Source organism: Paenibacillus sp. J22R56, from assembly GCF_056269375.1.
Genome location: NZ_JBWDNV010000011.1, coordinates 230687 through 288357, shown reverse-complemented (window position 1 = coordinate 288357; position 57671 = coordinate 230687). Strand labels below are relative to the sequence as shown.

50 protein-coding genes and 2 riboswitches (2 of these 52 running past the window's edge) are annotated in these 57671 nt (G+C 47.4%); of the genes, 13 read left to right on the top strand and 37 right to left on the bottom strand.

Annotated elements, in window-relative coordinates:
* Positions 1 to 112 carry the beginning of an aminoglycoside adenylyltransferase domain-containing protein gene (locus tag AC0YNT_RS25830; protein WP_475807182.1) on the bottom strand. Its footprint begins 653 nt before the window's first position, so only the first 112 of its 765 coding nucleotides appear in the window; the start codon lies at positions 110 to 112; its stop codon lies beyond the left edge, outside the window.
* 346 nt (positions 113 to 458) lie between these two features.
* Here AC0YNT_RS25830 and AC0YNT_RS25825 point away from each other — a divergent pair, with 346 nt between their 5' ends.
* The 5 genes from AC0YNT_RS25825 (at position 459) to AC0YNT_RS25805 (ending at position 7741) form a co-directional block, all read left to right on the top strand.
* Complete coding sequence (locus AC0YNT_RS25825) at positions 459 to 2234, top strand: ABC transporter ATP-binding protein (RefSeq protein WP_475807181.1); 1776 nt, start codon at positions 459 to 461, stop codon at positions 2232 to 2234.
* Entirely contained in the window at positions 2221 to 3999 is a 1779-nt protein-coding gene (locus tag AC0YNT_RS25820) for an ABC transporter ATP-binding protein (protein WP_475807180.1), read from the top strand. The genes AC0YNT_RS25825 and AC0YNT_RS25820 overlap by 14 nt, the downstream gene beginning before the upstream one ends.
* Before the next feature lie 117 nt (positions 4000 to 4116).
* The gene (locus AC0YNT_RS25815; RefSeq protein WP_475807179.1) at positions 4117 to 5550 is read left to right on the top strand and encodes a spore germination protein; all 1434 of its coding nucleotides are present in this window, start codon (positions 4117 to 4119) and stop codon (positions 5548 to 5550) included.
* A complete protein-coding gene (locus AC0YNT_RS25810; RefSeq protein ID WP_475807178.1) occupies positions 5547 to 6647 on the top strand; it encodes a GerAB/ArcD/ProY family transporter in 1101 nt (366 codons plus the stop codon). Before AC0YNT_RS25815 ends, AC0YNT_RS25810 begins: the two co-directional genes overlap by 4 nt.
* Complete coding sequence (locus AC0YNT_RS25805) at positions 6644 to 7741, top strand: Ger(x)C family spore germination protein (protein ID WP_475807177.1); 1098 nt, start codon at positions 6644 to 6646, stop codon at positions 7739 to 7741. The genes AC0YNT_RS25810 and AC0YNT_RS25805 overlap by 4 nt, the downstream gene beginning before the upstream one ends.
* A gap of 55 nt (positions 7742 to 7796) precedes the next feature.
* Here the strand turns inward: AC0YNT_RS25805 and AC0YNT_RS25800 are convergent, their stop codons facing one another.
* From AC0YNT_RS25800 to AC0YNT_RS25785, 4 genes are all read right to left on the bottom strand, one after another.
* Positions 7797 to 8669: an aminoglycoside phosphotransferase family protein gene (locus AC0YNT_RS25800; protein ID WP_475807176.1), complete on the bottom strand. Its 873-nt coding sequence runs from the start codon at positions 8667 to 8669 to the stop codon at positions 7797 to 7799.
* Between the two features lie 96 nt (positions 8670 to 8765).
* Complete coding sequence (locus AC0YNT_RS25795; protein ID WP_475807175.1) at positions 8766 to 9821, bottom strand: CapA family protein; 1056 nt, start codon at positions 9819 to 9821, stop codon at positions 8766 to 8768.
* A 162-nt stretch (positions 9822 to 9983) separates the two neighbouring features.
* Positions 9984 to 11009, bottom strand: a complete 1026-nt coding sequence (locus tag AC0YNT_RS25790) for an alpha/beta hydrolase family protein (RefSeq protein ID WP_475807174.1) — start codon at positions 11007 to 11009, stop codon at positions 9984 to 9986.
* A gap of 16 nt (positions 11010 to 11025) precedes the next feature.
* On the bottom strand, positions 11026 to 11568 hold the full coding sequence (locus tag AC0YNT_RS25785; protein WP_475807173.1) for a histidine phosphatase family protein: 543 nt from the start codon (positions 11566 to 11568) through the stop codon (positions 11026 to 11028).
* Between AC0YNT_RS25785 and AC0YNT_RS25780 the strand changes: the two genes are divergently transcribed.
* Positions 11537 to 11992 carry an S-layer homology domain-containing protein gene (locus tag AC0YNT_RS25780; protein ID WP_475807172.1) on the top strand — a complete coding sequence of 152 codons (456 nt, stop codon included), beginning with the start codon at positions 11537 to 11539 and terminating at the stop codon, positions 11990 to 11992. The genes AC0YNT_RS25785 and AC0YNT_RS25780 overlap by 32 nt on opposite strands.
* A 108-nt stretch (positions 11993 to 12100) precedes the next feature.
* Here the strand turns inward: AC0YNT_RS25780 and AC0YNT_RS25775 are convergent, their stop codons facing one another.
* The 6 genes from AC0YNT_RS25775 to AC0YNT_RS25750 form a co-directional block, all read right to left on the bottom strand.
* Positions 12101 to 13027 carry a formylglycine-generating enzyme family protein gene (locus AC0YNT_RS25775; RefSeq protein ID WP_475807171.1) on the bottom strand — a complete coding sequence of 309 codons (927 nt, stop codon included), beginning with the start codon at positions 13025 to 13027 and terminating at the stop codon, positions 12101 to 12103.
* A gap of 77 nt (positions 13028 to 13104) precedes the next feature.
* A complete protein-coding gene (locus AC0YNT_RS25770; RefSeq protein WP_475807170.1) occupies positions 13105 to 13740 on the bottom strand; it encodes a glycoside hydrolase family 11 protein in 636 nt (211 codons plus the stop codon).
* Between the two features lie 641 nt (positions 13741 to 14381).
* The gene (rlmD, locus tag AC0YNT_RS25765) at positions 14382 to 15905 is read right to left on the bottom strand and encodes a 23S rRNA (uracil(1939)-C(5))-methyltransferase RlmD (RefSeq protein WP_475807169.1); all 1524 of its coding nucleotides are present in this window, start codon (positions 15903 to 15905) and stop codon (positions 14382 to 14384) included.
* 112 nt (positions 15906 to 16017) lie between these two features.
* A complete protein-coding gene (locus AC0YNT_RS25760; RefSeq protein ID WP_475807168.1) occupies positions 16018 to 16932 on the bottom strand; it encodes a diacylglycerol kinase in 915 nt (304 codons plus the stop codon).
* A gap of 20 nt (positions 16933 to 16952) precedes the next feature.
* A complete protein-coding gene (locus AC0YNT_RS25755; protein WP_475807167.1) occupies positions 16953 to 17741 on the bottom strand; it encodes a sirohydrochlorin chelatase in 789 nt (262 codons plus the stop codon).
* 4 nt (positions 17742 to 17745) lie between these two features.
* Positions 17746 to 18036 (bottom strand): YerC/YecD family TrpR-related protein, encoded by a 291-nt coding sequence (locus AC0YNT_RS25750; protein WP_028612369.1) that lies wholly within the window; start codon positions 18034 to 18036, stop codon positions 17746 to 17748.
* A gap of 337 nt (positions 18037 to 18373) precedes the next feature.
* Here AC0YNT_RS25750 and AC0YNT_RS25745 point away from each other — a divergent pair, with 337 nt between their 5' ends.
* The 3 genes from AC0YNT_RS25745 to AC0YNT_RS25735 all read left to right on the top strand — a co-directional run bounded on the left by AC0YNT_RS25745 (position 18374) and on the right by AC0YNT_RS25735 (position 21960).
* Complete coding sequence (locus AC0YNT_RS25745) at positions 18374 to 18946, top strand: hypothetical protein (protein WP_475807166.1); 573 nt, start codon at positions 18374 to 18376, stop codon at positions 18944 to 18946.
* A 236-nt stretch (positions 18947 to 19182) separates the two neighbouring features.
* Positions 19183 to 19857: a hypothetical protein gene (locus AC0YNT_RS25740; RefSeq protein WP_475807165.1), complete on the top strand. Its 675-nt coding sequence runs from the start codon at positions 19183 to 19185 to the stop codon at positions 19855 to 19857.
* Between the two features lie 753 nt (positions 19858 to 20610).
* A complete protein-coding gene (locus tag AC0YNT_RS25735) occupies positions 20611 to 21960 on the top strand; it encodes a lytic polysaccharide monooxygenase (RefSeq protein WP_475807164.1) in 1350 nt (449 codons plus the stop codon).
* A gap of 76 nt (positions 21961 to 22036) precedes the next feature.
* Here AC0YNT_RS25735 and AC0YNT_RS25730 read toward each other — a convergent pair whose 3' ends face one another.
* From AC0YNT_RS25730 to purE, 16 genes are all read right to left on the bottom strand, one after another.
* On the bottom strand, positions 22037 to 23032 hold the full coding sequence (locus AC0YNT_RS25730; protein WP_475807163.1) for an inorganic phosphate transporter: 996 nt from the start codon (positions 23030 to 23032) through the stop codon (positions 22037 to 22039).
* 29 nt (positions 23033 to 23061) lie between these two features.
* A complete protein-coding gene (locus tag AC0YNT_RS25725; RefSeq protein ID WP_167278819.1) occupies positions 23062 to 23673 on the bottom strand; it encodes a DUF47 domain-containing protein in 612 nt (203 codons plus the stop codon).
* A gap of 241 nt (positions 23674 to 23914) precedes the next feature.
* Complete coding sequence (locus AC0YNT_RS25720) at positions 23915 to 24979, bottom strand: DUF3048 domain-containing protein (protein WP_475807162.1); 1065 nt, start codon at positions 24977 to 24979, stop codon at positions 23915 to 23917.
* 84 nt (positions 24980 to 25063) lie between these two features.
* The gene (locus AC0YNT_RS25715) at positions 25064 to 25885 is read right to left on the bottom strand and encodes an alpha/beta hydrolase (RefSeq protein WP_475807161.1); all 822 of its coding nucleotides are present in this window, start codon (positions 25883 to 25885) and stop codon (positions 25064 to 25066) included.
* A gap of 636 nt (positions 25886 to 26521) precedes the next feature.
* Positions 26522 to 27790: a phosphoribosylamine--glycine ligase gene (gene purD, locus AC0YNT_RS25710; RefSeq protein WP_475807160.1), complete on the bottom strand. Its 1269-nt coding sequence runs from the start codon at positions 27788 to 27790 to the stop codon at positions 26522 to 26524.
* Between the two features lie 114 nt (positions 27791 to 27904).
* Positions 27905 to 29455 (bottom strand): bifunctional phosphoribosylaminoimidazolecarboxamide formyltransferase/IMP cyclohydrolase, encoded by a 1551-nt coding sequence (purH, locus tag AC0YNT_RS25705; RefSeq protein ID WP_475807159.1) that lies wholly within the window; start codon positions 29453 to 29455, stop codon positions 27905 to 27907.
* 48 nt (positions 29456 to 29503) lie between these two features.
* On the bottom strand, positions 29504 to 30115 hold the full coding sequence (gene purN / locus AC0YNT_RS25700) for a phosphoribosylglycinamide formyltransferase (protein ID WP_475807158.1): 612 nt from the start codon (positions 30113 to 30115) through the stop codon (positions 29504 to 29506).
* The gene (gene purM, locus AC0YNT_RS25695; protein ID WP_475807157.1) at positions 30115 to 31158 is read right to left on the bottom strand and encodes a phosphoribosylformylglycinamidine cyclo-ligase; all 1044 of its coding nucleotides are present in this window, start codon (positions 31156 to 31158) and stop codon (positions 30115 to 30117) included. The genes purN and purM overlap by 1 nt, the downstream gene beginning before the upstream one ends.
* A 30-nt stretch (positions 31159 to 31188) precedes the next feature.
* Positions 31189 to 32667, bottom strand: coding sequence for an amidophosphoribosyltransferase (gene purF / locus AC0YNT_RS25690; RefSeq protein ID WP_167278812.1), 1479 nt, complete (start codon positions 32665 to 32667; stop codon positions 31189 to 31191).
* Positions 32652 to 34895 (bottom strand): phosphoribosylformylglycinamidine synthase subunit PurL, encoded by a 2244-nt coding sequence (gene purL / locus AC0YNT_RS25685; protein WP_475807156.1) that lies wholly within the window; start codon positions 34893 to 34895, stop codon positions 32652 to 32654. Before purL ends, purF begins: the two co-directional genes overlap by 16 nt.
* On the bottom strand, positions 34873 to 35568 hold the full coding sequence (gene purQ, locus AC0YNT_RS25680; RefSeq protein WP_475807155.1) for a phosphoribosylformylglycinamidine synthase subunit PurQ: 696 nt from the start codon (positions 35566 to 35568) through the stop codon (positions 34873 to 34875). The genes purL and purQ overlap by 23 nt, the downstream gene beginning before the upstream one ends.
* Positions 35569 to 35571: 3 nt before the next feature.
* Positions 35572 to 35814 (bottom strand): phosphoribosylformylglycinamidine synthase subunit PurS, encoded by a 243-nt coding sequence (purS, locus tag AC0YNT_RS25675; protein ID WP_167278809.1) that lies wholly within the window; start codon positions 35812 to 35814, stop codon positions 35572 to 35574.
* Positions 35815 to 36147: 333 nt separating this feature from the next.
* Positions 36148 to 37047, bottom strand: coding sequence for a phosphoribosylaminoimidazolesuccinocarboxamide synthase (locus AC0YNT_RS25670; RefSeq protein ID WP_475807154.1), 900 nt, complete (start codon positions 37045 to 37047; stop codon positions 36148 to 36150).
* 21 nt (positions 37048 to 37068) lie between these two features.
* Positions 37069 to 38364, bottom strand: coding sequence for an adenylosuccinate lyase (purB, locus tag AC0YNT_RS25665; RefSeq protein WP_475807153.1), 1296 nt, complete (start codon positions 38362 to 38364; stop codon positions 37069 to 37071).
* A gap of 7 nt (positions 38365 to 38371) precedes the next feature.
* Positions 38372 to 39538 (bottom strand): 5-(carboxyamino)imidazole ribonucleotide synthase, encoded by a 1167-nt coding sequence (gene purK, locus AC0YNT_RS25660; protein ID WP_475807152.1) that lies wholly within the window; start codon positions 39536 to 39538, stop codon positions 38372 to 38374.
* The gene (gene purE, locus AC0YNT_RS25655; RefSeq protein ID WP_167278805.1) at positions 39535 to 40020 is read right to left on the bottom strand and encodes a 5-(carboxyamino)imidazole ribonucleotide mutase; all 486 of its coding nucleotides are present in this window, start codon (positions 40018 to 40020) and stop codon (positions 39535 to 39537) included. Before purE ends, purK begins: the two co-directional genes overlap by 4 nt.
* Before the next feature lie 288 nt (positions 40021 to 40308).
* Positions 40309 to 40409: riboswitch (purine riboswitch) on the bottom strand.
* Positions 40410 to 40679: 270 nt separating this feature from the next.
* On the opposite strand from purE, the gene AC0YNT_RS25650 reads away from it, so the two are divergent.
* The gene (locus tag AC0YNT_RS25650) at positions 40680 to 41969 is read left to right on the top strand and encodes a LysM peptidoglycan-binding domain-containing protein (protein ID WP_475807151.1); all 1290 of its coding nucleotides are present in this window, start codon (positions 40680 to 40682) and stop codon (positions 41967 to 41969) included.
* A gap of 244 nt (positions 41970 to 42213) precedes the next feature.
* Here AC0YNT_RS25650 and AC0YNT_RS25645 read toward each other — a convergent pair whose 3' ends face one another.
* The 6 genes from AC0YNT_RS25645 to msrB form a co-directional block, all read right to left on the bottom strand.
* Positions 42214 to 43734 (bottom strand): DHA2 family efflux MFS transporter permease subunit, encoded by a 1521-nt coding sequence (locus AC0YNT_RS25645; RefSeq protein WP_475807150.1) that lies wholly within the window; start codon positions 43732 to 43734, stop codon positions 42214 to 42216.
* A 41-nt stretch (positions 43735 to 43775) separates the two neighbouring features.
* On the bottom strand, positions 43776 to 44210 hold the full coding sequence (locus AC0YNT_RS25640; RefSeq protein ID WP_167278802.1) for a MarR family winged helix-turn-helix transcriptional regulator: 435 nt from the start codon (positions 44208 to 44210) through the stop codon (positions 43776 to 43778).
* Positions 44211 to 44398: 188 nt separating this feature from the next.
* On the bottom strand, positions 44399 to 46030 hold the full coding sequence (locus AC0YNT_RS25635) for an MDR family MFS transporter (protein WP_475807149.1): 1632 nt from the start codon (positions 46028 to 46030) through the stop codon (positions 44399 to 44401).
* 24 nt (positions 46031 to 46054) lie between these two features.
* The gene (locus AC0YNT_RS25630; RefSeq protein WP_475807148.1) at positions 46055 to 46489 is read right to left on the bottom strand and encodes a MarR family winged helix-turn-helix transcriptional regulator; all 435 of its coding nucleotides are present in this window, start codon (positions 46487 to 46489) and stop codon (positions 46055 to 46057) included.
* A 279-nt stretch (positions 46490 to 46768) separates the two neighbouring features.
* Positions 46769 to 47341: a nitroreductase family protein gene (locus AC0YNT_RS25625; RefSeq protein WP_475807147.1), complete on the bottom strand. Its 573-nt coding sequence runs from the start codon at positions 47339 to 47341 to the stop codon at positions 46769 to 46771.
* A gap of 41 nt (positions 47342 to 47382) precedes the next feature.
* Positions 47383 to 48342, bottom strand: coding sequence for a peptide-methionine (R)-S-oxide reductase MsrB (gene msrB / locus AC0YNT_RS25620; protein WP_475807146.1), 960 nt, complete (start codon positions 48340 to 48342; stop codon positions 47383 to 47385).
* A 220-nt stretch (positions 48343 to 48562) separates the two neighbouring features.
* Between msrB and AC0YNT_RS25615 the strand changes: the two genes are divergently transcribed.
* Together AC0YNT_RS25615 and AC0YNT_RS25610 are read left to right on the top strand one after the other, a co-directional pair.
* Complete coding sequence (locus tag AC0YNT_RS25615; RefSeq protein ID WP_475807145.1) at positions 48563 to 48991, top strand: hypothetical protein; 429 nt, start codon at positions 48563 to 48565, stop codon at positions 48989 to 48991.
* Entirely contained in the window at positions 48988 to 50067 is a 1080-nt protein-coding gene (locus AC0YNT_RS25610) for a phosphodiester glycosidase family protein (RefSeq protein ID WP_475807144.1), read from the top strand. Before AC0YNT_RS25615 ends, AC0YNT_RS25610 begins: the two co-directional genes overlap by 4 nt.
* A 677-nt stretch (positions 50068 to 50744) precedes the next feature.
* On the opposite strand, the gene AC0YNT_RS25605 is transcribed toward AC0YNT_RS25610, so the two are convergent.
* The 4 genes from AC0YNT_RS25605 to AC0YNT_RS25590 form a co-directional block, all read right to left on the bottom strand.
* Entirely contained in the window at positions 50745 to 52130 is a 1386-nt protein-coding gene (locus tag AC0YNT_RS25605) for an NCS2 family permease (RefSeq protein ID WP_167278795.1), read from the bottom strand.
* Between the two features lie 242 nt (positions 52131 to 52372).
* Positions 52373 to 52473, bottom strand: a riboswitch (purine riboswitch).
* A gap of 259 nt (positions 52474 to 52732) precedes the next feature.
* Positions 52733 to 54049: a 6-phospho-beta-glucosidase gene (locus AC0YNT_RS25600; protein WP_475807143.1), complete on the bottom strand. Its 1317-nt coding sequence runs from the start codon at positions 54047 to 54049 to the stop codon at positions 52733 to 52735.
* A gap of 162 nt (positions 54050 to 54211) precedes the next feature.
* Positions 54212 to 55177, bottom strand: a complete 966-nt coding sequence (locus AC0YNT_RS25595) for an N-acetylglucosamine kinase (protein WP_475807241.1) — start codon at positions 55175 to 55177, stop codon at positions 54212 to 54214.
* Between the two features lie 112 nt (positions 55178 to 55289).
* The gene (locus tag AC0YNT_RS25590; RefSeq protein ID WP_475807142.1) at positions 55290 to 56147 is read right to left on the bottom strand and encodes an AraC family transcriptional regulator; all 858 of its coding nucleotides are present in this window, start codon (positions 56145 to 56147) and stop codon (positions 55290 to 55292) included.
* A gap of 218 nt (positions 56148 to 56365) precedes the next feature.
* Between AC0YNT_RS25590 and AC0YNT_RS25585 the strand changes: the two genes are divergently transcribed.
* Positions 56366 to 57671, top strand: partial view of an S-layer homology domain-containing protein gene (locus AC0YNT_RS25585; protein ID WP_475807141.1) — the 5' end (the start) only. It continues 1613 nt past the right edge of the window; the window shows 1306 of its 2919 coding nt (coding positions 1–1306); its start codon is at positions 56366 to 56368; the stop codon falls past the right edge of the window.

The window sequence follows — 57671 nt, the reverse complement described above, 5'->3', positions numbered from 1 at the left end:
GATTAAAACATCCCATGGCAAGCGATCCGTGCAAGTAGATGCCAGACAGGTTATCCAGTAAAACCTTCTGAAAGGTGGTCACCATTTTAGCTAAGTAAGTGTCTATATTCATATAATACCCGCCTTCAATATATAGTCCATGATGTTCTCCCATCGTAAAATGGTAAAAACAACTACTTACAAAGTATACCATGTAAATAAATTGAATAAGTTGTCAGTTATTTTCGTAGTTTCAACTTGCTATTTGCACACAAACAACCCATAAATATCGTCAATAGAAATTCCTCATGTAAACATAAAAAATCCCACTTACTTTCCATGCAAACGTGATATAATCTCCATAGTTTTCAATTCAAGGAAGAGCCGTCTCTATTCCATTGGATGTTCCTATCCAAGGAGGAGGGAGGGCTGTTCTCTCTGAAATTCGGAAATCCACACACTAAAAAGTTGGTGATCAGATGTTTCAACTCAATTGGTTATGGCAGAACTTGAAAGGCGACCGTGTACGGTATATTCTCGCGTTGTGCCTATCGGTCGTAGGCTCCTCGCTTACGATTATTAACCCGTACATTGGTCAGCGCATTGTCGATACCTTTATCGCAGGCGATAATGCCGTTCAAAATCTGACGGATAAACGGGCGCTGCTGATCGGCCTTTGTATTGGCATGATCGGCTTTTCCCTGCTGCGTACAGGTCTGGCCTATTTTACAACCTTGCTGTACGAACGCGCATCACAGAACATGCTGTACCGTGTCCGGATTTATCTGTACAACAAAATCCAAGGACAAGACATGAATTATTACGACCGCAACCGTACCGGGGATCTGATGACCAAGATGACAGGTGACCTTGATATGGTGCGTCACTCCATGGCTTGGATCATTAAGACGATTATCGAGTCGCTGACGGTATTCCTAGCAGCGGTCGCCTACTTCTTCTTCATCGACGTTGGACTCACCTTATGGCTGCTTCTTCTGTCGCCGCCAATTTTTATCGTAGCGTTTATTTTCGCCAGACGCGTACGCCCGATGTATATCGACCTTCGGGAGCGGCTGTCACAGCTGAATACAACGACTCAGGAAAATATCGCAGGCAACCGTGTCGTCAAAGCATTTGCCCGGGAAGAATTCGAGATTCAGAAATTCTCCGAGAAGAATATTAATTATTCCACGGCGAACAAGAAAGCCGCTTTGGTATGGCTTGATTACTTCCCGTATCTGGAGACTCTCTCACAAGCCTTTAACGTCATCCTTATGCTCGCCGGCGGCCTGCTAGTTATGGACGGACGTATTACCTTTGGTGAATTCTCGGCCTTTTCCGCGTTGATCTGGGGTCTGTCCAACCCGATGCGGAATATCGGTATTATCATTAATGATATTCAGCGGTTCTTTGCCAGCCTTAGCAAAATCGTCGATGTCTACTATGCCCAGCCTCAAATTGTTAACGAGCATAAAGGTTCCTCAACAGTTCGCTTTAAGGGCCGCATCCAGTTCGACAACGTAAGCTTCAAATACGACAGCGCAACTGTTCTGGAAAATATCAGCTTTACCGTTGAGCCGGGTGAGACGATCGCCATCATGGGAGCAACAGGCTCAGGCAAGACGACGCTGATTAATCTTATTCCACGCTTCTATGACGTGAGCAAGGGCCGCGTCTTAGTGGACGGTACCGACGTTCGCAAGCTGAAGCTTGATGAACTCCGCAGCAATATAGGGGTAGCTACACAGGATGTCCTGCTGTTCTCCGATACCATTGATGGCAACATTGCTTATGGCGATCCGGATATGCCGGAAGAGGAAGTGACGAAGTTCGCTAAGCTCGCCGCCGCAGATGATTTTATCCGCAAGATGCCAGAAGGTTATGATACTGTCGTTGGCGAACGTGGCGTAGGCCTCTCCGGTGGACAAAAGCAGCGTATAGCTTTGGCCCGTGCTATGGCCGTACAGCCTCCTATTCTGATTCTCGACGATACAACTTCGGCTGTAGATAACGAGACAGAAGAGCATATTCAGCGAAGCCTTAATGAACTGGAATTCTCCTGTACGAAAATTATCATTGCTCAGCGTGTGTCCACGACTGCTCATGCTGATCGTATTCTAATTCTAGACAATGGCCGTGTCATTGAAGAAGGCACTCATGCCGAATTATTGGCGAACCGCGGCTACTATTACGGCGTATTCAAGCTGCAGAACGAAGGCATCGAAAGAGAGGTGACCGCTCATGGCAAGAAATAAATTCGACATCGACGAGAATTTGGAGTCACCCTTTAATATACGGCACTTCAAACGTGCACTCATCTACATCAAACGTCAGAAAAAGCCGATGATCATCGCTTTCGTGCTAAGTGCATTGTCAGCGGGTATCGCACTCTCTGCACCGCTTATCATGCAGCATGTTGTCGACTACACCATTCCTGCGAAGGACAAATCAGGGCTGGTCCTATGGTCAGTGGTTATGCTTGCGACCATCGTTGTCAGCGTTATTCTGGCTACCATCCGCTCACGGATGATGACCCGTGTCGGGCAGGATATCATCTTTGATATCCGTACGGATCTGTTCAAGCATTTGCAAGAGCTGCCGTTCCAATATTATGATGATCGTCCGCAAGGTAAGATTCTGATTCGGGTCGTCAACTACGTCAACTCTGTATCAGATGTACTTTCCAACGGTATCATCAACCTTATCCTTGAAATATTGAACCTGCTCTTCATTGGTATCTTTATGTTCGCCGTCGATGCCAGACTATCACTTATCATCCTTGGTGGTCTGCCTATCTTTATTGCCATTATGCTGCTCATCAAGACCAAGCAGCGCCGGGCATGGCAGGCCGTATCCAACAAGAGCTCCAACTTGAATGCATACATGCAGGAAAGTATCAGCGGCATTCGCGTTACTCAGATCTTCAATCGGGAACAACGTAATGAAGGAATCTTTACCCGCCTGTCCGTCAACTATCGCCAAGCTTGGATGAGAACAATGTATTTCAACTTCCTAGTACCGTTCTCAGTTGATAACCTGACAACGCTAGTAACGACCTCCATCTATTTCGTAGGCTTGCTGGCACTGAGTCCTCAAGAGGTCACCTTCGGCGTCATTCTTGCTATGAGCAGCTACGCGGCACGCTTCTGGCAGCCGATTCTTAACATTTCTAACTTATATAACAGCTTTATCAATGCCGTATCTTATCTGGAACGGATCTTCGAGACGCTGGATGAGCCGGTGACCGTAAGTGATGTGCCTAAGGCCAAAGAACTTCCTCCGATCAAAGGACGGGTAACGTTCGAGGATATGACCTTCGCCTACGATCCAGGCCACAACATACTGGAGAACTTAAGCTTCGATATTAAGGCTGGTGAGAGTATCGCACTTGTTGGTCCAACCGGCGCGGGGAAAACAACGGTCGTCAATCTGATCTCACGTTTTTATAACGTATCAAGTGGTAAGATTCTTATCGACGGCTATGATATTGCGGAGATGAAGCTCAAATCGCTGCGAAGCCAAATGGGTATCATGCTGCAGGACAGCTTCATCTTCTCTGGTACAATCATGGACAATATTCGTTACGGCAAGCTCGATGCTACAGAAGAAGAAATTATCGCTGCAGCTAAAACGGTTTGTGCCGATGATTTCATCCGTGAGTTCGAGAATGGCTATATGACAGAGGTTAATGAACGCGGCTCGAAGCTGTCCCAAGGACAACGTCAGCTGATCTCTTTCGCCCGTACACTGCTCGCCAATCCGCGTATCCTCATTCTAGATGAAGCTACTTCATCCATTGATGCGCAGACTGAGCGCTTGCTGCAGAAAGGTTTGAACGAGTTGCTCAAAGGGCGGACTTCGTTCATCATCGCGCATCGCCTCTCCACCGTTAAGAACTGCGACCGTATCATGTATGTAGCTGATAAAGGCATTGCCGAATCAGGCTCGCATGACGAACTGATGGCGCAGCGCGGCAGATACTACAAGCTGTATTCCGCTCAAAAAATGGAAGCTATTTAACAATAAGCAGGGCCCCTGATCTTATCTAAGCTCAGGGGCCCTTTTGTATGCCAAATCACATAATTTGGCACCTCGCTGGTTACAGTAAGGAAATCAATGGTGAAGGAGGAAAACCGTGTGGATCCATCTGTTGCAGTGACAGAACATTATTTCAAGCAGCTGTTCTCCGATCAAAGTGATTTCCAATCAAAGCAGCTATTCATCGGCGGGATTGAATATAGACTGTTTTATTTTGACACGTTGATTGACTCCTCCCTTATTCAAGAGTTTATATTGAGGCCATTACTGTCCCGTCCCCAAGAAGCCGTTCGCGATGTTGTGTCGATTCTCGACTTTGCCGAAACCGAGCTATTTGAGGAGGCGATTCAAGCGGTCATTAGTGGAAAAACCGTCCTGCATCGCAATGGGGAAAATCATCTTTATCTGCTTGGCGCGGATTTAAAGAAGGAGCGCTCCATTAATATCCCGACGAATGAACGGATACTTCGGGGAGCAAACGAAGCCTTTATTGAGAACTTAGATACCAATCTTAACTTGATGCGCAAGCTCATTGCATCTAAGGAGCTTATCGTCAAAACCTATACCTTAGGTCGGCTTTCGCAGACAAAAGTAGCCGTTATGTATATCAAGTCAATCGCCGATTCGTCCATCATAGATAAATTGGATCAAAGACTCAAAAACATCGACATCGACTATGTTGAAGCGCCTGGTTTTATCGATGAACTGATTCGTGAAAAGAAATTCAGCTTATTTCCTCAGCTGCTTATCACGGAACGGCCTGATCGTGCACGTGCTTATTTAATGGAGGGGAAGGTTGTTGTATCCACTGCTGGTTCCCCTGATACGATTATTTTGCCCGTTACGTTCTGGTCGTTTTTTCAAAGTCCGGATGATTACCATAGCAGCTGGCTGGTAGGTTCGACTTTCCGCCTTCTGCGCATTTGCTGTTTTCTGCTTACAATTGGCTTGCCTGCCTTTTATGTATCGGTCAGCTCCTATAATCCTCAATTATTGCCGATCAATTTCGTTAACACGTTGCAGAGCTCGCTCAAATATGTCACCTTCCCGCCTTTTGTTGAGACATTGTCGATGATGCTTCTACTTGAGATATTAAGAGAAGCCACGATCCGGCTAGCAAGTCCCGTTGGTCAGACGATTGGCGTTGTTGGCGGTATTGTCATCGGGACGGTTGTTGTGCAGTCTAATCTGGTGTCTAATACGATGGTGATCGTTGCTGCCTTAACAGGACTGGCTTCATTTGTCATTCCCTCCTATGAGATGAGCAGTGCAGTCCGCTTGCTCAGCTATCCCGCGATCCTTCTCTCCTCATTCTTTGGACTATTGGGTCTCGCGATTTTCTTCATGTTCATTTGTATTTTTCTATGCCAAATGAGTACGATGGGTGTTCCTTATTTTACACCGCCTTTTTCCCTTAAGGATACGAAGGATACACTCTTGCGTGCCCCAGTCTGGAGTATGCGCAATCGCCCAGTAGAAACGGCACCTCACAATCAAACTAGGCTACGGCGTCCGAGGAGTTGGAAAAGATGAGGAAGGAAGAGCATATCACCGGAAGGCAGCTTATTTCCCTTACGGTCATGGCGCAGCTGGGCACTGAAGTATTATCCCTGCCTCATGTTGGAGCAACAACAGCCGGACATGATACTTGGATAGCCGTTCTTCTAAGCGGGATGGCTGCGCAGCTTGGAATTATATTGATCTGGTGGCTGGGAAGCCTATACCCTAGGCGAAACTTCTATGCTTACACCAGCCAAATTGTTGGCAAGCCAATCGGAGTATTAATTAATTTGATTTATGGAACCTATTACGCCTTTTCCGGGCTCTTGATAACTGCTCTATATACCGACATTTTAAAAAGATGGATGTTTTCGCTCACACCGAGATGGCTTATCTTACTAATGCTTCTGATTATTTGTGGGTATGCCGCAACCTCAACGCTGAAGAAGCTAGCCTTTATATCGCAATCTTTTATGCTCTTTCCCGTCATCTGCTTTTTGCTTATCGCTTTTAGCGGAGTTTATGGATTTGACGCCAAGAATCTGTTCCCTATTGTATCCGATGGCTGGAGCCCGATTCTGAAAGGAATATATGCTGCATATAGCGCTTATATTGGCTATGACTTGCTGCTTTATGCCTACCCTTACGTGCAGACTCAAAGCAAGAAGAAACTACTATGGACCATGTCCATTGCCAACGCCTGTACAATTGTGTTCTATGTCGTCGTCTGTCTCGTTTGCTCTACGATGTTTAGCTTGAAGCAGCTGATCGTTATTCCAGAGCCGATTGTTTTTATATTAAAGAACTATAAGGTCCAAATTTTACAGAGTGTCGATATTTTGTTCCTCATTTTCTATGTAAGTGTCGTAGCAGCAACTGTTTATGTCTATTTCTTTATGGCAGCCAAAGCTTTCATGCATTTGCGTAGTGGAGGTATGGGTAAGCAGCATATTTGGGTTTGGGTTATCGTATGTATTTGTTTCATTGCGGGCTTCTTTATGACGAAGCGCAATGACCTGTTGCAAGTGGCAACGGTTCAAGATCAGCTGTCCATCTTCTTAGTTGTCGGATTACCAGTCATTCTGCTCATCATCTCCGGATTAAGAGGCGCTGGGAGGCGGGGAGTATGAAAAAAGGAATCGCAGCTCTCTTCCTCTGCTTGCTTCTCACGGGATGCCTTGATCAGCTGCAGTTAAAAAACCTGCTCTTTGTTGATGTGGTCGGAATTGATTACGTAGATGACAGCAAACAGCTTAAGGTTGACTTTGTCATTTCGTCGCTTCGGGAAGCTAACCTCGGAGGAGGCAGGCAGTCTGCCTTATTTATGGAGACAACAGGGGCTAACCTCTATGAGGCCGTGTCGAAAACAAACAAAGAAACACCCGGTATCCTCTCTGTTCTGGAGACCCGGCTGTATTTAATAAGTACTAAGTTCGCCAAAGAACAGCCACTGGACCACTTGAATATTGCTAGTCAATTTGCATCCAATCCGTTATATGCTTATCTGGCGATCTATGACGGCGATCTCTCGAAGCTGTTGGCCAAAAAAAGCATGAAGGATCAGACGGTAGCTAATTTTTTAATCGGCTTATTGGATGACGAGAAGACTAGAGGACGAATTCCTTCCAATAAACTGCTACACTATATTCTTGGGGGTACGCAGTTCATGAATGACTTCGCGCTAAATCGGTTCGAGCCCTACAAGGACAGTGCGCGGCTTGCAGGCACTTCATTATTTAGTGACGGGCGATATACCGGGATTAATTTGAGTAATGAAGACACTCAACTCGCAAACCTAATGGGAGGAGAAGCAGGTAAAAACCAGCTCATCATTGGTGAACAGAACGGCATACATTATTCCATTCTCGTTCAGAATGCTAAGCGTCACTTTAAGATTAATACGGATGCCGATAAGCTGCGCGATATAGCCGTCGACATACAGATGGATGTTAAATTAATCGAAGATGGCCCAGAATTAAAGAAGCACACCAATAAAGAACTCGCTAAGACGGAAAAAGCCATTGAAGCGGATCTAACTTCAAAAGCAGCTAAAGTGATTGCAACCCTTAAGCAGGCTAATTGCGATTACCTGCAGTTGGCACATGAAGTAGCAGCCTTTCATCCTAATGTATACTCAGGATTGAGCTGGCGGGAGCAATATCCACAGATGGGTATCAAACCACAAGTAAAGGTCAGGATCCTCAACAACGCTATCTTGGAATAAAACAAACAAGCGCCTACCGTTAGGTAGGCGCTTGTTTGTTACGTTCCTGAGCCTGCTATTCATCCAATAAAACATTAATAACCCGCTTCGCTTCTCTTGCCGATTCGGACTCCTTATCTTCTGCGGCGTAGGTGATTAATGCCTTCCATAACGCCCAGCCTCTTGCCCGATTTTCCGTATCGACGTCCAGGCCCACCGATTGAAGGAACACTCGTCTGCTTTCTTCGTCGAAAAAAGTCCATGCCATCGTTAGCTCAATAGCAGGATCACCAACACCCATAATGCCAAAATCAATCACGCTAGATAATTTACCGTTCTTTACAAGAAGATTTCCTGGTGCGATATCACCATGAATCCACACAGGCTCCTTTGTCCATTCAGATGCTGTCGCTCGATTCCATATTTCTAGACATTTCTCGGTATCGACTAAATCACCTAACGTTTCAAGAGCTTCTAAAGTCCCCTCATTGTAGACTATTGGAGGGTAGCCTCTGAAATAGTTATGCTCTCCGGCTGCTGGACCATCCGATGCGTCGATGGATTGAAGCTCCTTGATGAAGGAAGAAAGCTCCACAGCAAATTCATTTTGACTTGAGATATTGTCGTATCTTAACGTCTCTCCGTCAATCCACTTATTCACTGACCAGTAAAAAGGATATTCCTCGTCAGGCATTCCTTTTGCTAGTGGAGCTGGAATAGGCAAAGAAATATAGGGCTTCAGCTTTGGCAGCCAGTACGCTTCCTTCTCAGCTTGTGGTGCGTGTCCCTCGTCCCTTGGCAGCCTCACACTCATCTCATTACCTAGATGAAAGGTGAAGTTGTCGTATCCTCCTTTTTCAACTGGACGGATCGGCAGGTCTGCCCATTGCGGAAATTGCTTCTTAATTAATCGGCTGACTAGCTCGGTATTTATGGTGAACGTATTCATATCATCACTCCAGTACAAATTCCATTTGACGAAAGTATAGTTCCCGTTGTGCTTTGTTACAATGTTGAGTTTGGTTATATTCGAACTTTATCTATACTATTTTTCCGAGATTGTTCCGTCATCATTGACCTTTACATTAAAGGAAATCTTGTTGAGTTTAGCATAAGTCGTCTCGTTGTAGGCTGCTTCTCTAAGAGTTGGTCTCGTATTTACTAATTTGACCGGTGTAACTTTGCTGCTAACCTTATCTCCATTGAATGTCAAAGTAGCAATCATGGAATCGGTAGCTTTGTTCGAACGCTGCGTTGGTGTGAACACAAAGTTTCCGAGGGAGTAGAAGATTGGTTTCCCTTTATACGTCTCAATCCCTTGTAAACAATGGCTGTGGCTTCCCATCACCGCATCAACTCCAGCATCGATAAAAGCCTTCGCATACGTTCTCGCATAATCCTCCGGGTAATCTTGATACTCGTTATTCCAATGGATATAGATGATGGTGATATCGGAATATTTCACGGCATTTTTGACATAGCGCATCATCAGATCAAAGTTATAGCCGGAAGCGATACCAGCTTTCTTATCCCCAGCATACCAGGAGGGTCCCGACAGAACCCGACTAATGCCAACGATGGCTACTTTTTTACCGTTCACCTTTTTGGAATAAGCAGTAAAGGCTTCGTCTATGTTGTTCCCAGCACCAGTCCGGCCAATCTTATACTTGTCCAAATTCTGTACGGTATCTTTCAGGGCATCAACCCCATAATCGAGCATATGATTGTTGGCAATCGATACCCCGTCGATCCCGGAGTTCACGATGCTTTCGAGTGTTTTAGGAGCGGAGCGGAAGGTGTAGGTTTTGTTGGCCTGTTGCCCGCGTGTCGAGATCGGAGTCTCCAGGTTGGCGAAGCTGATGTCTGATCCGGATAAAATATCACGTACTTTCTCAAATGGATAATCAATACCGTACTTATCGATATTAGCGGCTACTTTCCCATCTAGCAAAATATCGCCGGCAAAGCTGATCTCAATCGGCTTGTCCTGTTCAACCTTCTTCGCAGAAGCAGCCTGAACAGCGTCACCGCTTACAGAAGCTGATTCCAGATTAAACCCTACAAAAATAAGAATAGCCGCAAGGTACTTTAGAATAACCATCCATATCCACCCTCCATGTCTTCTCCGAAATCTATTAATCCTCTGCGTGAAATCTACTAATATGTATGCTCGTAGAAGGAAATAGATTACTAGAAGACAAGGAATGGGCATGGAGATTTGCAAAAAAAAGAAGCCGTGACACACGGCTCCTGCTATTCTCTATTATTCTGTTAGTTTTTGATAGAGCCAGCTAACGGATACTCTACCGCTGATCTCATGTTTGCCTGGATGAATATCCGACTCGAGATGCTCCGGCACTCCCCATTCGGCATAGGTTTCCTGGAGAATAGTGATTGCCTTCCGCGTATCCTTCACCGGGAAGATCGGGTCATACTCTCCGGATTCTACGAACAATGCTCTAGGGGCAATCAGCCCCGTAAGCTCCGGCTGTTCTGCTTCAAGAACAATGCCCGGCAAATAATTATCTATACAATGAGACATAGCGAGCACGCTGCCTTGAAACGTATTGACCCAGCCGCATAATACCGTTGCTTTCACACGCTCGTCTAGTGCAGATGTATACGCCCCAATTAAGCCGCCTCCAGAAAACCCGAACACACCAATCTTCCCAGCATCTACATCTGGTCGGGATTCCAAATAATCGATCGCTCTAATCGCTTCATATACTCTCATCCCTGCTAATGTTCTTCCGTACATGAGCAGTTGAGCGGCCAAAGCTGCACAGGAGTTATTGCTGTTTGATCTCCCCTTCAGCTCGCTCCCCAGCCGACGATCACCAAAGCCCATGATTTCAGGAATGACAACAATCATCCCTTGTCGAACCAGTTGAACCGCAAAGCGGTTATAAATACCGGGATCCTCCAGTTCATGACCTTCTTCGTCAAAGCCCACCGCATCACTCATCCCGTTGCCATGCCCATGGCAGGCGAGCACGGCTGGTAATGGACCCTCTTTTCCTCTCGGAACAAGTACCCACACCGGCACATCAACCGACTCCATCGTTGAGTAAGTAACCATTTCCAATATAAAATCGCCGTAATCGATACGATCAATGACCTGAGCATGAAGCGGATATTTCCTATCGGGTAATGTTCCTAACGCCTGCTTTAGCTTCTTCATCATCCCAGCTCTCTTTTCCTCTGCCGAAGCTGTACGAATAGCCTGCCGTCTGTCTGCTGCCGTATGTTCATACAACTGTTTCAGCATTGCATCCATCGTCCAATTCATACTTTCACCCGCTCCTTTACTCCGCCCATATACGACGAATAACCGGAGTATCCTCTGAGAAAGTAAAATGAAATACATCCGGATTAGACAAAGCTTCCCATTCTTTAAACCCGATACGATCATCAAAGTACTTCAGCAGAAGAGAGATCAGATTGCCATGCGAAACGACTATAATGTTGTTTTTTTCAAGTTCGAGGGCTTCCAGAACTACACTAACAGCGCGGTTCATAGCCGTACTGCTGGATTCACCGCCTTCATAGCATAAATCCAGGTCATCATAGGTATGCCGAAGTCTGTCACGCCAATCAGGATGGTTCTCGCTGGATAAGACTCTCTCAGCCAATCTATGATCCAGCTCCACTTCTATACTAAGCCGATCAGCTAGAGGTTTTATGGTATGAACTGCTCTCTCATAAGGACTTGATAGAATACAATCAATCTCTTTCTCCATAAAAATAGCAGCAAGCTCTTCCGCTTGCCGAACACCTGACTCCGTCAGCCCAGCATTAGGCGCCTGCCCATCTGCTTTGCAATGTCTGACAACATATATATTTTTCATATCGCTTCTCTCCCTATGTACTAATTCGATACATACGCAAAAACAAATAGCAAATAGGCACACCTATAAAATTAATATATATATTAGACTCTTAACCACTTTCAAAAGTTTCCATTTTCAAAGCTATGTTTGTGAATATCTCCTTTTCCTTGCGTTCGGGTCAGAGGAGGTCGGGCTCGTCGGCTCCAACTATTACGTATCTCAGCTGTCTTCTGAGGAAATCGACAACGCCGTTGCCATGATCAACCTGGACAGCTTAGCGAAGGATGTCACGAGCATTGCGGGGTATGCACAAGATGCAGTGGCGCTCTTAACGGAGCTGCAAATCACGCAGGGCATGCCGGGTAGCACGTTCGCTCCCCAAAAAGCCGTAACCCGAGCGGAAGCTGCGGTCATGCTTAACAACCTTCTATACCCTCAATAAACGAAACAACCTTAGTCCGGTTAATTGCCGAGCTAAGGTTGTTTTTGTAAATAAACACAAAAGACACGGAACAATTCCGTGCCTCTAGTCACTATGCCAATTTCCCTTTTACCCATTTCGGGTCACACGAAAACCTTGATCGGGGCCAAAGCCATTCGCCTCAAACTTCCCTCGAAAAGCTGTCTCACTACTGCTAATGTCGCCGATCCAGCCGCCGCCTTTAACAACCCGTAAAGAGCCACTATCGCTATTCAAGTCTCCGTACCAGTTCCAGCACCATTCCCTTACGTTACCTGACATATCGTAGAGTCCAATCTCGTTTGGTGTCTTACCACCAACGGGTTTGGTCTGAACATGGTTGTTCTCAATTGCTGGCCAGTTCCAATCCCCAGACAACGGCTTTACCCCAGCATTTCTCCAATACCATTCTACTTCATCGGGATTATTACTTCCGCTGTACGTGTAGCTCTTGCTCATCTGACCGCCGCCTGCGGCATACTCCCATTCTGCTTCTGTTGGCAATCGGTAACCATTAGCTTCTGCGTTGACTGTAATTATCCATTTTATATCATCGTTTTCACTCTTATTATTCGGGTCTTTCGTATTCTTATCTATGTTATAAAACGGTTTATAACCCTCTTTAATACTCCTATTATTACAGTACTCAATGACGTCGTACCAGCTCACCATCTCTACCGGCAGATCATCGCCTTTGAACTGTGAGGGGTTAGTTCCCATGACCTCGGTCCACTCTTTTTGAGTCACTTCATATTTACCCATATAAAAATTAGATAGTGTTCCATTTAGTCCATAGTAGTTAGATTTTGTATTTTTAAAAATACCGCCTTTGACCAACACAAAGTTGGTCATCTTGTCTGTCTTTTCCGTCTTTTCTGTCTTGTCAGTCGTGCCAGTACTAGTCGCCACAGGACTTTCCTTACTTTCCGTCTGCCCCGTCTTGTCGGGCTTATCTTGCGAGCAAGCGCTGATCATAACCATTGCCATTATCAGAAGGAAGATGATTGGCTTTCTCATTATTTTGATCTCCTTTAAAATCCATAAGGCCGCCGGCAGTGAGACCGGCAGGCCTTATTTCTATCAATTTATTATTTTTACCAGACTGTTACGTTAGAGCTGCCGCTCGATTGGTAGCCTTCGGTCGCGAGTACTTGGTATGACCAGTTGCTTCCCAGGTTCATTCCTTTGCTCTTCCAAGCGTTAAAGTGGTTGCTGAATGTGATTGCAACGTTGCTGCCTGTCGCTCTCTTCGACTGACGAACACTCCAGAACTGAGTGAAGGTTGCCGTTCCATCAATGGAAGGTTGGTTAACCCGTTGAGTTGTATAGATATCATAAGTGCCGCCATCGCTGCTTACAGTGCCTTTGAATGTTCCAGTAGGTCTGTAAGTACCCCAGCTATCGACAACATAATATTCGATAAGGGAGTTTCTTGTCCATCCGTAAAGCGTTAAGTATCCGTTGCCGCTTGGCGCAAATACTCCTGCATTATAATTAATAACGCGGGAAGCTGATCCAGTACCCCAGCCTTTACCAACAACAAAATTCCCTGAATTTGACCATGAAACGCTGTAATTACCGCCAGATCCATTGGTAGCATTTACGGTACCGCCGCCATCCGTCCAATTTTGCCAATAGTCTGTTGCTGCATTTGCCGAAGCTGCAAACAAGCCAATGCTCATAGAAGCTGCAAGTAATGTTACCGCGATTTTCTTTTTAATTTTAAACATAATCTACCTCCTAGAATTTGGTTTGACTGGACTTACATACTACTTGAATCATTTATTTCCGTTTGATTCTAGCTGCAGTACTGTAATTATTCCTCATTGCCATCTACCAATTTCTTACTGTAACCTCCTCTCTGAAAAGAGTATAAAAGGAAAACGCTTTCATGGATACGGAACAGATTAAAGGTCTATCCCTAATTTCTTAAGTAATTTCACCTTTCGCAACATTTATGATGGGCTTCTACTGGCACCATTACGGAGCAGCCGGTTGCTTGAGGTGGAATGGACGCCAGATGGCCAAGCAATAGTTGCCGTGATTGAACAAGATGGTAAGCTATATATTGCTGTACGCAACATATAAGTAGGACGGCGCTTGGCATAAAAAACCTTCAATCCGCTGTTAAGCGAAGGTTTTTTGTGTCTATTAGCGCATGCCTTTACCGCCGCCTGCTCCCCCTCGGCCTCCACCACCGCGTGATTAGGTAATTTCAGTAATCTTTTCTCCATTGACCGTAACATCTCCGCCGTTTAATTGAGCTGTTCCATCCGAGTCAAAAGCGGAATAAACTTAAAAATACAAAAAGACACAGAAGGAGCAATTCCGTGTCTTTCAAAAAAATATTGAATTGTTAAATACATGAGGCTTAATTCAAAGACTCTCTTAATCTAAGCTGTACGACACTTTCTACATGCGAAGTCCAAGGGAACATATCGACCGGTGTCACTTCCACCGTCTTATATCCGCCTACTTCTAAGGTCTGAAGATCACGCGCCAGCGTCGAAGGATTGCAGCTTACATATACGACCCGCTCCGGCTGCATAGCCAGGATTGTGTCGAGAAGTGCTGGATCACAGCCCTTGCGAGGCGGGTCTACAACGATAACATCGGGGATAATCCCCTCTTCACGCCAGCGCGGGATTACCACTTCCGCAGGACCAGCCTCAAAAGAGGCATTCGTAATGCCGTTCAGCTTAGCATTACGTTTCGCATCCTCGATCGCTTCCGGCACGATCTCAACGCCATAAACACGTCCGGCTTTGCGCGCGAGGAACAACGAAATCGTCCCGATGCCGCAATAGGCATCAATCACTGATTCTGTACCAGTCAGCTGTGCATAGTCTACTGCTTTGCGGTATAGCTCCACTGTCTGAGCCGGATTGACCTGATAGAACGAACGTGCTGATATCGCGAAACGGATACCATCCAGCTCATCATAGATAACCTCACTGCCCCATAATACCTTGGTCTCATCACCAAAAATAACGTTTGTATCACGTGTGTTAACGTTCTGCACGATGCTCTTCACTTCAGGCAGCGCGGTGCGAATACGCTCTACCCATTGTTCAGCTTGTGGCAGCTTCCGGCCGTTTGTCACAAGCACGATCATAATCTCGCCGCTCACAAAACCAGTCCGCGTCATCACATGGCGAAGCAGTCCTTGGCCAGATTCTTCATCATAGGCTGACACACCAAGCTCACGTCCAATTGTCTTCACAATACGGACAACCTCGTCATTCCGGTCATGCTGGATATGGCATTCATCCGTATCAATGATGCGGTGACTGCCTTTCGCATAAAAACCTGCAATCAGCTCCTGGCTGCCGCTGGCGGATACTCCCGCTCCGATCGGCACCTGCGCCTTATTACGATAGCGCCAAGGCTCAGTCATCCCAACCGTCGGATGAACCACAACGCCTTCTTTATCATCGCCGGCAATCGTCAGCTTACCGATCCGCTCCAGCGCATCAATGACATGCTGGCGTTTCCAGCTCAGCTGCGCATCATAATTCATATGCTGAAGCTGGCAGCCACCGCATTTGTCATAAATACCGCATACCGGTACAACGCGGTCCGCGCTTGCATCCAGCAGCTCTTGAAGACGAGCGTAGCCGAAAGTTTTCTTCACCTTCATCACTTTCGCCCGTACTCGTTCGCCTGGGAGCGCCCCTTGAATAAACAGGGTGAAGCCATCTGCTCGGCCTACCCCTTCTCCGTCATGAGTTAAGCCGATAATATCAACGACAACCTCATCATTTTTTTGCACAGGAGCATCAACTACCACAGCCTGAGCACCACCTCTTGCTCGTCCATTATTCCCCTTGCCGGCCGAAGCCTGCGACTTGCCTTTTCTATTCGAACCCGCATTACGCGATTGATTTCTATTCATTATTGCTCTCCGCTTCCTCATGCTATTATCCCTATAGTGTAATGCATCTGCAAAAAGAAATAAACCTCCAAGGCATGCACAAAGCCTGCCAATAGAGGTTTACTCTTGTCTCTTAACGATGACGATAAGTTGCTTCGCCAAGCTCATCGGCAAAAATTCGCAGATGCGAAGGCAATACCGAGAACGTAAACGGCAGCGTACCGCCATATTCGCCGTCCAAGTTAATTTGGACGTAGCTTGGTGAGGTCACCTTAATCTTATTCGTCCGGAAATGAATGACATGGGAATCATTCAGATGCTCACCTCGAAGGGCAAGTGTAGCGATCCGGATAAACTCGGCGAGGTTACATTTCTTGAGCAGCACAACGTCAAACAATCCGTCATCCAGCTTGGATTCCGGCGCCAGCTTCTCGAATCCACCAACGGAGTTACTGTTACAGATCAGGAAGAGCATAAATTCCTCATGGAATTTGCCTACTCCTTCTGCTTCGATGACTAACTCTGTTGGGCTGAGTCGGGTCATTTTCTCTAACCCTTTCAAATAATACGCCAGCTGCCCAATCATCGTCTTCAGCTTGATCGGCACATCATAGGTCAGCTCGGTGAGTGAGCCTCCCCCTGCAATATTAATGAAGTAGCGCTCATTAGCCTGACCGACATCGATTGGCCGTGTGTAATTCTGAATAATGAGGTCACAAGCATACTCCCAATGCTTCGGGATACCCATCGCACGGGCGAAATCATTGGTTGTTCCAAGTGGTAAAATACCTAGAGGCGGCCTGTTCGGCTTATTCGCAAGTCCGTTAATAACTTCATAAATTGTACCATCACCGCCTGCCGCGATGATCAGATCGTAGTCACGATCGGCCGCATCTGCTGCTGCAAGCGTTGCATCACCCGCTCCGATCGTTGCATGACAGCTCGTTTCAATACCCGCTTGATCGAGCTTCTGCAGAATATCCGGGAGACGCCGTTTCATTTCTTCTCTTCCCGATGTCGGGTTGTAAATCAATCTTGCACGCTTCATAGACTAACCCACCATTTCTTTCAAAAAACGGTCATCTCATTCTCCTGAAGCCAAGCCGCCATCCGCCGCTCCAGCCAGCGTTCGATCGCTGGATGAGGCAGCATCGCCTGCCCGTTATACCGGTAATTAAGACCCTTTAATCTTGTAGGAATAACCGTTTTCGTAAAATATCCCTTGCTCAAAAACAAAGGAACAACAATAACCGCTTCATTCGGCCGCTCTTGCTGCAGAGCTCTTACCTGTTCTGCCGCTTGATCTGGGAGGAGCATGGCTGTCGCCGAATGGGCGAAGCCGCCTAGCTTCCTCAGACGTTCCGCGAGCAGATTCAGTCCTTGCTGCCAGCGTTCATGGAAGACCTTCTCCTTGCTGCCATGGGCAATGAGCATAACCGTCTCTGTTTCAGGATGGACAGATAATGACTTAATATTCGACAGCAGCAGCTCCGCAATATCTGAATCATCATCGATTGGCATACCGTAATTGACATTCGCCTGCACCCGGAAGGTTCCAAGATCCCCTTCCAGCTCCGCTGCGGGAGGAAGACCAAACGCTTGCCCAATCTCATCGACATGTGTGCTGCCTGACGAAATGAATAAGGGCAGAACGAATAAATCCGTAACGCCCTGCTCTTCTAACGCATTAATTCCATCCTGAATCAAACGGCCTTCCACGATTTCGAGAAAAGAAGAATAGACCGGCACGCCTCTTACGAGCGGGGAGGCTGCAGCAGCGGTAACCGCCTCATCGACCAGCCGAACCCATTCTGCTTCCCTCGAACCATGACTGATGACTAGAATCCCCGGCTTCATGGCACTATCTGCCTAAACGCTCTAAAGCCATTTTATACCCATCGTTACCATAATTCAAACAACGCTTAACCCGGGAAATGGTTGCCGTGCTCGCGCCTGTTTCCGCCTCAATTTGATTGTAAGTACTGCCCTTACCCAGCATACGTGCTACCTCAAGACGCTGCGATAATGACTGGATCTCATTAACCGTACACAAATCATCAAAAAAGACATAACATTCCTCAACCGACTTTAAAGTCAGGATCGCTTCGAACAATTGGTCAATCGCTTTATCATTCAGCTTTTTGAGCTGCATTATCATTCACTCCTCTGGCGTGATTACACGCGCATTTACAGCATTTCTATAACTGTTTATTACTCACATTGTATCGGTTTTAGGGGGGTTATTCAAGCATTACCGTATTCACGCTTTACAGGATGTAAGCGATCAGATTAGGTTATTATCCACATTATTTATATAAAATCGGGTCATTCGTCCAATCCGCATGTTTGCCTATGCCATAGACTAATATCAGGAATACTTCCCTATACGACATACGGGACCAGACCTCGCGTGCAGTCTAAGCAGTCCCGGATGGAAGCGGACGGAGCAGGGAAGCGTTATACACTTTGACAAAAAGGTTGTGATCCGCGTGAATTACCGGAGCTACCCTGGTGGCGGCAGCAATCCGAACCATCACCAGTATCCGCCGCACTCGCCGCATAGCGGCCATCACCGACGCGGCTATGCCAGAAATCAAGCAGGCAGCCAAGGCATGAACAGCTTCCAGAATCCTCTTGGCTTCGGCAATGGCAGCGCCCCAATTCCACCTGCGCCTCCTGTCTTCTCTGTAGAAGAGATTCCTATACAACAAGAGGAAAGCTTACCTGTCGTTGTACCGGCGACAGCTGCTGAAATGGTGGAAACGACAACTCCGGCTAAAGCTGGCGGCTTCACTATGCCAAACATGACGGAGATCAAGGGCTTTGTCGACCGCCTTGGTGGTCTGGATGGCATTCTGAGTACTGTCGGTAAAGTGCAGAAAGTGGTATCCAGTGTGTCTCAGATGGCCCCGCTGGTAAAGGTAATATTTGGTTCCTTCAAAAAGGACTCCAGCAGCGACACTTCAGACGATGATGTAGAAGTAGTACCTAAGAAACGCAAGCGCCGCAAAAAGCCAACCGGATCCGCTGGACGCCGCCGCAAGCGGAAACGTCAGCCTTGAGGTTAAACCAGGGGAGCTCATCCACTACTCCCCTTGGACATTGCACCTCCAACGCATACTGACAGAGTCTCTCCCTCCAGACCCCGTCCTCACTATTGCTTCAAATACTAGTTGCAGAGTATGATGAAGCTATACGTATCGTTCGGAGTGAAGCACACCCCGATTGCAGCCTTATTGGCTGCAGTCGGGGTGTTTTCTTTTTCCGATATACCATGATTGAAAGGAGTGAGTTTTACATGACAGCGGTTAGTTCCTCTTTGCAGCACTTTATTGATTCCTTCGAGCGGGAAGCTATTTTAAGTAGATCCTTCCGCAACAAACTGGAGCGGTCACAGATGTATTTTCTTGAGCGGGTATGGGGACCTGCTTTCGGAGATAACTTCGATGGACTTAAAGCTGAGCATCCTTTTGTTGATCATAAGGGAGGACGGCGATTCTGCGATTTCGTCTATGTGAAAAATGGCATGAAGCTCGTCATCGAAATTGACGATTTTACTACCCACGCAAGAGATATCTCGCCTGCCGAATTTCAGGATCATCTATCTCGGCAAAATGACCTCGTATTATCCGGCTGGCTCGTCCTCCGATCTACGGCCTGGCAGGTTGAGCCTCAGCCTCAGCCATGTATCGTAAAAGTAAAGCAAGCCATCGGTCATTGGTGGTCAATGACTTATCTGCGGGAAATGAAGCAAACGACGGACATGTGGGAATTGCGTAAACAGTGGATTATCCAAATGGCATTACAGCAACAAGGTAGACTTAGACCAAGCGACGTTGCACGCGAGTTCCAGATCAACAATCGCACCGCCGTAGACTGGATGCGTCGATTCGAAGAAGCTTCAATTATACGTAGGTTACCAGCTAAGCAACGTACGACAACCTACATACTGATGGATTATATCTCGGACTAAGCAACCACTTGTTCAGCGGAAAACCTCACTAATTGTGAGACTTTCCGCTATAATGGTCGCTATACTGGTATGCCTAAGCGGCGCTAGACGAAATAGTGAAGGTTTACGCCTTATTCACACGTTGACCCTCACTAACTATGAGCCTAGCCTCACTGTTGCTCCATTATGATCTCAATTAGCACACAATTGTCTCACTAATTAATGAGTTTCCCTCACTATCGCACCGGTACAATCTCATAGCTACTTTCACTCTCGCACCATGACGAGCTCAGCAACGAGCTACAGCTCAGAATCCCTCATTATGAAGTAGAAGTCGACACCGCTGTGTCTGATTTTGTCGAACACAGCGGAAGCTGTACAAGCCTCTCACGTTACTTTTGACCTAGACGCCGTGTCGAAATTTAGCCTTTGTGTTGCTTCTGCTAAGCCACTTGATTTAATTTTGCACATACGCATCTAGATTTTGATCAAAAATTTCATCATTATGGTAATTTACTCCAAAAGACTCATGAGTAATTCCTTCGTTTCACCTACAATGATTATAACATTATAATCTTTAATTCAATTTCTCCCAGCAAGCACTACTCCACTTGCTCTTCTTGCTCTTCTTGCTCTTCTTGCTCTTCTTGCTCTTCTTCCCTTAGTCTCCTCCGCATCCATTCCCTATCCACTGCAGCAGCTACCCTTCATTGTTTTGGCCGATATAAGCTCAACGAGTTTATATAAAACCAATTTCTTAGGAGGTATGATGTAATGTCCGTATTACGATTTTCGCGGCCAACCCCAGCAAAACTACTCATTATCTGCGCTCTCCTCGTACTCACAGTCGTAAGCATGTTGTTCAACACAACAAAAGCGTATTCACATGGCTATGTGGAAGGGCCGGCAAGCCGGGCGGCGCTATGCAGATCCGGTGCCAATACCGATTGTGGTTCCATCGTGTATGAGCCGCAAAGCTTGGAAGCACCTAAAGGCTTCCCTGCCGCAGGTCCTGCAGACGGTAAGATCGCAAGTGCAAACGGAGCATTTCCAAAGCTTGATGAGCAGTCCGCTACCCGTTGGTCGAAAGTGAACATATCCTCTGGCACCAATACTTTCACGTGGAAGCTGACAGCCAATCATTCCACTGCAAGCTGGAAATATTACATTACAAAGCCAACTTGGAACTCAAATGCCGCACTTACCCGTGATTCCTTTGACTTGACGCCTTTCTGCTCCGTTGCCTACAACGGTGCACAACCACCTTTCAGCTACTCCAATACATGTAATGTTCCAGCACGAAGCGGCTACCAAGTCATTCTTGCGGTATGGGAGGTTGCCGATACGGCAAATGCCTTCTATAACGTGATCGACGTTAATTTTATCGGAACGAATCCGGTAGATACGACAGCTCCTTCCGCTCCATCCTCCCTTGCTGCAACTACTACTGCATCCACCAGCGTGTCCTTGTCATGGAACGCCTCAACGGATAACGTTGGCGTGATTGGCTATAAAATCTACAATGGCAGTACCTTAGTGGCGAATACATCAAGTACGGGAACAAGCTATACCGTTACTGGTCTTACTGCAAGTACAGCCTATACGTTCACCGTCAAAGCCGTGGATGCAGCCGGAAATGAATCCAGTGCCAGCAACAGCCTAAGCGTCACAACAACAGCACCACCGGCCGTAGATACGACGGCACCATCCGCACCAGGCGGACTTCATATTATGGGTACGCCAACCTCATCCAGCTTGATGCTGATGTGGAGCTCTTCTACGGATAATGTAGCGGTGACCGGTTATAAAATCTACAACGGGTCGACTCTCGTAACAACGACCGCTGGCTCTGCCACGTCCTATACGGTTACGGGTCTGGCTGCAAGCACAACCTATAACTTCTCGGTTTACGCCATTGATGCTGCTGGCAACCAATCCGCAGCAAGCACCATCAGCGGTAATACGGCCGCTTCCACAGGCGCTCCTGCTTGGGCAGCCAATACCTCGTATGCGGTTGGAGCACTTGTCACCTACAACGGATCTACCTACAAATGCCTGCAAGCCCATACTTCTCTGACTGGCTGGGAACCTTCTAATGTACCTGCACTTTGGCAGCTGCAATAAATCAGAATCCAATAAAAAAGTGCCGGGTGAGTCTATGTAGACTACTCCGGCACTTTTACTTATAACTTGTCCAAACTTAAAAGAACACCTTATCAATAATCCAATAAATAGCTGCTGCTAAGAGCGCCGTAATTGGAATTGTAATTACCCAAGCAATAACAATCTTGCCAGCGAGCGACCAACGGACACTGGAGAAGCGCTTCGCACTGCCTACGCCGAGAATTGACGACGTAATAACATGCGTTGTGCTGACTGGCAGTTCCATCATCGTTGCAGTCAAGATAACACCAGCCGAGCCTACATCTGCAGCAAAGCCATTGATAGGCTCAATCTTGAAGATTTTTGTACCCATTGTCTTAATAATCTTCCATCCGCCAATGGATGTACCAAGTGCCATGGACAAAGCCGCCGACATCTTAACCCACAGCGGAACATCCAGATGGTCCTGAATGCCTCCAGCTACCAAAGCGAATGTAATAATACCCATCGCCTTCTGAGCATCATTTGTACCATGGGAGAACGATTGGAATGCGGCGGTCAAAATCTGACCGAACCGGAATCCTTTGTTCACCTGATGTGGACTGGACTTCGCAAATATTCGCTTCAGAATCCACATGATGATAAAACCAATCGTAAAAGCAATAAGCGGCGAGAAAATTAGCGCTTTAATGATATCGACAAAACCATGTGCGTTTATCGCATCAAATCCTGCGCCGGATGCTACAGCACCAGCAAGCGAGCCGATCAAGGCATGTGACGAGGAAGAAGGTATGCCGAACCACCAGGTTAGCAGGTTCCATATAATCGCCGAGATAAGTGCTGCTATAACGATCTCTACCCCGTTAGGCAAATCAGCCGGGTTAGCAACACCGCTGCCGATCTTCTTAGCAACCCCTGTGAAGGTAATGGCTCCAATGAAGTTCATACATGCCGCCATAATAATGGCTACCCTTGGTTTAAGCGCCCGCGTCGATACCGTCGTTGCGATAGCGTTCGCCGTATCGTGAAAACCATTTATAAAGTCAAAACCGAGCGCGAATATGACAACCATCCATATAGTGATTGAATCCATTTGAATTGATTCCTACTCTCCGTGTAAGCTTAGCTGTTGCGCATAATGATCGATTCCAGCGTATTCGCTACATCTTCGCAGTAGTCGGTCGTTTGCTCCAACATTTCGTAGATTTCTTTCCGTTTCATGAGCTCAATCGGATCCTTCACATTCGTGAACAGGCTCTTAATGCTTACACGAAGCAGATCATCGGCTTGGTTCTCCAGCTCGTTAAGCGCAATGTTAGGCTCACGAATGGCAAGCAGTTTTTTGTCTGTCAGCAAGTAGATTGCTTTCTTGATTTGGTTCGCCGAGCGAAGCAAAATATCGCCGAACAACGTTATGTACTCGTCTTTTTCTTGAATATTGTACATCTCAAAACGCGATGCGCAAGCTTCAATACCGTCAAGCACATCATCCAGAGACGAAGTTAATGCCATAATATCTTCTCGCTCAATTGGGGTAATGAACGTTTTGTTCAGTTCTTTCAGAATGGTGTGAACAAATTGGTCACACTTGCTTTCGTACTCTTTCATTGTTTTTGCAAACAAAGTAACATCCGACAGGTCCGAAACACCGTTTGAGAAGTATTCAATTGCATCAACCAGTGTATCTGCCATTTCTTCAAAAGTCTTAAAGAAAATATCCTTTTTCTTAAACATCTTAATCCCCTTTGCCCGACTGGATGGTTAGGCTTCATTCGAAATGAGCCCAGAATATCTTAACACAGTTTACTTTAGAATTGTTAAGGGAATGTAAAGGATTTATGAAAAGTTTGCGTTTTTGCAAAAAAAATATAAAAAGGCGCGCTCCGCATAGGAGCGCACCGCCATTATATCCTTTATGGCTGTTTACGCGGTCACCCTCTACACCTAATTAGAGTGTGTCCGACAAGTTTATTTTTTACCCATAAATCACATGCTCTGCAAAAGTTGGTGTATTCGGAACGACGTTAAAGAACGTTTTCCCTGGGATAAAAGTGAGCTCTGCTCCATCTTTCATCAATCGGACCATGTTGTCTTTGCTCCGAACCCATTCACACGCCACCGCTTTGCCTTTCTGGAACAAGATCGCTGACCCACCTGCATGGAGGTCAACAGATAGACGCCCATAATCATCCAGTGTTTTATGGTTCGCACCAAGCACAACCACATTGGCAGCAGTCAACTGCTCGCCGTTATTAAGATCAGTATGTGGTTCGTCGTTAATGGAACGTTTGTAAACACCTCTTGCCTCATCATAAGCATAAGAAACTTTATAATCCTTCAGCAAAAATTTGATCTCAATGGATGCAGCCGCTTCTCCCGAAGCTGTCGATCCCTCTTCTGCAAATGGGTAAGTAGGTACCGTTACATCACTCTTGTAGCCTTTCTTCTCCGCCCCAGCCCGCAGCTTCGCAAGCTCAGAATACAAATTATGCGGTGCCTTACGGTCCTTGCTGCGCCAGAAATAAGGGCCCGCATTCGAAATCTCATCGAGATAAGGCTTATTCTGATGCTGCAAAATATCATAGCCATCATTACTTGCCCCTGAGTGGGCCAGGATAGCGCCATAACTTTCGCCAATATCAATCAGGTAAGGACGAATACTTCGGATCGGGCCAATCGCATCGTTCACCGCATCTGTGCTTTGGAATATCGCAACAAGCCGGGTGATTCCGCCTTCGGCTAATACTTCCCATACAACATCGGCATTAGTGAGTCCAGATTGCGGACGCGCCGGCTTTAAATTATTAATCATAACCGCAACTGGACGTGCCGCTGCTTCCGTTTCACGTTTCAGTCCTGTCAGAGGAGCTGTAAAGCCAAGTTCCGGTGTTGGTTCTGGTGTTGGAGTAGCCTCCGGCTCGGTTGATGCTGTAGGTGTTGGTGTGGCTTCCTCCGTATTACTGCCCGCACCGCTGCTGCATGCCGATAAGACTAGGATTAGTAAACCAAAAATGAATATACTGCGTAATCGTCTGCCCATGAGTTCCCCGCCTTTTAGTAGAGAATGATAGAGTCGAAAAAGTCGAATACTACCATTTAATCATAAAAAGCAGGGATTGTCTTCCTAAATACTCCAGTTATGCCAATCCTGTTGCTGTTTATCGAGCCCCTCCAGCCATTCGGAAGTGACACGAATCGCTTCCTCCTGGTGATGCCTTGAAGAGTACGTATGGTTAGCCTGGAAAATAATCTCCTTATCGCATAGCCCGTCGCTGCGCGTCCAGAATACCTTCTGATATAGGAAGCTGTAATCCACTGGAATAAGATCGTCGCTTGTACCGTGGACAAGCAGTACCTCTCCGCCAAAGCGAGTTGCCGATTGGAACGGCTGATGCTGTAGCAGAGATTCGAAGAATACCGGCTGAAGAGTAAAGCCTGCATAATCGGTACTGCCCTTCTGCACGGCCTCGTCGTAGCCAGAACGCCCCACAATACGAACAATATCATTAAACGGATACGCTACTGGTGACCATAAGACAAGACGTTTTACGCGTTTGTCACGTACAGCTGTCATAATGGCTATCGCACCACCCAGGCTATGTCCCAGCAGAACAATCTTTCTTGGATCTACGCAGTCCATCTCCGCTACATAATCAATAACCGTACGAGTCTGGTCGATCATGCTATCAAAGCCCAGCGCACCATAGTCGCCATTGCTCTCTCCGCAGCCGCCATAATCGAACCGAAGCACGTAGGAACCCTGCGCTGCAAGCGCACGAGCAGTCTTAACGAATAACCGATCAACGCCTACCCGGCTTCCGATAAATCCATGGCATATAATAATGGCTTGCTTCTTTTTCGAACTGTCCTTCGCATGATCCGTTGGATAATGAAGCGTAGCTGTCAGCTCAAGCCCTTCATGACGCAGCAATAATTGTTTTTCCATAAAAGATGTCCTCCTGCGGTTACTTTCTCATTTATATATAATTCCTACCCGAATACTATGATTTAATTGAGTTCATATTATCACCTGTATAAGGATGGTGTCAATAGTCTTATTCTGTCCGCATAGCTGTCCATTAATTTTCCCATCAGACGAATAACACAGCCAATGATTGCTCAATCTACAATTAGCACACTACTGTCCAACCAAGGAGATGATTCCCTTGCCGATGTGGATCACTTGGCTCACTGATCATTGGCTTACGGTTCTATTGCTTGCCGGCATATTCGTTGCCGTGTTATATATCATCCTTGACCGCAGCCTGCTGTTCTATAAGGAGTAACCCGCAAGACTAAGGGGCAACACTACATTGGATTTTGTACAGTAAAAATAAGTCCTCAGATACCGCAGCTAAGGCTATACTGGATTTCATCCAGTATAATTTTATAAATTTAAGCTGGAATGGACCAATAGAGCAGATTTTACTGTATGGAATCCATTGTAGAATGAAGTACTACCTATTTACAGCATTCAGACTGTATATAATCCAGTGCAGCAATAGAAGAAAACAAAGAAAGCGGTCATGCAGGTAGATACCTGCTGACCGCTTTCTTTGTTTTACATGGCTACAAATGGGGCTTAACCCTTCAACGCTTTTGCTGCAATATCCGTACGGTTATGCATGCCGTCGAAATGAATGACGCTTACCGCTTCATAAGCGCGGGCACGTGCTTCCGCGATATCACGGCCACGGCCAACAACACCAAGAACACGGCCGCCGCTAGTCACGATTTTACCATCCTGCTCGGCAGTACCGGCATGGAAGACAAGCGCGCCTTGTGCTTCTGCTGCCTCAAGGCCTGTAATCTCACGGCCTTTCGGATACGATGCCGGGTAGCCTTCTGATGCAACGATGACACATACCGCTGCTTCTTCGCTCCACTCAAGCTCCAGTTGATCCAGACGTCCGTTCAAAGACGCTAGAACAACGTCAACCAGCTCGGTTTTGAGGCGTGGCAATACAACTTGTGTTTCAGGGTCGCCCATACGAGCGTTAAATTCAATTGTTTTAGGGCCATCTTTAGTAATCATCAGACCAGCAAACAATACGCCGCGGAATGGCCGTCCTTCGCTTACCATCGCTTTAGCCGTAGGAATAATAATATTCTGGATCGACTCATCGATAATCGATTGCTCGATATGCGGCAGCGGGGAGTATGTACCCATACCGCCTGTATTTGGGCCTTTGTCGTTATCGAATACCGGTTTGTGATCTTGCGCCGGTACCATCGCTTTAACTGTCTCACCATCAACAAAAGCGAGGATCGACATTTCTTGGCCCTCGAGGAATTCTTCGATGACAATTTGGTTGCCAGCATCGCCGAATACTTTATCAACCATGGCTTCTTTGAGTGCTTGCTCTGCTTCTTCCAGCGAGTAAGCAACCGTTACGCCTTTGCCTGCTGCAAGACCATCCGCTTTAATAACGATTGGCACGGATTGTTCACGCAAATAAGTAAGAGCTGCTTCATATTCCGTGAAAGTCTCGTATTTGGCAGTTGGGATATTGTATTTGCGAAGCAGGTCCTTCATGAAGATCTTGCTGCCTTCAATCTCCGCTGCCGCTTTGTTTGGGCCATAGACCGGAATGTTATGCGCTTCGAACGCATCTACGATACCTGCTGCAAGTGGATCGTCCGGACCGATGAAGACAAGATCAATAGACGCATCCTTTGCAAACTTCACAAGCTCATCAAATTGATGAACCGCGATTGGCACGCAATCTGCAATTTGCGCAATACCTGCATTACCGGGTGCACAAAATACTTCTTTAACCTTATCGCTTTTCTTCAGCGCCCAAACAACAGCATGCTCGCGGCCGCCGCCGCCGACAACTAGAATTCTCATCGCTCTTATTTACCCCCTGATGATAGATACTTATCTTAATTAATAGCTAATAGCGAAGCTGGTCTTGCCGCGCCATAATGACCCGGAAGAAGCTCCGCTATTCAACTTGCTCTCTTAGTGTTTGAAGTGACGAACGCCTGTCATCACCATTGCGATATTATGCTTATTTGCTGCATCGATCGACTCTGCGTCCTTGATCGAACCGCCTGTTTGGATAATAGCTGTAATACCCGCTTTTGCTGCAAGCTCAACGGTATCACCCATTGGGAAGAATGCATCGGAAGCAAGTACCGATCCAACCGCCTGCTCGCCTGCTTGCTCGATCGCGATACGAGCGGAACCAACGCGGTTCATTTGGCCAGCACCAACGCCGATCGTCATGTTGTTTTTCGCCAGCAAAATCGCGTTCGATTTCACATGCTTCACAACTTTCCATCCGAACAGCAGTTGTTTCAGCTCTTCTTCAGTAGGTTTGCGGTCCGTTACGAACTGCAGATCAGCCTCGGTCAAGCTGCGAACGTCGCTCTCTTGTACAAGCAAGCCGCCGTCAACCGTTGTCGACAGCCAATCGGATTTCCGCTCAGCAGCCGATGCAGAGAGCTCTCCAAGTTTGAGAAGACGGATATTTTTCTTCTTCGTCAGCACTTCCAGCGCTTCTGGTGTGAAGTCCGGTGCGATGATGATTTCGAGGAAGATTTGGCTCAGCAGCTCAGCTGTGTCTGCGCCGATCGTACGGTTCGCCGCAACGATACCGCCGAAGATCGATGTAGGATCAGCTGCGTAAGCTTTTTGATAAGCTTCATGGATGTCAGCACCGATACCCACGCCGCATGGATTCATATGTTTGACTGCTACACAAGCTGGCTCGTCAAATTCCTTGACGATGGCAAGTGCTGCGTTAGCATCATTAATGTTGTTGTAGGACAATTCTTTGCCATGCAGCTGTTCAGCAGTCGTAATGTTGCCAACAGGTGCAAGCGGCTTGCTGTAGAACGCCGCCTTCTGATGCGGGTTCTCGCCGTAGCGCAGATCTTGAACTTTCTCGTAAGTGACCGTGTAGGATTCAGGAAGCTCTTCGCCAACTTGCTTCGTCAGATAATCAGCAATAAGTGCATCGTAAGCCGCTGTATGACGGAATACTTTTGCAGTCAGACGTTTGCGAGTTTCAAGCGTTGTGTCGCCGCCTGCTTTGATCTCTTCGATTACAGCAGCATAGTCATTAGCATCTACTACAACCGTTACGAAGGCATGGTTTTTCGCAGCCGAACGAAGCATAGTAGGACCGCCGATATCGATGTTCTCGATAGCATCCTCATATTCCACGTTAGGGTTTGCGATCGTTTGCTTGAACGGATACAGGTTAACAACCACAAGGTCGATGTAATCCAGGCCAAGCTCCTGCATAACCTTTTGATGCTCTTCGTTGTCACGGATAGCAAGAAGTCCGCTATGAACCGCAGGATGAAGCGTTTTTACACGGCCGTCCAAAATTTCAGGGAAGCCCGTTACATCGGAAATACCGATAACCGGAATGCCTTCCTTCTCCAGCAGGTTGAACGTACCGCCTGTCGAAATAATTTGTACGCCTTGAGCCGCCAGCTCACGAGAAAATTCAACAATGCCAGTCTTGTCCGAAACACTAATTAACGCTCTACGAATTGCCACGCGAAATTGCCTCCTCGAAAATAGGTACTTATTTATCTAAAGCAAAAGCTAAGCTTTCACTGTAACGTTGCGTCCGTCCAGGACAACGCGGCCCTGTGCGATCCATTGCACGACCTGCGGGAAGAGCTGCTGCTCAGCTGAATGAATACGTTCGCCAAGTGTCGACTCTGTATCTCCGCTTAGCACTTCAACTGCGCTTTGGGCAATAATCGGACCGCTGTCCATACCGCCATCCACATAATGGACAGTAACACCTGTAACCTTCACGCCATGCTCGAGCGCTTGTCCGATTCCATTCACACCAGGGAAGGAGGGCAGAAGAGCAGGATGAATATTAATCATACGGCCATAAAACGGCTCTACGAGTACAGAAGTAATAATCCGCATATACCCGGCTAATACAACCAGTTCAATGCCGCGGCGCTGCAGCTCCGCTAGTATTTCCTTTTCATAAGCCTCGCGGGAAGGATACTCCTTCGGCACAAAAATGAAGGTATCTACGCCCGCCTTGCGAGCCCGCTCTACTACTGGAGCAGATGGCTTATCACAAACAAGAAGCTCGATGGTTGCATCGAGCCCTCCTTGTCGCACCGCATCGACCAGGGCTTGGAAGTTTGTTCCTTGCCCTGATGCGAAGACGGCTAAACGCAATGCTCCCATTACACGTCCGCTCCTGTAAACGTAACGACGCGATTGCCCTCCGTTACCGTTCCGATTCGGTATGCTGCTTCGCCAAGCTCAGTTGCTGCTTTAAGAGCCTCTTCTGCTTGATCAGCTGGAACAACTACGATTAACCCGATGCCCATATTAAATGTCGTGAACATGTCACGGTTTGTAATTGCGCCTTTGTCCTGCATCAGCTGGAAGATAGGCAGGATCGGCCAAGAGCCGTATTCTACATTTACATTAACGCCTTCAGGCAGAACCCGTGGGATATTCTCAATAAAGCCGCCGCCTGTAATATGCGCCATACCTTTTACATTCACTTGCTCAATCAGCTTCAAAGCCGATTTCACATAGATACGAGTTGGCTCGATCAGAACATCACCAAGTACAGCGTCATTCAGCTCAGGCAGACGTTGGTCAAGCGCGTAGCCGCACTCTTCAAGAAGAAGACGACGTACGAGCGAGTAGCCGTTACTGTGGATACCGCTTGAAGCGAAACCAAGAACAACATCGCCAGGAGCGATTGTAGTGCCATCGATGATTTTCTTTTTATCAACAACGCCAACTGTAAAGCCAGCGATATCATATTCGTCGCCTTGGTACATACCAGGCATTTCAGCTGTTTCTCCGCCAATTAGCGCACAGCCTGCTTGAACGCAGCCGTCGGAGATGCCTTTAACAACAGCTTCGATTTTTTCCGGAACGACTTTACCGCATGCCAGATAATCGAGGAAGAAGAGAGGCTCAGCGCCTTGTACGATAATATCGTTTACGCACATGGCAACCGCGTCAACGCCGATCGTATCATGTTTATCCATCATGAACGCCAGCTTCAGCTTCGTGCCAACGCCGTCCGTTCCAGATACGAGCACAGGCTCCTCGTATTTGTCTTTGTTAAGACCAAACAAACCGCCAAACCCGCCGAGATCAGTCAGCACCTCTGGACGGAACGTTTTCTTAACATGCTTCTTCATCCGTTCGACTGCTTCATTGCCGGCAGCAATATCGACTCCGGCCTTTTTGTACGCTTCTGACACACCAGTCAACCCCTTTAATAAACTTGTCTATTAACAGCTGCAGCTCTTATCTGATTCCTCGTCTACCGGTGTTGGATAATCATTATCGAAGCAAGCCAGACACATGCCGCGGTTATACGCGCCGTCATTGCCGCCTACCGAATCGATAAAACCTTCATGGCTAAGGAAGTATAAAGAGTCCGCATTAATCATTTCACACATTTCTTGCACCGTTCTCGAAGAAGCAACCAGCTCCTTGCGATCCGGCGTATCAATACCGTAGTAGCAAGGGTTTTTGAATGGCGGAGATGTAATCCGCACATGCACTTCAGTCGCACCAGCTTCGCGAAGCATGTTCACGATTCGGCGGGATGTCGTACCGCGGACGATCGAGTCATCGATCATCACAACACGTCTGCCTTCCACGACTTTACGCACAGCGGACAGCTTCATCTTCACACCTTGCTCCCGCAGCTCTTGGGAGGGCTGAATAAACGTACGGCCTGTGTATTTATTCTTAATAAGTCCAAGCTCATAAGGAATGCCTGTTTGCTCAGCATAACCAATAGACGCCGAAATACTCGAATCCGGTACGCCGATTACGATGTCTGCATCCACGAACGATTCCATCGCAAGCTGTTTACCCATCCGCTTACGTGCGGAATGGATGTTGATTGTATTAATATCGCTGTCCGGGCGGGCAAAATAGATATATTCCATCGCACATGTAGCCCGGCGCTCTACTTCTGCGTAACGGTCTTCGCGCATACCGTCAGCATCAAGGTAAAGCAGTTCACCTGGTTGAACGTCACGTACATATTCTGCGCCAATCGATTCGAACGCACACGATTCGGAAGAGAATACATATCCATCACCGATCTTGCCCATCACGAGTGGACGAAGACCATTCGGGTCAGACGCTACAAGCAGCTTATCATTCGTCATAATAAGGAACGCAAAGCCGCCAATAATACGCTGAAGCGCATCTTTTGCTGCTTCTTCGAAGCTCTTAGACGAACGAGCGATCAAGTGAGCGATAACTTCCGTATCGCTGGAGGTTTGGAAGATCGAGCCTTGGCTCTCCAGCTCCTTGCGAATCTCCGGTGCATTTACAATATTACCGTTCGTTGCAACCGCCAGATCGCCATCCCGATAACGGAAAATAAGCGGCTGCGCATTCGCCAGCTTGCTCTCACCAGCCGTCGAATAACGAACGTGGCCAATGGAGCGATCACCAGCGAGCGATTGAATCCGCTCTTTATCAAATACTTCCTTCACAAGCCCCATACCGCGGTGGTAGGCGAAGCGGTTTCCCGCCTCCGTATCCACTGTACAGATCCCTGCACTTTCCTCGCCGCGATGCTGGAGAGCATGAAGGCCGTAATAGCTGAGGGAGGACGCATTCGGGACATTAAATACCCCGAACACACCACATTCCTCACGCAATTTGTCAAACATATCGTCACGGCCAATGCCTTCGTTATAATGATTTCCCGTCCACAGCTTATGCTGTTTTATTTCATCAGACATGGAATCGCATCCTTCCAGACCTTCTCCAGTTGTTGTACCGGTGCATTAACGCCGGATTTGCCATTTACGTTGATGGTCAGGCTGCTGCCTTTTACAGTACCGATTGCTGCATTTACTACGCCTTGTTCAGTCAGGTGCGCTTGCAATGCTGCTGCTTTCTCAGGTGTAGCCGAGAGCAGGATACGCGATTGCGACTCGGAGAACAGAAGGTGGTCAGGACGAAGATCCGTTGCCACGTTCACTTCTGCACCAATTTTGCCGCTGATTGCGGATTCCGCAAGAGCTACAGCAAGGCCGCCTTCAGACAAGTCATGAGCGGAAGCAACCAGACCACCTTGGATCGCTGTCAGAACAGCGCCAAGCATGTTTTTCTCCGTTGCCAGATCAATAGCTGGTGGACGGCCTTCAGCCGCACCGTTCAGCACGTAGAGCAGCTCGCTGCCGCCAAACTCTGCTTTAGTGTCGCCAACAAGGATAATGACGTCGCCTTCTTTTTTGAAGCCTTGTGTCGTGATGTGGTCCACATCATGTACGAGACCAACCATACCGATTACCGGAGTTGGGTAGATCGCGCCTTTTGCATTCTCATTGTACAAGCTCACGTTACCGCCGATTACCGGCGTATCAAGCACGCGGCAAGCCTCGGACATGCCGTCTGCAGCTTTCTCGATTTGCCAGAATACTTCCGGCTTCTCAGGGCTGCCGAAGTTCAGGTTATCTGTAATCGCAAGTGGTTCTGCACCGGAACATACAATGTTACGAGCAGCTTCTGCTACCGCGATACGTCCGCCTACTTCAGGATCCAGATAAACGTAACGACCATTACAGTCAGTTGTCATTGCAAGGCCTTTACGAGTGCCGCGAATCGTAACAACTGCCGCATCGGAGCCTGGTTGAACCGCTGTTGATGTACGAACCATGTAGTCGTATTGGCTGTAAACCCACTCTTTGCTTGCCACAGTTGGCGAAGCGAGTACTTTCTCAAGAGCACCAGTCAGGTCTGTTACTTCAGTGAATGCAGCTGTATCAAGCGTTGCATTCGTACGGTAATAAGCAGGCTCTTGCGATGGTTTTTCATATACCGGGCACTCGTCAACGAGTGCTTTAACCGGCATGTCAGCAACTTGCTCACCTTGGTGGAACAGACGAAGACGTCCGTCATCGGTTACTTTACCAACTTTTTTACAAATAACGCCCCAACGGTCGAAGATCTCTTGTGCTTGTGCTTCATGCTGCGGTTCAACAACGAACAACATACGTTCTTGCGACTCCGACAACATCATTTCGTAAGGCGTCATGCCTGTCTCACGTTGTGGAACCTCATCGAGATACAGCTCCAGGCCGTTGCCGGCTTTGGAAGCCATCTCTGCGCTCGAGCAAGTGAGGCCCGCTGCGCCCATATCTTGAATGCCAAGTACGATACCGGAATTGATCAGTTCCAGAGTGGACTCCATAACGAGCTTCTCCATGAACGGATCGCCGACTTGTACGGCAGTACGTTTCTCTTCGGATTCTTCTGTCAGCTCAACGGATGCGAATGTCGCACCGTGGATACCGTCGCGGCCTGTTGCAGGACCAACGTAGAAGACTGGGTTACCAACACCTTTTGCTACGCCGCGCTGGATTTTATCATGATCGATAAGACCTACACACATTGCGTTAACAAGCGGGTTGCCTTCGTAGCTCTCGTCGAACATAACTTCGCCAGCAACAGTAGGGATACCGATACAGTTACCGTAGCCAGCAATACCGCTGACAACGTTCTCGAACAAGTACTTCACACGATCATTCTCAAGCTTGCCGAAACGAAGCGAGTTCAGCAGGGCAACAGGACGAGCGCCCATCGAGAAAATGTCACGGATAATGCCGCCAACACCAGTTGCAGCACCTTGGTAAGGCTCAACAGCAGATGGATGGTTATGCGATTCGATCTTGAATACAACCGCTTGGTTGTCGCCGATATCAACGATACCCGCGCCTTCACCTGGTCCCATCAGGACACGTGGTCCAGTGATCGGGAATTTCTTCAGGATTGGCTTGGAGTTCTTGTACGCACAATGCTCCGACCACATAACGCTAAATACGCCGATTTCCGTGTAGTTAGGTGTACGGCCAAGAAAACCGCAGATAAGCTCAAACTCATAATCCGATACACCAAATTGTTGATAAATCTTTTGCTCGACGATTTGTTCGGCTGTTGGTTCCTTAGCCGTTAATTGCTGCGCCATGTTGTTCCCTCCATGCATTCAAAATCGATGTAAACATCCGTTTGCCGTCTTCCGAGCCGAGGATTTGATCAACCGCACGCTCTGGGTGAGGCATCATGCCAACGACATTACCCTTTTTGTTGCTGATACCCGCAATGTTCTCAACCGAACCATTCGGGTTCGTGTCGCCTGCGTAGCGGAACACGATTTGGTTGTTTGCTTTAAGCTCAGCAAGTGTTGCATCGTCGCAATAGTAGTTGCCTTCGCCGTGAGCGATTGGAATATCGATAATCTCGCCTTGCGAGTATTGGTTCGTAAACGCTGTGCCGTTGTTCACCACTTCAAGCGGTGTTTGGTGGCAGCGGAATTTAAGGCCTGTGTTGCGGATCAGTGCGCCTGGCAGAAGGTTAGCTTCGGTCAGAATCTGGAATCCGTTGCAGATACCAAGGATGAATTTACCTTGTTCTGCTGCTTTCACAACTTCATTCATTACTGGAGCGAAACTTGCCATCGCGCCGCAGCGCAGGTAGTCGCCGTAGGAGAAGCCGCCTGGCACGAGAATGGCATCGTATGCGGACAGGTCAGTCGCTGTATGCCATACGTAATCAACCTCTTGGCCGATTGTATCTTCTACCGCTTTGTAGCAGTCGATGTCACAGTTGGAGCCGGGAAATACGATTACTGCAAACTTCATCGATTATCCCTCCAATTCAAAACGGTAATCTTCGACAACCGTGTTTGCCAGCAGCTTCTCGCACATTACTTTCACGCGTGCTTCCGCTTCAGCGCGGTCATTCGTGTCAAGTTCAAGCTCCAGGTATTTACCGATGCGAACTTTATCAACTTCTGCAAATCCCATTGTGTGCAGCGAGCCTTGAACGGCTTGACCTTGCGGGTCGAGTACATTTTGTTTGATAGTGACGTAGACTTTGGCTTTCATAAGTGGCCTCCTGAAAATGGTTTTTCCGGTCGATGTGTAAAAGAGTTCGCCAGCTCGTGTCCCTCAGTCACAGTGGTGTCTGTCTACGTCGCTGTTGAAATCGGAAAATTTCATTTAATCTACTTCGTGGATATTTTCCGAATTTCAAAGGCGAGCGCTGTCGCTCTCCGACAGACACCCCTGCTCCTTCAGTCCCGGCTGCCGTTTTCTACAACATCCTCCCGGGTAGTCGTGTAAGCAATTAGGGGGCGTTTTGTGGCGCTTATCGCGCCTTTAACGCCAAGAAAGATCTAATAATTAAGAACAAAACTAAAACCTATAAATGATTACGATCTATACCAATGAACTGCCAGTTAAACGGCTGTAGATGTCTAGGTAACGATTTGTTGTTTCGTTAACAACGGATTCAGGCAGTGGAGCCGGCTTGCTGTCTCTGTCCCAATCGGAATCAAGAAGGTACGTGCGGACCGGTTCTTTATCCATGCTGTCGATCTCGATATCGAAAGCATAGTTGCCCTCTGCCCAGAAACGCGAGGAGTCCGGGGTAAAGATTTCGTCGATCAGAATGACTTTGCCGTCGATCAAGCCGAACTCGAATTTGCAATCAGCAAGGATAATACCATGCTTCGCGCAATATTCACGAGCGAACTCGTACAGCTTGATGCTGCAGTCGCGAAGCTCTTCAGCGAGTTCTGCGCCAACCATCTCTTGCATCCGCTCGAATGGAATGTCTTCATCATGGCCAACATCGTTTTTCGCTGCTGGAGTGAAGATTGGCTTAGGGAATCGCTCGTTCTTGCGCATACCTTCCGGAAGCTCGATTCCGTTAATCGCGGACGTTTGTTGGTATTGTCTCCAACCGCCGCCAGTGATATAGCCGCGCACGACACATTCAATATCAATGCGCTGTGCTTTCTTCGTTACCATGATGCGGTTTCTCAGCAATTCCGGCTCCGTTACGATATCCCCAAGCTTGTCTACATCAGTGTGGATGACATGGTTTGGCTGGATCGAAGCGGTTTGCTCGAACCAGAATGCCGACAGGCGATTCAGTACGTTGCCTTTCTGCGGTACAGCAGGATCAAGAATATAATCGAATGCTGAAATGCGGTCCGTTACAACGATCAGGTAATGCTCGCCGAGATCATAAAGCTCACGTACTTTGCCTTTATACAGCAGCGGAGCTTTGATATAATCCGCTGCTGAGGATAAAGCTTGCGATTGTGCAGTCATTCTTCGAATCCCCTTTGCCTCTTAGTTCAAGCCAAGACGTGTGAAAATCGTATTCACATGCTTCAAATGCCAAGCCGGATTAAATGCATCATCGATTTCTTCAGCAGACAGCAGGCTTGTGATCTCCGGTGTCGATTCGATAATATCGCGGAATTGACGCTGCTCTTCCCATGCTTGCATCGCACGTGGTTGAACGGTGTCGTAGGCTTGCTCACGGCTGAGGCCTTTATCAATCAGCTTTGTCATCACGCGGCCAGAGAACGGAACGCCAAATGTACGCTGCATGTTTTTCTTCATGTTTTCAGGGAATACAGTCAAGTTCTGAATGATGTTGCCAAGACGGTTCAACATGTAGTTCAGAAGCATTGTTGCATCCGGGAGGATAACACGTTCAGCCGAAGAATGGCTGATGTCGCGCTCATGCCACAGCGGTACGTTCTCGTAAGCTGTCAGCATGTGACCACGAATCACGCGGGACAGACCGGAAATATTCTCGCAGCCAATTGGGTTACGTTTGTGCGGCATTGCGGAAGAGCCTTTTTGACCTTTCGCGAATGCTTCTTCCACTTCACGGAATTCACTCTTCTGCAAAGCGCGAATTTCAGTAGCGAATTTATCAAGCGATGTAGCAACAAGTGCCAGTGTCGCCATATATTCAGCGTGACGGTCACGCTGCAGAGTTTGTGTCGAGATTGGAGCTGCGCTGATGCCAAGCTTGTTACAAACGAACTCTTCAACGAAAGGATCGATGTTAGCATAAGTACCAACGGCACCGGAGATTTTACCGAATTGAACGCCATTAGCTGCATGCTCGAAGCGCTCCAGGTTACGTTTCATTTCTTCATGCCACAGAGCCATTTTGAGACCAAATGTTGTTGGCTCAGCATGTACACCATGTGTACGGCCCATCATTGGCGTATCTTTATATTGAACAGCTTTCTCGCGAAGGATCGAGATGAAGCGCTCGATGTCTTTTTTCAAGATGGCATTCGCTTGAAGAAGCAGGTAGCCATTCGCTGTATCTACAACGTCTGTCGAAGTCAGGCCGTAATGCACCCATTTGCGTTCCGGACCAACAGTCTCGGACACGGCACGTGTGAACGCGATAACGTCATGACGGGTTTCTTGTTCGATTTCGTAAATACGGTCGATATTGAAGGTCGCTGCGGCGCGAAGCGCTTCGACATCTTCCTTCGGAATAACGCCAAGCTCAACCCAAGCCTCACAGGAGCAAAGCTCAACTTCAAGCCATGCTTGGAATTTATTCTGCTCTGTCCAAATTGCTCTCATTTCCGGTCTGCTGTAACGCTCTAACATGTACCGTTCACACCTTCCAAATGTTTGTCTCTTCTATCCAATCAAGCGCCTGTTGCACATCGCCTGCAAGCACGTTAACATGGCCCATCTTACGTTTATGAACAGCGTCTTTCTTACCGTACAAATGAACTTTCGGAGCAACATTCAATCGCGATGCCGCCTCATCATGCTTGGTTATCCGCGCTAGCAAAGGCTCAACATGTTGTCCAAGAACATTCACCATTACAACGGGAGTAAGCAGCTGAGTATCACCTAAAGGCAAATTGCATACCGCACGTACATGCTGTTCGAACTGCGAAGTACGGCAGGCTTCCATTGTATAATGCCCGCTGTTATGAGGACGTGGCGCCAGTTCGTTGACGAACAGTTCACCGTCAGCTGTCAGGAACAGCTCAACGGCGATTAAGCCAACAACTCCAAGCCCTTCAGCAATCTTCATCGCCAGCTTTTCCGCTTCCTGTTGTACACTCTCAGCAATTCGAGCAGGAACGATCGACAGGTGCAAAATATTTTCGATATGAATATTTTCTGCTGCGGGGAACGCTTTTATCTCACCTTTCGGACTTCTTGCCGCAATAACGGATAACTCTTTATCAAACTTAATGAATTGCTCCAGCACTAGCTCTACACCGGCACGGCTTAATGTCTCATACGCTTCTTCAATCTCGTCGAAGCTTCTAATCACCCATTGCCCTTTGCCGTCATAGCCGCCCATTGCTGTCTTAAGTACGCATGGAAGGCCAAACTTTTCAGCCGCTGCGCGAAGCTCCTCGCTGCTCCGGATCTCACTGTACGGGGCAACCCGTACGCCTGCCGCTTCAATCGCTCGCTTCTCACGCAGCCGATGCTGCGTTGTATAGAGAAGCTCGCTTCCCTGCGGCACATACGATTCCGACATGAGCATCGCAGCTACATCAGCGTCTACATTCTCGAATTCGTAGGTGATGACATCTGCCCGGCGTGCAAGCTCGCGAGCTGCTTCACGGTCATTGTAAGCAGCGACGATCTGTTCAGCTACTTGTCCGCATGGTGCGTCAGGCGTTGGATCAAGTGCAACGAATCGATAACCCATTGCGCTGCCCGCAAGTGCCATCATTCGGCCAAGCTGTCCGCCGCCAAGGACACCAATCGTACTGCCCGGCAGCAGCGTCCTGTTGCCTGCTTCCATCATCATAATGTCTCACTGCTTTCCAGCACTTCCTGCTTGACCCGCTCACGCCGCGCTTCTACACGGGCTTGTACTTCTGGATCAAAGGCTCCAAGCATTTGAGCAGCCAAAAGGCCAGCGTTTGTACCGCCGGCGTTGCCAATCGCAACTGTTGCAACCGGAATGCCGCCTGGCATTTGGACGATCGACAGGAGCGAATCAAGACCGCTCAGATTGGAGGATTTCACTGGTACACCGATTACCGGCAGAATCGTCTTTGCAGCAACCATACCCGGCAAATGCGCGGCACCACCGGCACCTGCAATGATTACTTTAAGGCCGCGTTCTGCAGCAGTCTCCGCATACTCGAACATTAAATCTGGTGTCCGATGCGCAGAAACAACCTTTTTCTCGTACGGAATTTGCAGTTCTTCTAACACGTCGCAGGCAAGTTTCATTGTATCCCAATCCGACTTGCTGCCCATGATGACGCCTACTTTCGCAGACATGCGTTCAAACCTTCCTTCATATATAAAATGTGTACATCTCGCGAAAACCAACCCGAAAAAATACAAAAATCCCGCGCTGCAACCATATCGCTTATGGATGCTGCCGGGACTCGAGCAAAACGTCAGGGTACTTCATTAACGAAGGATTCACCCTGCGCGTCTATAATGGCAACAATTGTCTTTACTTCAAAACGCCCGCCATCAAAGGAAAACGGAAGCCGTATCACCTTGATTAACACGGTAATGCAAAGACAGCATAAGGCTGCCCTGACTTACAGGCAACCTGTCTATTTGTTCCATCATGCTCGTAGTCCGAAAATATAGGTTTTCGGGTAGATACTTTCGGGCCTTTTTCCCGAGGATATACGAGAACTTTCAACATAATAACGGATCATTCGACGAACGTTCCGCCTTAACCTACTCTAGTTTAATCAATCCCCCTATGTCTGTCAATGAAAAGCGTATAAAATACGAACATTAAAATAATATAGTTCAAATAAAGTTCGTTTTTGCATAATAATGCAACAATTCGGGCTCCCTTTTTCTGCCTTTATCAAATTAATTGGCTTGGTGTTAAGTTTGGGAAGGTTCGGAATAGAGTAATAGAAGAGACATTAACGTATAACTTGAAAAGATCAAGGAACGGGAGGCGAGAGGCGATGCAAATCTATACTGTCAAAACACGTGATACCATACAAAGCCTGGCGCAGCAGTTCAATATAGGACCTGATGCGATATTTGCAGCCAATGGCATGCATGAATCTGAGCCTCTCGTCTCCGGACAGTCGCTTATCATTCCCGTTCAAGCGGCCACCCACCAAGTGATGCCCGGTGAAACCTTATGGTTGATCTCACAAAAATACAGTGTCACCCTGCAAGAGCTGGCCAGAGTGAACCATATCACTAATCCCGCCCTTATTCTTCCCGGCATGATGCTTCGCATTCCGAACCCCCGTAAGATCGCCATTGAGGCCAATGGTTATACTGAACCAGCTGCCATGACAGGAGCTCCTGGATCTTCACCTGCAGCCTCCGCCGCCAGGCATTTGACCTTCCTAAGTCCGTTCAGTCATCAAGTTAGACCTGACGGTTCATTAAGCATGTTGTTTGATAAGCCGATCATTCAAGCCGCCAATCAGAATCGCGCCACCCCCATGATGGTAATCACGAACTTTGACGGCTATTCGTTTAGTCCCAGCCTTGTGCATTTCATTTTATCTAATAAAACGGTAATTGACCGTCTGATCCATAATGTCATCAACACCATGCGAACGAACAGGTATTGGGTGCTTAATGTCGATTTTGCGTTTATCCCCGCTGCTGATCGTGTCTTGTATCATCAATTTTTGGAACAGCTGACCGACACGCTGCATCGGTACGGATATCTGGTGTCCTCTACTCTCCCTCCAGCTGTTGAACCTAATCTTGCGGGTCATCTGTACGAGGGACAGGATTACGCCTTCCATGGACGTCTGCTCGATTTCGTTATTCTAATGACGTATGAATGGGGCTGGTCCGGAGGACCGCCGATGCCCGTTGCCCCGCGCAATGAGGTTGCTAAAGTTGTAGCACATGCCTTATCAGTAATACCTGCGAATAAAATCATGCTGGGTATGCCCTTATACGGCTATGACTGGACTCTCCCTTATGTCCCCGGCCAGGACTGGGCTTTATCCATCAGCTCAAACGATGCTGTTCGAAGGGCGGCAAGATATGGCGCCTCTATCCAATACGATCCGATTGCAGAGTCGCCATACTATAGGTACCTCGATGAGCAAGGACGTGATCATGAGGTTTGGTATGAGGATGCTAGAAGTGTGCAGGCGAAGCTTGATCTCGTCAAATGTTATCACCTGCGCGGAATAAGTGGTTGGGTGCTCGATGTTCCGTTCCCTGTTTTCTGGCAGGTGCTGGAGCAAAATTTCCATGTCCATAAGTGGATTAAATAGGTTAAACACGCGCAAACTGCGCAGATTGCAAAAATAAAGCACACTGCGCATTTAAATGTTCTTTCGATCGCCATTGCTCAGGGGTTCCTTTGAATTAAGTTTTATATGTAGGAACCCCTTCACAAAAGCGAACGCTTCGCTTCTACAGAATCATTTAAATGCTCCGTTTAACCTGGGAGGGGAAACAGAAAGAGGCCGTGCAGGTTTTTGATCCCTGCACGGCCTTCTTGTTAGAGCAGTTATTTTATTTAGATTGACTAGTAGCGATTTGAGCCTCTGCTACGCCGCCTTCTGAAGAGGAGCCTACAACTTTAGCTGGTTCTTCATGTGGTTTTACTTTACGGATGAAGAAGGCCAGAACGAGTGCTACAACAGCGAACCATGTTGCTACAACGAACGAGTGGTTGATACCAACAATCATCGCTTCCTGTGTAATATGACCCATCGCTACCTTGTCGGTAGGATCGACACCTTGCGATATAACCATGCTCTTCGCTTCGGAAGCCGTTTTGTTCGTCATCAGCGTTACCAGGAATGCTGTACCCAGGGCGCCTGCAACGTTACGAAGCGTCTGAGACATCGCCGAACCGTGAGCGTTCAAACGTTGCGGCAATTGGTTCATGCCGGCTGTTTGGATCGGCATCATCAGCATCGACATACCGAACATCCGCAATGTATACATTGTAATCAAAAAGCCATAAGTCGTATGATCCGTCAACTGACTGAATTCATAAGACGAGTACACGGTTATCACAAGACCAGTTACCGCCAGCCAGCGAGCACCGACCTTATCGAAGATCATACCGGTAATCGGAGACATAATCCCCATCAGGATTGCGCCCGGAAGCAGGAGCAGACCAGATTTAAGCGGAGTGAATCCCATGATGTTTTGCAGATAGATCGGCAGCAAAATCATACCCGAGAACATCGCCATCGTAATGATCACGTTAATGACAGTTGTCAGGGAATACATGCCGAACTTGAATACACGAATTTCAAGAATCGGTTTCTTAACAACCAATTGATACCATACAAAGGCAATCAGTGCGACAACCCCAATGCTCAGGCTTGTGTAAACCGTCGGACTATCCCAGCCGTCTGTACCTGCATCACTAAAGCCATACAGCAGACCGCCAAAGCCCAGTGTAGATAAAATAACGGCGAAGATATCCAGCTTGGATTTTGCAGTTTTCGTTACATTCATCATCGAAATTGCGCCATAGATCAAGCCGAATAACGAGATTGGCAATACAATATAGAACAACACACGCCAGTCATAATGCTCTACGACCCAGCCCGACAGTGTTGGTCCAACAGCTGGAGCGAAGATCATTGCGATCCCCATCATACCCATTGCCTTACCACGCTGTTCAATCGGGAAGATGGTCAAGAAGATGATGGACATTAGCGGCATCAGAATACCGGCGCCTGCCGCTTGTATAATACGACCTGTAAGAAGGACTTCAAAGCTTGGCGCCAAGGCGCTGACTATAGTACCTGCCGAAAATAAACTTGTTGCAACGATAAATAATGACCTTGTTGAGAACCGGCTGATCAAATATGCACTAATTGGAATAAGGACCCCGTTAACAAGCAAATAACCGGTTGATAACCATTGTACCGTATTGGCGCTGACTTCAAGGTCAGCCATAATACTTGGAAGCGCAACGTTCAACAACGTCTGGCTAAGCAGCGCAACAAAGGCTGCAATGAGTACCGATGCGACGATCGGGCCTCTTTTAAATGCTGCTACAGCATTACTCATAGGTCTTTCTCTCCTTTTGTAGATGTGTTGCATGCTAAATGCTATTTGTTATCCATATTCGCAAGCAGCTGAGTGAAAATCCTCTTCAGATGCTGAATATCCTCTACTGGCAGTGCATGAAAGAATGAGGAGAATGTTTCTTTCTGCGATTCAAGCAAATCGTCCACCATCGCCTTGCCCTTAGCGGTTAATGCAATGTACACGACTCGCCGATCATCATTGGCACGCTCACGGCTGATCCAGCCTTCAGCGACCAATTTATCGGCTATGCCTGTTATCGCGCCAGAGGTAAGTCCTAATACTTCGGCCATTTCAGATACTTTGCGCGAGCCTGATGTATGAAGGGTAAACAAAACTTTGAACTGCGTATAGTTCATACCGCTCATCGTTTTCCTGCTCCATTCATTGTTCACGTTCTTCAAGAATGTCCGGAACTGACCAAGAAAACCAATTAGTTCTTCATTGGCATTGCTCATTCCCTCTCTCCTTTCCATTCTGACTTGCCATGAATTGAAATAATACGTTAGCATTTAATATTTTAAAACTAAACAAATTATTAATAAAGCATTTACTACTATATATCTCTTTTGTGAATCAGTCAACGGGTTTTTTGGATAGAAAAAAAGACAGCTTTTAGACTGTCTTTTTCTTTAATAGCTTCTCCTTATTTGCTTTGGCTAACAGCAACTTGGCCTTCCACATTTACTTCTGTACCACCAGAAACTTCTTGCGGTGCCTTATTGGTTGTACGAAGTGGGATTTCTCTAATGAACCATACAAGGACAACGGCGATGAACAAAATGGCCGCACCTGTCAAAAACACTGTCGACAGCGAATTGCTAAGCGCATCACGAAGCAAGTCAATCATTTTATCAAATTGCACCTGCAGATCAGCCGTTAAGCCTTCACGAGTCGCTTTAAGAGCTGGTTGATCTGTCAGCATCTGAGGATTTGCAAACTGTGCAAATTTCTCCGCTGTAGCTGGATCAAGCTTCGACATATCTGCGCCTTCGCCAGACTTGGAAAGATCCGTCAGATTATGCTTCAGTGCTGAGGACAGGACGGTACCCATTACTGCGATACCAATTGTACCACCCAAGTTACGGAACAATTGCATGGTTGCTGTTGCTGCACCAAGTTCTGTGTGCGGTACCGCATTTTGAACCGTAAGCGAGAAGACCGGCATACCAAGGCCAAGACCAAGGCCAAAGATGATCATCGCCAGTACCGCCATTGGTACGTTGTTCATAAACGTCATAATCAGCATACCAACAAGCATAATCGGCAAGCCAATGACTGCAAAACGTTTGTACTTCCCTGTTCTCGAGATCAATTGACCACCAATCGCACTCGTAATAACCATACCAATCGACATTGGCATCGTTACATAACCAGCATGTGTTGGCGAGATACCAAGAACACCTTGTACGAAGAAGGACAGGTAGATCAGCGCCCCCATCATACCGAAGTTCATAATAAAGCCAATTACATTGGAGAGAGCTACTGTACCATTACGGAAAATATAAAGCGGAAGCACAGGGTTCTTCGCTTTCCGTTCAATAAGCAGGAAGATAATGAGCGACAAGACGGTTATGCCAAACAAGCCGATAACTTGAACAGAAGCCCATTCGTATTTGGATCCCGCCCATGTAAAAGCAAGCAGCAGTGGTACTAGAGTTGTTGTCAAGAAAATCGAACCCAGGTAGTCGATTGGCTGATGAGCTTTGCGCTCGGTTTTCGGGAATAACGTCAGAATCATAATGAATGCAATAACACCAAGCGGCAGGAAGATCCAGAATACCCAGTGCCAAGCCATATTGTCGATAATCCATCCACCAAGTGTTGGACCAATAACGCTGGAGAAGCCAAATACAGCCGTCATTATACCAGTCCATTTACCCCGTTCACGTGGAGGGAACAAGTCACCTACGGATGTGAAAGCTGTTGCCATAATAATACCGGCACCTACCCCTTGAATACCACGGAAGGTAATGAACTGATACACGTTGTCCGAAAGACCTGACGTAAATGCACCAACGATAAAAAATAAAATACCTGCCAAGATAAATGGCTTACGCCCATATATATCAGACAGCTTGCCGACTAGAATGGTGGCGATGGTGGAAGTCAGCATATAGATTGTGATCGTCCATGTATAAAGATCCATACCGCCTAATTGTGCGATAATGCGCGGCATTGCCGTACTTGTTATCGTTTGGTTAATAGCTGCAAAGAACATTGCGAACATGATAGCAATCATAATCGTCAGTTTTCTTTGTTTTGATAGATGTTCCATGATTTACTCTCTTCTCCTCTAAATCTATTTGTTGTCCATATTCGCAAGCAGCTCGGAGAAAATTCTTCTCAGGTGCTGAATATCTTCTTCCGGCAGTACATTAAAAAGGGAAGAAAAGGTCTCTTTCTGCGATTCAAGAATTTCATCAACCATTTCCTGACCTTTGGACGTTAAGGCAATGTACACCACTCTGCGGTCATTACTGGCCCGTTCCCTGCTAATCCATCCTTCTGCAACAAGCTTATCCGCGATTCCCGTAATTGCACCCGAAGTAAGCCCTAGAATATCTGCAATATCCGATACTTTGTGAGTGCCAGATGTATGAAGGGTGAATAGCAGCTTGAATTGCGTATAGTTCATGCCGCACATCGTATTCTTGCTCCAATCGCTGTTCACGTTTCTAAGAAACGTCCTGAACTGTCCGATAAAACCAATCAATTCTTCGCTTGTATTCGTCATTCCCTCTCTCTCCTTCCCACCCTGACCTCGCCTGTCGTCCAACCTTCAATTTAGTTAGTGCTTAATATTTTAAGAATAAATTAATTAGCAACAAAGTATTTACTACTATATAGCTTTTCATTCAATCAGTCAACGTTTGGATTCGAGAAGTTATTTCCTATTTATTCGAAAACCAAGCGTAAACGGCTTCGCCGTCCTTTGGAGGAAGAGCTTAGTTTCGCGTTGATTCTTATAATTAAAAAAAGCGCCCTTTCGGGCGCTTCAGACTGTCTGTATTTCCTAGGATTCCAGCCAGATTGTTTTTTCTGCTGCCGGTGTACGTTTCACGTCCGGCGGCGTCATATCGGGATAACCCATATAGACCATAGCAACAATCTGCTCATTCTCAGCAAGACCAAATGTGTCCTTCATAAGAGGATGGTACATTGGACCGCCGGAGCGCCAGATTGCACCAAGTCCGTTCGCATGTGCTGCAAGCAGCAGGTTTTGAACTGCTGTATGCGATGCTGCAATCTCCTCGACAAGCGTTGCCCGAGGATCATCCGATGGTGAGCAGACTACCGTAATAACAACAGGTGAACGGTATGCTTTCACCCGTTCCTTGCGCAGTCTTTCCTCCAGATCAGGGCTTTCTCCTGCTTCAAGTGAAGCAAGTGCTACACGTGCATAGCCTTCCCCAAGCTTCGCACGGCCTTCACCTGTCATAACGATAAACTTCCAAGGCTGAGTATTGTGATGGCTTGGCGCCCATGTCGCCGCTTCCAGCACCTTCTCAATCAGATTACGATCAACCGGGTCTTTCTTTACGCGTCCAATCGAACGTCTCGTTCGAATTGCTTCATCGATATGCATAGTTTCTCCTCCAATTAAACGTTATTCAAGTGTAAACTTTCTTATTTTTCGAAATAGCCGGCGTACTCTCCGTACCCTTCCTTCTCCAGGTCCGCTGCGGGAATAAACCGAAGTGAAGCGGAGTTAATGCAATAGCGGAGTCCATTTGGTCCAGGACCGTCATCAAACACATGTCCGAGATGGGAATCGCCTTCTTTGCTCCGCACTTCCGTACGGACCATGAAGTGACTTTTATCAAGTACTTCGTTAATAACCGATTCCTTCACCGGCTTTGTGAAGCTTGGCCAGCCGCAGCCGGAATCATATTTCTCACGGGAGGTAAACAGCGGCTCACCAGAGACGATATCGACATACAGTCCATCTTCCTTATGATCCCAATATTCCCCGGTAAAAGGACGCTCCGTTGCATTATTTTGCGTCACTTCATATTGAATTGGAGTAAGGCGGGAACGAAGATCGCCTTCTTCCTTCTTAATTGTCCAATGCTTATTAATGAAAGCATCTCGGCCAGATCCCTTGCGGTACATTTTATAACGGAATGGGTTCGTCCGATGATAGCCTTGATGATAGTCCTCCGCTGGATAAAACTCTTTCGCCGGCTCAATAATCGTTGCGACTGGCTTGTCGAATCTGCCGCTGGCATTCAGTGCAGCCTTGGACGCTTCCGCCTTCTCGCGTTGCTCTTCATTATAATAGAAGATAGCCGTCCGATAAGACTCTCCGCGGTCATGGAACTGGCCTCCTGCGTCGGTTGGATCAATCTGCCGCCAGTACACATCCAGCAGCTTGTCATAGGAATAGATCGATGGATCAAACGTAATATGAACGACTTCGGCATGGCCGGTTGTTTCCGAGCATACTTCCTCATAAGTAGGATTTTCTGTATGGCCTCCGGAATAACCCGATACAACAGACAAAATACCCGGTGTTTCTTCAAACGGTGATACCATGCACCAGAAGCATCCTCCTGCAAACATGGCTTGTTCTACAGCTGCAGTCATTTTGGCAACCTCCTTCAAGCTTAATCTCTCCTATTATAACGTATCCTTCAATTCCCACAAAATGATTGACACCTTAATTAGCAATCTTTGTTACAATGTAGTGACAGCCGCAACCTATCGGCATCGTTCGTGCGTCCAAAATGTTAGACTAGCTTTACTCTTATTTTTTGCAGTCCGTTCACTTCACTCTTCCTAATAAAAGAATGAGGTGAATGCCCTAATGAGCAATACTGCTTTAGATACAACAAGTGCTTCTTATGAGACGAAGCCGCGCAAAGCTGCCAAGCAGCGCTCCTTCGTTATCTTTGTATGTGTATGGATCGTCCTGATTGCTTCCGGCATAACCGGCGCCAAGCTATACAGCGAACATGTTCAGCAGCAGATTGCTGCCGATGTGGAACGCCAGACGGCAAGCCAAATTGCCGTTATGCAAAAGCAATACGAGGATCGCATCGCAAAACTCGAAACGGATTATAAAGCTGAACTTTCGCAATTGGATTCCAAGGTAGAAGCACTAAACGAGCTGCTTACCTTCTCCAAGGACAATGCTGATGTCAAAACTGACATCAGCAACAAGCTGTACAGCCAATTAAACGAAGTGAAGAAGAAGCTGAACGAACTGCAGAAAAACCTGGATGTGCTCAAATGACCCCATCCATTCGCATGATGAACCGAACGATGCTGCTCGCCTGCACACCATTTATTGCTATGCTTTTATGGCTGATGGTATCGAACATCTCGATTGTGCTTCCGGACAGTAGTTTTCCAAAGGCGAACTCTGAACAGCAGACAGATGCTGATGAGGCCCGTACGAAGTCACTTGCAGCTGGCCTCGATTCGGCTCATCAAACAGCTGTCCAGACAAGCGCCTCCATCAAGAAACAGCTGAAGCTGTACAACCAGACCAATGCCGATATGAAGCAAATCGTTAAGACAGCAACCGCTCAAGCGAGCCGCCCCCTGCTTGTGTACGATAGGATTATAACTAGCCGGCTTGGTTCTCCTTCAGGGACGATTAACTCGGACAAGCTGCGTGCGCAATTATACTACATAAAGGCTGACAACTTTCAAAGCTACGCATTAAAGATTAAATTGAAATCAAGCGATGCGATGAAAATGGTGCTGGGCAAAGATAAAGCAGGCGGCGCAGAGACGACACTTGCTGCTGTCCAGCGTTACGGCGCTGTCGCTGGCGTTAACGCTGGAGGCTTTGCCGATGGCGGGGGAAAACGTTATCCGCTCAGCACAACCATCGTTAACGGCAATTATGTAGATGGCTTCCAGCCAACACGTGCCGACTTGTTTTTCGTTGGCTTGAATGCGAGCAATAAGCTGGTCGGTGGCAAGTTCACTAATCAGCAGCAGCTCGACAGCTTGAATGTAAAGTTTGGCGCTTCATTCGTACCCGTGCTGCTCAAGAATGGCAGCCCTACTACCATTCCATCAAAGTGGCAGACCAGCCCGACGCGAGCACCACGAACCGTTATTGCCAACTATAAAGATGGGCAGCTGCTTATCCTTGTGGCCGATGGCCGCAACGAAGGCGGCAGCTCTGGCGCAACACTCGCTGAGATGCAGCTGTTATTGAAGCGATTCGGCGTAGTTGACGGATATAACCTAGACGGCGGCGGCTCCTCGTCGCTCATCTGGAACGGACGCGTTATTAATAAGCCGTCCGATGGGCAGCTTCGTAAGCTGCCTACGCACTTTTTGTTCTTTAAATAATTAGCCGCAAACAAACAACTCCAGGTTCAAGAAACCTGGAGTTGTTGTTTATCAGCAGCAAATTTGAACAAATCCAGGTTCATCGAAACCTGGATTTGTTTTGTTTGTCGGCATTAATTGTCGGCAAACCCTTGTTCATTTAAGACCTTGCGAGTGCCTTATGCGCCCTGATTCCCACCAATTCTCACCTAATAAGACACCCGTAGGGTCTTAATGCACCATCAAGCATCAACAAAACACCAGTTATCCTGTCATGTAAAGCAAATAAGACCCTGAGAAGGTCTTATCATAACTAACTCTACATAAATTACACGGGATAAGACCCTCTCAGGGTCTTATCTCCATAGCCCTGCCGATGGCCAGAAGCATTAGCATGAAAAGCATAATGTACTAAGTTGATGTTGTATTTTGTACAGTAGAAGTTAGGTGGAAGGAGTAAGAGAGGTGCATATGTTGTATTTCGTACAGTAGAATTCACTCAAATACGAGGTCCATGCTTCTAATAGGAAGATTACGTTGGATAGAATCCAATTTAATCTGTGCCTTATACGCTAGGCACTCTTGTTGATTGGATAGAATACAGGATAAGAGAGAATTAGCCAGCCGTTAGAAGCTACAAAAACCGCAACAAAAAAGCAGCGCCGGTCCAGCGCTGCTTTTTGTTTCTTCTATTATAATTATTCCGTTCCCATGATGACGTAGCGGCCGATAATTAGAATCGCCAGTATCCACATGAGCCAGTGAACTTTATACTTGCCTTTATTCGCTGCGTTAGCAACTGTCGCCAGAACAACATACGTTACGATACCAAACGAGATACCGTTAGCGATGCTGTACGTGAACGGCATAAGCGCCAGCGTCAGGAACGAAGGAATCGCATATACCATGTCGGAGAAGTCGATTTCTTTGACCGATTGAAGCATCAGTACACCAACGATAATCAGTGCTGCGTTAGTTGCTGCTGCAGGAACCAGTGCAACGACTGGCGATAAGAAGATCGAGAGCAAGAAGCAGATACCTGTTGTTACCGAAGTCAGACCTGTACGTCCGCCTTGCGCAACACCAGCGGAGCTTTCTACGAAAGCTGTTACTGTACTTGTACCAAGCAATGCACCGCCGCTTACCGCGAAGGCATCAACGAACATCGCTTTACCGATACGTTTTTTGCCCTCTTCAGGGTTTTTCATAAGACCGGCACGGTTAGCTGTACCAACCAGCGTACCGAATGTATCAAACAATTCAACGAACGTGAAGGTCAATACGACTGTGATGATCCCAACTTCAAACACGCCTGGGAAGTCAAAGTGGCCAATGTTCATTGTAGTGAAGTCTGGTGCCCAATTTTGATCTGTGAAAGTCTTCTTGACGTCAACTTGACCAAGGATGATCGAAAGAACAGTTGTACCAAGGATACCCCAGAGGATCGCGCCCGGTACACGCATAACCATCAGAATACCGATAATGAGCAGTGCAACCACTGTCATTACTACCGTTTCATTCGAGAAGCTGCCGATATGGATGACTGTCTCCGAACCGGAAACATCCGTATAAGCACCTGCTTTAATATCGCCAAAGGCTGTTACAGCAACCGTCATCAGACCGCTGCCTTTCAAGCCAACAATTGTAATAAACAAACCGATACCAACCGTAATTGCATGCTTCAAGCTGTCTGGAACAGCAGTAATCAGCATTTGACGAATTTGCGTCAGTGTCAGGATGATAAAGATAATACCCGAGATAAATACCGCTGTCAGACCCATTGCTACCGAGATTGGTTTATCCGTAGCCTGCGAAGCAATAACCGTCGAAGCGAAATATGCATTAAGACCCATACCAGGTGCCAGGGCAACCGGGAAGTTCACGAACAAGCCCATAGCAATTGTGAAAATACCTGCTGCAATCGCTGTTGCAAGGAATACTGCCGTCCAGTCAAGACCAGTTGGCGTCAGAATGATCGGGTTGACGGCTAGTATGTAAGCCATCGTCATAAACGTAGTTAGACCCGCCATAATTTCCGTTCTGAAGTTTGTACCATGTTCCTTAAACTTAAAGAAACGTTCCATTTTCCCATTAACCCCCCAAAAATGTGTACAAGCCAAGGTGAAACGGCTTCATGCAGCGCGTTTCAATCCGAAGAATTCTAGAGCTCTATCTTATTAAGATATAAGCCTTAGAATTGCAACAAAGCCTAGGAAAAGATGCGTATTCACGCATTTATCTCCTAGGCTCTGCAAAAAGGGGAAAAGTATACCGCGGACCGTGTCAATGTCATTAAGTTAAAATCATAGCTTAATGACATTGCGCGGCACTTTTCCACTCCTTTCGTAGCCTGATCATTTACGGTGATCTAGTAGAGACTCTCAAGCCAATTCTTGAGATTATACGAAAAGTTTATTATGTTGTTAGTTGTTGTTATCCGTAAATTAATATAATAAGTAACTTGCTCCTTGTCAACGATAATTTACGAACGTTCGTCTTTATTCACAAAGTTATCATTCGTCTTTTTCCGAAAAATTGGTAGTCCTTTGGTCCTGGTTTTGGAAGTTAGTTACATCTATATTCGATTAATGGATGATACAAAAAGAGCAGAAAAAGATGAAAAGCCGCAATCCTATTGGATTACGGCTTTTTGCAGCGGTATCTTCTACAGCTGTAATACGATTACTTAACCTTTAAAGAAGTGAGGCAAATACTTTTCGTTAGCTTCCAGCATTTCACCAAGTAAAGTTTTCGCAACAGAGACGCTAGGCACAAGCGGATGATGCACCATCGCCTGCAGGGCGATGCCCCGGTCGCCGGTAACAGCAGCTTCGATCGTCAGTGACTCATACGTTTTTACCGCGTGGAGCAGCCCTTTGATATGCTCTGGAACACGCTGCAGCGGAAGAGGCACCGGACCTTGCGTCGTTACGACACAGTTGACCTCGATGCTTGCATCTTCCGGCAGGAAGTCGATGATCCCGCCATTTCGCACGTTGAGCGTCTGGATGTCTCTTCGATCTGTGTAGAGAGAATGCATCAGATTAAGTGCCGCCTCGGAATAAAAGGCTCCGCCACGCTTTTCCAGCTGCTTGGGCTTCTCTTTCAGATTAACATCCTTATAGAGCTCGAACAGCTCCTCCTCTACCCTGCTTACGACATCAGCACGAGTACCATCCTTCTCAAGCGACTCTTTCATTTCGGCGAACATCGTATCCTTCATGTAGAAATACCGCAAATAGTAGGTCGGAAGGGCACCTAGCGAACGGAGGAAATCCGCATCCCAATCGAAGGCTGTGACATTCGTTGCCGAGTAATCCTTACCGCCGCCGATCATCTCCTGCAGCTTGTCTTCCCCGTTCACATAAGCTGCCGTAATCCAGTGGAGGTGATTGATGCCAACGAACTCCGGAAGAACTTCACGTTCGGTAACTCCGTATTGCTTCGCGAGAAACTTCTGGAAGTTAATCGGCGAATTACATAGACCAACCGTCTTCACCTTGCTGTGCTTCAGCACCGCTTCCGTCACAATACCCGCTGGATTCGTGAAGTTCAGCATCCAGGCATTGGGTGCAAGCTCCTCAATATCTCGGCATATATCCAGAATAACCGGAACCGTACGAAGCGCCTTCAGCATACCGCCCGGACCCGTCGTCTCTTGCCCGATCACACCATGCTTGATCGGAATATGTTCGTCACGGCGTCTTGCTTCAAGGAGTCCTACCCGCATCTGCGTTGTAACAAAGTTGGCTCCTGCAATGGCTTCACGCCGGTTAAATGTAAGATGAACATCGATTGGTAATCCAGCCTGTTCGACCATTCTTTTCGCTAATTGTCCCACAATCTCAAGCTTATGACGGCCTTCCTCAATATCAACGAGCCACAGCTCGCGAATAGGCATCTCGTTATATCGTTTAATGAATCCTTCGACCAGCTCTGGTGTATAGGAGGAGCCTCCGCCGATGACTGCGACCTTTAGACCTTGCTTTATAATTGATGACATCTGCCTCATGCCTCCTAAAAAGAATGATCACCCAGACAGTCATTAAGACAGTCCATGATGATTCTTACTTCGTAAGCGTTAACTTTAAAGAATGATCACCCAGACAGTCATTAAGACAGTCCATGATGATTCTTACTTCGTAAGCGTTAACTTTAAAGAATATTAAAAGGTTATCCGGCGTAATGCCGCATCCGTATCTTCTGAAATCTTGATTCCACAGCTGTCCATGGCACTCATGACTGCACCGATGACTGGATCGACGGTCAGCTTCACGATCTTGGCATGTGGTGCCGTACCAGCAACTGCTGCCCTAATCGCATTGATCATATGTGGTGAGCTGCCTTTCGCAAGTACACTTCCCGTCAGCACGATATCAAAGCTGTCCTGCTCCATGCCGAGCCTCCGGATCAAGGCATTCACGGCATTCCCATGCTCATCCCCTGCTTCCTCCAGCAGCCTTATCGCAACGTCATCACCAAGTAGTGCAGCTTTGAACATCGTTTTGGAGAGAGACTCTAACGGCTTTATACCATTAACCAATGCATCATCATACATCTCCTGAACGGATGAATACCCCATTTGCTCGGGCACAAGCTCGGTTAGAATGGATGGCTGCTCCCTTCCTTCCCAGCTTCGGATCGCACTTCGAAAAGCATGGATCGCCAGATCCGTACCAGACCCTTGACCGTCTCCGAATAGATAGCCAAATCCGCCATACTGCAGCTCTTCTCCCTTGGCGTTACGAGCCGCACTGTTAAAGCCCGTACCGCTAATTATCACAGCACCATAAGATTGATGAGTACCCGCACGCATACCAATCATCGTGTCGCAGGCAATATCATGACGAGGAAAATCAAGCGATGCGATCATCGGGCGGAGAATCGCATAATCTGGTTCCCGATCCGCACCTGCAAGGCCGAAGTAGGCAAAATCAATTTCGTCTTTTGACGCTCCAGCCTGTTGAAGTGCCTCAGAGCAAGCCCGGTCAATCTCGATCCGCGCTGCTTCGAAAGCCGTCTGATGATTGCCATTGCCGCCGTTTCCTCTGCCGAGCACTCGGCCATTCTCATCCGTAAGCAAAGCATGTGTCTTGCTTCCCCCGGCATCTATTCCAAGAAACAACATAATAGCCACGCTCCTGATGACATAGTCTTCTTATATCTATTAAGAGCATAAAAGAAAAAACACCGTTCCTCTACTGAGAAAGAACGATGTTCTGATACTATCTTACTGTTTTTAGTTAGTGATGTGGTCTGAGCTCGGAAGGCATTTTGCCGATATGCTGCTTGAACAGCCGGTTAAAGTTCGATAAATTACGGAATCCGCATTCCTCCGCTACCTCGATAATTTTCTTGTCTGTAGTTTCCAGCAGATTAACTGCGACCGATAAACGAAGCTGGATTAAATAATCCATCGGCGAAGTACCTACGGTCTGTACGAACAAGGCGCTAAATCGCGAGGGGCTGAGGTGAGCGGATGCTGCAAGCTCTTTTAAGGTCCAAGGATAAGCGATGTCCGCTTCGATCTGATTCAAGACCTCGCGGATGGTCTCCATCCCCCGGACATGAGAAGAACGGCGGTCCTTTTCCTTGGCAAAATACCGGTTCACGAAAGCCATGAACTGCACAAGCTGTGATCGTACGATCGCTTCATAATGAGGCTCCCGGCGCGAAAACTCGCTTCGCATCTCCTCAATCGATCCGCCAAGGCGGGTAAGCATCGGATGTCCACGGTCCAGCAGGTTATCGAAGCGCATGCCAATCTCACGAAACGGGATAAGGAGCTCCGTATCATAACGCTGCTCCAGCGCAAAATACGCAGGGTCAAACATGATCACGGTCATGATCAGCTCTTCGTTCTCAAAAGCACGATGCAGATCATTAGAGTTGATGAGGATAATATCGCCCTCCTGGAAATCGTACCGCATACCATTAATCAGATAATAGCCGCTTCCCCGGCTGATATAGTTAATCTCAAGAGTCGTATGCCAGTGCAGCCGCTGGAACTGCGGACTCACACCTTCCGTCTGAGAAATGACAATGGGGAATGTTGGCGGGAGAGCGATAAGATCTCGCGTCACGGGAGCGGTTGGGTTCACGGGCATACCTCCTGGATAGTAATTGTAGTTGGTTGTAGTATAGCACTGGCGTCTAATGGGGCGATAGAGCTGAGGGTTGATATCGATTCCAAAGATTTACCTCCCATTAACAAATCTACTGCCTATCCTAACATCCCCCTGATAATGGGCTTGTACACTCATAGTGCCCCTACTTCATCTTTGGGCAACACATTCATAGACTGGTGGTGCATGACATTTTGAAGTTTAACAAGCAAGCTCGAATTATATTCCCGGCGGTTCTCTCGGCTAGTATCCTATCATCGGGGCTCGCCATTCCACTTCCTAAAGCAGCGGCTGCCGCCGATAACAGCGCCTCACAAGGCCAATGGCTGACCGGCGAGTTCCACGCTCATACGTTTGAATCCGACGATGCTCAAAGCTCCCTTGAATCGGTACTCGACCATGGCCTGACGACTTACGGCCTCGATTTCATTATGCTGGCCGATCATTTACGCTCCTCTGGACGAGACGACACGGGCGCACCAATTGCCGGCGGGGCAATTCCGCTATCGAAGGGACTGCTTAATTACCAGGTTCCGAAGACGAAGGCACTTCAAGAGGCAGGTAAATATGCCGGCAAGACGATTTTCTCCGGCTTCGAATGGGATATCCCGTCCCATGAGCATGGCTCCGTTGGCATCCTGACGGATGAGCCCGGCTCCGACGCAGCACTCAAGGCAGCTAACCAATTCGAATATCTGTTCACGAACCGTGATGCGACTTGGTTCAATCCAGCTGATGTTTTGCAGTGGGAAGCGTCCGACGACAGGGCTTACTCCACGCACGCGGACAGCTTGACCGCGATCAACTGGTTAAAGCGGAACTACCCGGAATCAAGCTATATGATCGTCAATCACCCTTCCCGTGGTGTTGGCAAATACAAAATTTCGGACTTCCGCGATTTCAACAATGCTGCCCCTGATATCGCGTTTGGCTTTGAGGGGATGCTTGGCAACCAAATGGAGCCGGACCGCGGCGGGTACAACTCGGCGTATGATCCTGCTAACCCAACGGCCAATGACAATTATAAGAACCGCTCGTATGGCGGTGTCGATTACATGGTCGCAAAAGTCGGCGGCGTTTGGGACTCTCTGCTTGGCGAAGGCCGTAAGTTCTGGAATTTCGCTAACTCCGACTACCATTTCAAAACAATTGACACCAACTCAAGCGGCTACTGGCCGGGTGAATACGCTAAAAACTATATTTGGAGCGAAGGAAAATCCGTGCAGGATATTCTGGACGGTATGCGATCGGGCAAAACGTTCTCTGTCTTTGGCGATTTGATCAACGCTCTGGACTTCAACATCGCAGACGGCGGCACGGACGCCGAAATGGGCGAAAGCCTGCAGGCGACAGAAGGCGATAAGCTTACGCTTACCATCAAATTCAAAAGCCCAGAGACCAATAACTATGAGAATCCAATCAATAGCGGCCAATCCGGCAACATGAAACCCACTGTCGATCATATCGACCTAATTGCGGGCGATGTGACAGGACTAGCGG

What these genes read in the sequence shown, in the direction of transcription:
- AC0YNT_RS25790 (WP_475807174.1), bottom strand. Translation starts at nt 11,009, where the DNA reads ATGAATTGGACGATGGATGCAATGCTGAAACAGTTGTATGAACATACG.
- AC0YNT_RS25615 (WP_475807145.1), top strand. Translation starts at nt 48,563, where the DNA reads ATGAGCAATACTGCTTTAGATACAACAAGTGCTTCTTATGAGACGAAG.
- purK (WP_475807152.1), bottom strand. Translation starts at nt 39,538, where the DNA reads ATGATGATGGAAGCAGGCAACAGGACGCTGCTGCCGGGCAGTACGATT.
- purQ (WP_475807155.1), bottom strand. Translation starts at nt 35,568, where the DNA reads ATGAAGTTTGCAGTAATCGTATTTCCCGGCTCCAACTGTGACATCGAC.
- AC0YNT_RS25640 (WP_167278802.1), bottom strand. Translation starts at nt 44,210, where the DNA reads ATGAGCAATGCCAATGAAGAACTAATTGGTTTTCTTGGTCAGTTCCGG.
- AC0YNT_RS25775 (WP_475807171.1), bottom strand. Translation starts at nt 13,027, where the DNA reads ATGAGAAAGCCAATCATCTTCCTTCTGATAATGGCAATGGTTATGATC.
- AC0YNT_RS25750 (WP_028612369.1), bottom strand. Translation starts at nt 18,036, where the DNA reads ATGCAGCTCAAAAAGCTGAATGATAAAGCGATTGACCAATTGTTCGAA.
- AC0YNT_RS25800 (WP_475807176.1), bottom strand. Translation starts at nt 8,669, where the DNA reads ATGAATACGTTCACCATAAATACCGAGCTAGTCAGCCGATTAATTAAG.
- AC0YNT_RS25825 (WP_475807181.1), top strand. Translation starts at nt 459, where the DNA reads ATGTTTCAACTCAATTGGTTATGGCAGAACTTGAAAGGCGACCGTGTA.
- AC0YNT_RS25760 (WP_475807168.1), bottom strand. Translation starts at nt 16,932, where the DNA reads ATGAAGCGTGCAAGATTGATTTACAACCCGACATCGGGAAGAGAAGAA.
- AC0YNT_RS25730 (WP_475807163.1), bottom strand. Translation starts at nt 23,032, where the DNA reads ATGGATTCAATCACTATATGGATGGTTGTCATATTCGCGCTCGGTTTT.
- AC0YNT_RS25600 (WP_475807143.1), bottom strand. Translation starts at nt 54,049, where the DNA reads ATGTCATCAATTATAAAGCAAGGTCTAAAGGTCGCAGTCATCGGCGGA.
- purN (WP_475807158.1), bottom strand. Translation starts at nt 30,115, where the DNA reads ATGGGAGCATTGCGTTTAGCCGTCTTCGCATCAGGGCAAGGAACAAAC.
- purD (WP_475807160.1), bottom strand. Translation starts at nt 27,790, where the DNA reads ATGAGAATTCTAGTTGTCGGCGGCGGCGGCCGCGAGCATGCTGTTGTT.
- AC0YNT_RS25630 (WP_475807148.1), bottom strand. Translation starts at nt 46,489, where the DNA reads ATGACGAATACAAGCGAAGAATTGATTGGTTTTATCGGACAGTTCAGG.
- AC0YNT_RS25670 (WP_475807154.1), bottom strand. Translation starts at nt 37,047, where the DNA reads ATGACTGCACAATCGCAAGCTTTATCCTCAGCAGCGGATTATATCAAA.
- AC0YNT_RS25735 (WP_475807164.1), top strand. Translation starts at nt 20,611, where the DNA reads ATGTCCGTATTACGATTTTCGCGGCCAACCCCAGCAAAACTACTCATT.
- AC0YNT_RS25625 (WP_475807147.1), bottom strand. Translation starts at nt 47,341, where the DNA reads ATGCATATCGATGAAGCAATTCGAACGAGACGTTCGATTGGACGCGTA.
- purE (WP_167278805.1), bottom strand. Translation starts at nt 40,020, where the DNA reads ATGTCTGCGAAAGTAGGCGTCATCATGGGCAGCAAGTCGGATTGGGAT.
- msrB (WP_475807146.1), bottom strand. Translation starts at nt 48,342, where the DNA reads ATGACTGCAGCTGTAGAACAAGCCATGTTTGCAGGAGGATGCTTCTGG.
- AC0YNT_RS25715 (WP_475807161.1), bottom strand. Translation starts at nt 25,885, where the DNA reads ATGGAAAAACAATTATTGCTGCGTCATGAAGGGCTTGAGCTGACAGCT.
- AC0YNT_RS25810 (WP_475807178.1), top strand. Translation starts at nt 5,547, where the DNA reads ATGAGGAAGGAAGAGCATATCACCGGAAGGCAGCTTATTTCCCTTACG.
- AC0YNT_RS25635 (WP_475807149.1), bottom strand. Translation starts at nt 46,030, where the DNA reads ATGGAACATCTATCAAAACAAAGAAAACTGACGATTATGATTGCTATC.
- AC0YNT_RS25785 (WP_475807173.1), bottom strand. Translation starts at nt 11,568, where the DNA reads ATGAAAAATATATATGTTGTCAGACATTGCAAAGCAGATGGGCAGGCG.
- AC0YNT_RS25605 (WP_167278795.1), bottom strand. Translation starts at nt 52,130, where the DNA reads ATGGAACGTTTCTTTAAGTTTAAGGAACATGGTACAAACTTCAGAACG.
- AC0YNT_RS25755 (WP_475807167.1), bottom strand. Translation starts at nt 17,741, where the DNA reads ATGAAGCCGGGGATTCTAGTCATCAGTCATGGTTCGAGGGAAGCAGAA.
- purS (WP_167278809.1), bottom strand. Translation starts at nt 35,814, where the DNA reads ATGAAAGCCAAAGTCTACGTCACTATCAAACAAAATGTACTCGACCCG.
- purL (WP_475807156.1), bottom strand. Translation starts at nt 34,895, where the DNA reads ATGGCGCAGCAATTAACGGCTAAGGAACCAACAGCCGAACAAATCGTC.
- AC0YNT_RS25725 (WP_167278819.1), bottom strand. Translation starts at nt 23,673, where the DNA reads ATGTTTAAGAAAAAGGATATTTTCTTTAAGACTTTTGAAGAAATGGCA.
- AC0YNT_RS25795 (WP_475807175.1), bottom strand. Translation starts at nt 9,821, where the DNA reads ATGGTTATTCTAAAGTACCTTGCGGCTATTCTTATTTTTGTAGGGTTT.
- purB (WP_475807153.1), bottom strand. Translation starts at nt 38,364, where the DNA reads ATGTTAGAGCGTTACAGCAGACCGGAAATGAGAGCAATTTGGACAGAG.
- AC0YNT_RS25770 (WP_475807170.1), bottom strand. Translation starts at nt 13,740, where the DNA reads ATGTTTAAAATTAAAAAGAAAATCGCGGTAACATTACTTGCAGCTTCT.
- AC0YNT_RS25805 (WP_475807177.1), top strand. Translation starts at nt 6,644, where the DNA reads ATGAAAAAAGGAATCGCAGCTCTCTTCCTCTGCTTGCTTCTCACGGGA.
- purF (WP_167278812.1), bottom strand. Translation starts at nt 32,667, where the DNA reads ATGTCTGATGAAATAAAACAGCATAAGCTGTGGACGGGAAATCATTAT.
- AC0YNT_RS25610 (WP_475807144.1), top strand. Translation starts at nt 48,988, where the DNA reads ATGACCCCATCCATTCGCATGATGAACCGAACGATGCTGCTCGCCTGC.
- AC0YNT_RS25650 (WP_475807151.1), top strand. Translation starts at nt 40,680, where the DNA reads ATGCAAATCTATACTGTCAAAACACGTGATACCATACAAAGCCTGGCG.
- AC0YNT_RS25720 (WP_475807162.1), bottom strand. Translation starts at nt 24,979, where the DNA reads ATGGGCAGACGATTACGCAGTATATTCATTTTTGGTTTACTAATCCTA.
- AC0YNT_RS25740 (WP_475807165.1), top strand. Translation starts at nt 19,183, where the DNA reads ATGACAGCGGTTAGTTCCTCTTTGCAGCACTTTATTGATTCCTTCGAG.
- AC0YNT_RS25820 (WP_475807180.1), top strand. Translation starts at nt 2,221, where the DNA reads ATGGCAAGAAATAAATTCGACATCGACGAGAATTTGGAGTCACCCTTT.
- AC0YNT_RS25645 (WP_475807150.1), bottom strand. Translation starts at nt 43,734, where the DNA reads ATGAGTAATGCTGTAGCAGCATTTAAAAGAGGCCCGATCGTCGCATCG.
- rlmD (WP_475807169.1), bottom strand. Translation starts at nt 15,905, where the DNA reads ATGAATAGAAATCAATCGCGTAATGCGGGTTCGAATAGAAAAGGCAAG.